This is a genomic window from Thermomonospora echinospora (genome assembly GCF_900108175.1).
GTDB classification, from domain to species: domain Bacteria; phylum Actinomycetota; class Actinomycetes; order Streptosporangiales; family Streptosporangiaceae; genus Thermomonospora; species Thermomonospora echinospora.
In genome coordinates, this window is the sequence record NZ_FNVO01000006.1 from 340868 (window position 1) to 398538 (window position 57671).

Genomic DNA, 57671 nt, shown 5'->3' on the forward strand with positions numbered 1-57671 from the left:
TCCCGGACTGGTCGACGCCCAGGTCGCCGATGACGGATGTCAGCTTGTTCTCGGGGCGAGGTCGATGTACTCCCCGTCAAGGTGAGGTGCAGCGATGTCCTGACGCGCATACAGTCGCACGAGCGCCTGCCCGTCCCACAGCACCAGGCAGGGAAGACGCTCCGCCGTGGTCAGCCGGGCAATATCGGTCGAGGGGACCACACCCCAATACCATCGCGCAGGATCGATTCGATCCGGAAGTTCCAACTCCAACTCCATGTGCATGATGAGGTTCTTTTTGCGGGCGCCCGGGCCGGGGTCCCGGTAATTGACGACACGAGCCGCCCCGCGGATTCCCTGCTCGGCGAAACGTCGGTCGAATTGCGCCTGAACATTCTTGGCCTCACGACCGAACAGCGTGAACCCCACGAAAGAGAACACCAAGGTGGCAATGATTCCTACTTGGAGGGCAAGCCAGCCCGTCCCACCTGAGATCACATCGGTGAATCTGGCCAGCACCACGGCGCCAATTCCGCCGAGAAACGACACGATGGCCGCCATAACAGCACCAAGGAGGGGTATGCGCAGACTTTTCCCTTGCATCATGCCCCTAGAGGCTACCAGGGGATCCAGTTTCCACCTAGCCGTGCTGTGCCGCCAAAATGGGGGCGTGCGGCACGGGATCGTGTTCACGTTCCCTTCCGGGGTGGCCTGGCGGGACGGTCCGGGCCGGGCGTGCGCCCTGGGACCAGTCCCGGTCCGGCCGCCCGGCTCCGCCGGCCGGAGCGTGCGGCGTGGACGCCGGCCGCCGGGCGGTGAACCGTCGAGCCGTGTCCCCTCCACGACCGGCCTGATCAGACTGTTCTCGGTGAGGGGCGTCGCTGGGCTCAGTCGCGCTCTGGAGGCCATCGACGGACGTGTTCCAGCGCCAGCTCACGACATGTCGGGCAGGACTTCTCCCGGTCGGTATAGAAGGGATGCCGGTAGATTTCGACCTTCTCACCAGGCAGGCCGCAGAGCGTGCCCTCATAGGTGGCGGCGTGCTCGATCTCCGACCGGCGAGTCGAGCCGGCAGCCCAACGCCCGACGAGTGGGCCGAAGAGGCGGCGGCGGGGAGCCTCACCGGCTCGCTTGGTGTAGGTCACGTCGCAAGCCGGGCAACGAAGCCGCCGGGTGCGGCGGTCGACATGGCCACGCGGAACCAGGTCACCACCACAGAACTCGCAGCGCATACAGCCAGGGTGACAGGAACATCCGATGCACGCTCACCTTGCCCCTGCCGACCGCGAACGCCGTGGGCTACTGGCGTCCGGCCAGACGGCAGTTGATCCCTATCACGATATGTTGCGGGAGTTGTAGCCCTGCATATGCGGCAGCCGTTCGGGTGAGGCCGGACCGAACTCATCGATGTTCCAAGCGATGATCCGGCGCGGATGGATGCGGAGCGTCTCGTTGTCGAACACCGGCATCAGCGGCGGGTCGAGGGGCACGATCTCAACTCGTCCGCGAATCTCAATGCCGCACCCCCTCTGGCCGATCGGGTTGGGCTCGTCGGACTCACCGTCCACGATGAAGGAGACCCGTGGGTCAGCCTGGACGTTGCGGAACTTCTGGCTACGGGTCAACGCAGGGCCGCCGATGTCGAGGGTTCCAGCGTCAGCGTTGACCCAGAAGGCCACAGGATGAATCTGTGGTGCTCCATCCGGCCCGATGGTCGCCAAGCGACCCAACGGATGTTCGACCAGATACGTGAGCTCAGCCTCAGTGAAGGTCATGCCACCAGCCTGATACCTCAACCTCAATTGAGGTCAAGCCTCATTCCAGTACAGCCAGACGCATGGGCCCACCCGGAACTCGGTCAGGTCTGGTACGTCGTGAGGCTGACGGCAATGACGGCAACAGGAACGACACCCCTCGCGCACTAACGGCCTTGAGCCGCAGGACATCCCGAAAGGGGACTCTGATCACCTTGAATGGGAACAAACTGATGATCTTGCTGGCGTTCGTGCAGGTCAGCGCCGGGAGGCAGACAGGCCCCGGAACGGTTCCGGGGCCTGATAGAACGTGTTTCAGTCAACCGTCCCCCACGGTGCCGGGGGCGGGCTCATGGCGGGGGCGCAGTGCGTTCACCGCGGGCGCGGCGTCGTCGGCGAAGAAGCGGATCGTGCGGACCTGGGCACGGCGGCCGAAGGGGCGTACGGCGGTGACCGGTTCGGTCAGTTCGATGACCAGGTTGGTCTGGGAGGCCACTGCCACGGTGAGCCGGTCGCCGTCCACCTTCACCATGCCGCTCTCGTCGTAGCTGCGGACGTGCCGTACCTCGGCGATCAGCTCGCGGGGGACGTGCAGGTCGAAGAACGCGCCGTAGCGGATGCGCACCCCGTCGGTGGAGACGACGTGGGGCCGGGTGATGCAGGCCGCGACGACCGCCAGCACGGCCAGGATCGTGTAGGCGTCGATCACGAAGACCACGGCGCGCAGGCCGGCAGGTACGCCGAGCGCCCGCAGCACGATCTCCACGCCCACCAGTTCCACGACCATCGCGAACAGGAACATCAGCATCGTGGAGGTCTGCGCGCGGGAGTAGGAGACGGCGACGGCGCCGGGCGGCACGCCGTGGCGGCGGCGGGCGACCCACAGCGCGAGGCTGACCATGCCCTTGGAGTCGAAGCCCACGATCCGCCGCACCTGTTCGGGGACCAGCCGTTCCCAGGCGCCGCGCAACGCCGCCCGGCGGTCCGCGCCCGCCCGGCGTTCGGCCCGGAACAGCCGGTATCCGGCCGCCGCCTCCAGCACGAGCACGGCCAGGACACCGACCTCGACCGCCACGACCACCGGGTGGGGCAGGGGGACCCCGGACACGAGCAGGACCGCGAGCACCAGCTCCGCGGGCACCATGGCGAACAGCGCGGCACGCGCGACCCTCAACATCTCACCCTCTCCTTCAGCATGATCACCACCAGCCGGAAGACCTCCGCCTGCGCGGCCGACAGTTCCTCCCACATCGCCTCCATCCAGTGGTCGGTCGCGGGGTCTTCGAGACTGCCGATCATCACCGACGCCATCTCGTCGGGGATGTAGGCGGCCACGTCGTCGGCGAGGGCGGCGACGCGGGGATCGCCGACACCGGCGTCGGCGATCTCGTCCAGCCGCGCGTAGAGGGCCCGGCCCTGCTCGGAGACCGCGGGCTCGGTGAACGGCCGCAACAGCTCGACGAACTCGGCCCGGTCGGCAGGATCGGCCCCAGTGTCGGCCAGCGCCAGCAGCCCGCGGTCGAACTCGGCGAACGTCGAGCCCTCGGTAGAGAGCCCGCGCAGTACCGCCGCCATGTCGGGCGAGACCGTCGAGTCGGGGTGCAGCGAAGTCTCCGCCAGCAGCGCCGCCAGCCGCTTCCGCCTGGCCTCGATGGCCCGCTGCTGCCGGGCCAGGTCGGCGTCCAGTTCCAGCAGCACCTCCCGCAGCTCCCGGCCCCGGTCGTCGGCCAGAACGTCGCGGATCTCGTCCAGCGACAGGCCCAGCTCGGCCAGCCGGCGCACGCGGGCCAGAGCCACCGCGTCCCGCAGCCGGTACTCCCGATAGCCGTTGGCCAGCCGTTCGGGCTCGGGCAGAAGGCCCAGGTGGTGGTAGTGGCGCACGGTACGGGTGGACACCCCGACCAGCGCCGCGAGTTCGCCGATCCGCATGCCCCCAGTAGAAACGTTGACGCTACGACAAGGTCAAGCTCGGGCACGGCCCGCCGGTCCCACGGCCGGAATGATGGGCGGGTCGTGGGGTACGCACGGGGTTTCGGAAGGCCGTGGGTGAACGGGGTGAGGTCGCATGAGGATGAAGGGGAAGGTGGTCGTCGTCACCGGGGCGTCCAGTGGCATCGGGCTGGCGACCGCGCTGGCGTTCGCGGCGCGGGAGGCGTCGGTCGTGCTCGCGGCCCGCCGTAAGGGCGTGCTCGAACAGGTGGCCGCCGACTGTGAGGAGCAGGGCGGTTCCGCTCTGGCGGTGCCGACCGACATGACCGATCTGAAGGCCGTGGAGGAGTTGGCGCGGCGGGCGGTGGAGCGGTTCGGGCGGATCGACGTGTGGGTGAACTGTGCGGCGGTCGGCATCTACGGGCCATTCACCGAGACCCCGCTGGAGGATTTCCGCCGGGTGCTGGACGTGAACATCATGGGCTACGTCCACGGGGCCAGGGCGGTGCTGCCGTACCTGCGGGAGCAGGGCGAGGGCGTCATCGTGAACGTGGCGTCGATCGCGGGGGTCCTCTCCCAGCCCTACGCGCACGCCTACTCGATGTCGAAGTTCGCGGTCCGTGCCATGAGTGCGAGCCTGCGGCAGGAGCTGGCGTTGGAGGGCGCTCGGGGCATCAAGGTCTGCACGGTGCTGCCCGCGGCCATCGACACGCCGTTCTTCCAGCACGCGGCCAACTACACCGGCCGCAAGGTGCGGGCGATGCCGCCGATCTACACGCCCGAACGGGTCGCCCACGCGATCGTCGACCTGGTGCGGGTGCCGCGTCGTGAGGTCGTCGTGGGCCCGGCGGGGCGTGGCCTGGTGCTGCAGTCCCGGTTCACACCCGGCCTGGTGGAGCGGATGATGGCCCGGCAGGTGGACCGCACCCATCTGTCGCGGAAGGAGGCGGCGCCGGCCACGTCCGGCAGCCTGTACGCGCCAAAGGACGACCGGGGAACGGTCGGAGGCGGCTGGCACGGCAAGCGCAAGACGGCCGTACGCCGGGGAATGGCGCTGGCCGCCCTGGCCGGTGGCGCCGCCGGCGCCCGACGCCTGCTCCGCTGAACGGGCCAACGGGCCGGACAGGCTGAGCCGGGCTGAACAGGCTAAGCGGGGTGGGGCACGGCCCTCAGCGCCGTGTCTCCCCTGTGGCGCGGCGGGTCGCCGGCTCCAGCAGGGTGGCGCCGGTGGTCGGTGGCGTGTCCGGGCGCAGCACCTCTCCCGTCTCGATCAGCGACTTGGTCTCTCGCAGGGCGGCGCGCACCGCCTGTCGCGGGTCGTCGCCGCGTATCCGGTCGAGGGCGCCGGCCACGACACCGTTGCGCGGACGCGCCGCCAGCTCGGTGCCCCGGCCGCCGGGGGCCGGGCTCATCCGCAGTTCGACGTTGTCACGCAGCCGTTCCAGGGGCTCGGGAAGTGGGTCCGACAAGCGCTCGGGCGGGCAGTTCACGGTGACCACGAACCATCGGCCGTCCTCGTACAGGAGCTTTCCGACGGCGCGGGCCTTCAGCCGCTTGGCGACCCCCACCGCGACGCCCGCGGCCAGTGCGGCGAAGGCGACCGTACGCCTCATGATCTCTCCTTGTCGGTGCTGCCCCGAGCGATGGCCAGGGTTGTCCCCGCCATACCGCCGTAAAACCCCCGTCCGCGGAAACTTCGCCCCGTGGTGATCTGTGCGGCGGATTGGGCAGGGAACGGGCCGCAGACGGCGACCACGACGATGTGAGGAGCGATCGTGACGATCACGGTGGACCACGTACGGCAACTGTTCGCCTCCGACGAGCCGGGGGCGACGCTGGTGATCGTGGCGGGACGGCCCCAGATCACCTCGAACCCCGCCGAGGACGACGGCCTGGTGGTGGCGGGCCGCGAGGACCTGATGCGGGGCCGCGACACCCCGCCCGGCGAGGACGAGCTGAACAGGCTCGCCGAGACCCTGAACGCCACCGTCTCCGAACTCGGCGGCTGACGGCCGAGGCGCCGGCCCGCGGGGGTCGGACCGCAAGGTGAGGGTTTACCCGACCGAAATGACCGCGTAACTTCGCAGGGCACCGCATAGGTTCTCATTCTAGTGCAAATCACTCAAATCCCATCAGCCCCGATAACGCACTGATGGGCATCTGAGGCACAGCACTCGAAGGGACACATATGCCCTGGCACAGACGCGCCTGGCGACAGGCGGTCATCGGGGTCGCGCTGACCTCCGCGACCCTCGCGGCCGGGCCGGTGTACGCCGATCCGGCACCGGCGAAGAACTGGACCGTCGAGGCCGTCGAGGGCGGCGGGCACCGCATCACGCTCCGGCTGGACGAGCCCCTGCCGGTCCGCGACGCCGTACCCGAGATCGCCGTCGACGGCAGGTCACTGGGCCCGGCCCGGGAGTCCGCGGACGGCAGGACGCTGACAATCACCACCGACGACCCGCGCGCGGCCCGAGCCTCCTCCGTCCAGCTCGCCTGGAACGGCGAAGTCCCCTCCAGCACCGGCCCGAGGGCCAAGGCGGCCCCCGCGCCCGGGCAACAGAAGAAGGCCGAGGAACTGCCCGTCGACCCGGGAGAGCCCGGCCCCTACGCCGTGGAGAAGGACGCCTACGACCTGGGCGACACTGCCATCACCCTGGCCGGTCTCGGCGGCCGCAAGGCGGAGATCCGCGCCGTCACGTACATGCCCAAGACGTCGGGCAAGCGGCCCGTGGTGCTCTTCCTGCACGGCCGCCACTCTGCCTGCTACGACCCCGTCACCTGGCGCACGTCCAACACGCAGTGGCCCTGCCCGGAGGGGCAGAAGCCCATCGACAGCCACAAGGGCTACGACGGCCCCGCCGAGGCGCTGGCCAGCCACGGATACGCCGTGGTGTCGGTCAGCGCGAACGGCGTCAACGCCGCCGACAACCCCTACAGCGACGACCGCGGGGCGCTCGCCCGCGGCGAAGTCGTCATGCGGCACCTCGACCTGCTCGCCGACGCCGCCAAGGGCAAGGGCGACCCCGCGCTGGCCCGCCTCTTCAAGGGCCGCATCAACATGTCCGACATCGGGCTGATGGGCCACTCCCGTGGCGGCGAAGGCGTCGTCAAGGCCGCCCTGATGAACGACGGCCGCGGCAAGCCGTACGGGATCAAGGCGGTGCTGCCGCTGGCGCCCACCGACTTCGCCCGCGCCACGCTGCCCAACATCCCGATGTCGGTGATCCTGCCGTACTGCGACGGGGACGTCTCCAACCAGCAGGGACAGCACTTCTACGACGACACCCGCTACGCCGACGGCAGGGACCGGGCGTTCCGCTCATCTCTGATGGTCATGGGGACGAACCACAACTTCTTCAACACCGAGTGGACCCCGGGCGTGGCCAAGTTCCCCGCCAACGACGACTGGTTCAACAACGCCGACCCGGTGTGCGGCAACACCGCTCCCTCGCGGCTGAGCGCAGCCGAGCAGTACGCCGTCGGAACCGCCTACATCGCCGGGTTCTTCCGGCTGGTGCAGGGCGGCGAGGACAAGCTGATGCCGCTGTTCGACGGCACCGGTGGAACGGTCCCGTCCGCCGGGCGGGTCGAGGTCCACACCGTCGCCCAGGCCCCCGCGCAGCAGCGGATGGACGTGGCCACGTTCACCTCGGCGAACCCGGCGGTGAGCGTCACGGGCGCGGCGACCGGCGCCGTCTGCGCGGGCATGCTGGACCGTTCCCCGGGCAGCGGCCTCCCGTCGTGCGCCACCGCGCTGACCACCTCCCAGGCCCCGTCCTGGACCCCGGCGACCTACGCCCCCAACGTGGCCTCCACGCCCGTCATGCGGTTCCGCTGGACGGCCCCTGACGGCCAGATGAAGGTCGCGATGCCGGCCGGGCGCGGCAACGTCGGCGACTACGACGCGCTGACGTTCCGGGCCGCGCTGGACGAGTCCTCCGGGGCCGCCGACCTGACCGTCACCGTGCTCGACCATAAGGGCCGCTCCGCCGAGGTCCGGGTGTCGGAGGTCAGCACCGCGCTGACCCGCTTCCCCGGCGCCGCCTCGCCGCTGCCCAAGACCTGGCTGCGCACCGTGCGCATCCCGGTCGCCTCCCTGGAGGGCGTCGACCTGCGCAACGTCCGCGAGGTGCGGATCGGGGCCGGCAGCGAGTCCGGCGGGGTCTACCTGGCCGACCTGGCGTTCACCGACATGGACGCCGGTAAGGACCGCCAGTCGGCGCTGCCGCAGGTGTCGGTCGAGAACCTCACCGTCCCTGAGGGAGACGGGGCGGGCACGGCCACCATGACTCTGACCCTGTCCAAGCCCGCCGACGCGCCCGTGACCGTCAACGTGCAGTCGCTCGTCACCGGGGCGGCCCCGGTGATCGAGCAGGTCGCCCGCGAGGTGGTGATCCCGCGCGGCGCCACGTCGGCGACGTTCCAGATCCCCGTGCTGGGCAACGACTCCGTGGCGAGCGCCGCCCAGTCCTACCAGGTCATCGCCTCGTCCCCGACGAACGCGGTGATCGGCAACGGCTTCGCCCGCCTGGTCGTCACCGACGACGAGGCCGCGGCCTGACCCACGCCACCGGCCGCCCGCCGGATCCCGCCCGGGGTCCGGCGGGCGGTCTTCTTCGGTCTTGGACCGGCTTTCGGCGAAGAGGCGGCCGCCTGACCGGCCGCCTCCCTGACCCCGCCGGAGAAAGGGGCGAGGGTAATTCGGTGGATTCGTCCCATCCGCTCCCCGTAAATTCGCCGGGCGTCAAAGCCGTCACGGGGAGCAGGCCATGCGAGTGCATTATCCGCGTACTCCGCATCTGCCGTGGTCTCCGGGGGTGACCTCGGACGACGTGCGGGCCGGGGGTCTGGCGGGGCTGGCCGGGCGCGAGGTCGTGGTCACCGAGAAGCTCGACGGGGAGAACACGACCCTGTATTCCGACGGGCTGCACGCGCGTTCGCTGGACTCGGCGCACCATCCGTCGCGGGCCTGGGTGAAGGCGCTGCACGGCAGGATCGCGCGGCTGATCCCGCCGGGGTGGCGGGTGTGCGGGGAGAACATGCACGCTCGGCACTCCCTCGCCTACGACGATCTGGAGAGCTGGTTCTACGCGTTCTCGGTGTGGGACGGTGACCGCTGTCTAGGCTGGGACGCCACCGTGCGGTTCGCGCGGCGGCTGGGAGTGCCGGTGCCGCGGGTGCTGTGGCGTGGAGTGTTCGACGAACGGGCTATCAGGGCGCTGAAGCCGGACACCGCACGGCAGGAGGGCTATGTCGTGCGGACCGTCGAGGGGTTCGCCTACGACGAGTTCCCTGAACGGGTGGCCAAGTGGGTGCGCAAGGGTCACGTGCAGACCGACGAGCACTGGATGCTCGCGCCGGTCATTGAGAACGGCCTGAGCCCGGCCGCCGCGCTGTGGGAGGTGCGTTCGGGCGGCCGTCCCGCCGTACCGGCGCTGCTGGCCGCGCTGGGCATGGCGAACGCCCGGCAGAGCCTGATCGCGGACATGAGGGACACCAGGCCGGACGGGGCCGCCGCTCCGCAGGCTCACTGGCCGGGCATGGGCGGCGCCGTGGAGCGGGCCGTGGCCGAGCGGGCTGAGACGACCGTGGCCGAGCGGGCCGAGCGGGCCGAGACGACCGTGGCCGAGCGGGCCGAGGCGGCCGTGGACGACGTCTATGCGCGCCTTGATCTGCTGGGCAGGCCGGGGGACGCGCGGCTGGCCGGGGTGGTGGCGGTGCTGCTGCACGGCGCGTACCGGTCCTGGCTGGGACCTCGGCTCGTGGCGCCGCTGGGAATGCCGGTGGCCAGGCGGGTCGCCGACCTGGTCGGGCTGCACGCGATGCTGCACCGCGACTTCCCCGACGACGAGCGCCGCGCCGGGCTGGCACGGCTGGCCTGGGCCGCCGATCTCGGGGTGCTGCACGCGGTCGCCGCCTCGGTCCTGACCGGACGCGACGACGCGGAGGCCGCCGCCGCACGCGAGCAGGTCGGCTGGTCCGAGCTCAACGCCGAGGACGCCGGGCTGCTCGGCGAGGCGCCGCTGGAGCCGCTGCGCGCGGGCATGTGCGAGGCGTTGGCCGGATACGACACCGATGTGGCCGACCGGTGCTGGGCGGAGGCCCGCCAGGCGTACGCGCTGGGACGCGCCTCGACCGTGGAGGCGGCCTTGGCGCTGACCCGGCGGTGGCGGCCCGGTGGGTTCCCCCGGCTCGTCATCACGGTGGGGCCGTCGGGCAGCGGCAAGAGCACGTTCGCCCGGAGCCTGCCGGATGCCGATGCCGTCGTCTCGCTCGATGACCTGCGCGAGGCCCGAGGGTCGCGGGCCGACCAGAAGGCCAACGCCGAGGTGCTGCGCGACGGCCTGGACCGGCTGGACGCGCTGCTGGGGCGCGGCGGCACCGTCGTGTGGGACGCCACGGCGCTGAACCGGCACCAGCGTTCCCTGGTGCACGCGGTGGCCCGCCGCCGTGACGCGCTGACGACGCACGCGGTGATGCTCGTTCCCAAGGAGGTGCTGACCCGGCGCAACGCGGGGCGCGAGCACCGGGTGCCGCCGGCGGTGCTGGCGGCCCAGCAGCGCCGCTTCTCCCCGCCGTATCCCGGGGAGGCGCACCGCACCTGGTACGTCGGGGCGGAGGGCCGCATCGGCGACACCGCCGGAGGCCTGTGCGGCGAGGAGGGATGAGGATGCGCACCAGCGAGGAGGTCTACCACCGGATCCGCTGGGACCCCCGGTTCGACGCCGCCCGGTTCGTGGTGGGGATCACCATGCGGGGGGCCGAGCCCAAGCGGATGCCGCTGCCCTCGTTCGTGCCCGGGGGCGACATCCCCTGGCACCGGATCGTGTTCTTCGAGGCGGACGGCGAGCTGGTCTGGGACCGTTCGACCGGCCGGGACGTGATCGACTCCTCCCGGGCCGGGCGGACCCGGGACGCCCGCCGGCTCCGCGAGCCGTTCTTCACCGCCAGGACCCCGTTCGCCTGGGACCCGCTCACCGGCTGGCGTCCGCTCGAAGGCCCGCCCGCCCAGGCGACGCGGGCCGGGCTCCGGGTGCTGACGTGGAACACCCTGTGGGACCGCTACGACGGCGACCGGATCGACACCGACCGGCGCAGGCCGCTGCTGCTGGAGGCGCTGAGGCGGGCCGACGCCGACGTCATCGCGCTGCAGGAGGTCGAGGCCGGGCTGCTGGCCATGCTGCTACGGGCCCCGTGGGTCCGTTCCGGCTACACGCTGAGCACCGGTCCCTCGGGGCGGGACATCACCGAGTACGGGCTGCTGCTGCTCAGCCGCCTGCCCGTGCTGGAGGCCGGCCGCCACGTGCTCGGCCGCCACAAGGCGGTCGAGGCCGTCACGGTGCAGACCGCCGGCGGGCCGGTCGTGGTGGCCGTCACGCATCTGACCAGCGACCATTCCGAGGGCGGCGCCGTCCGGCGCGAGGGCGAGCTGGCCCGGCTCGCCGAGGTGCTGGCGGGCGTGGACGGTGACATGGTCGTGCTGGGCGACTTCAACGACGGCGGGAACGGGCCGGTCCGGGCGCTGGACATGCGGGACGCCTGGACCGAGGTCCACGGTCCCGGCGACACGACCGTGACCTTCGACCCGCGGGCCAACCCGCTGGCGGCGGTCTCGTCGCTGTCGGGCCGCGCGTCCCGGCTGGACCGCGTCCTGCTGCGCGGGCCACGGGCCGCCGGCGCCGCCCTGCTGGGCGACTCCCCCGCGACCCCGGACGGCCTGTTCGTCTCCGACCACTACGGCGTCGTCGTGGACATCGCCCCCGGCGAGGGCGAGGGCGACCCCTCCGGAGTCCTGGACGCCCGGCCGACCGCGCGGACGGCGGTGGCCTGGATCCCCCCGGCCGAGCTGTGGCCGGCGATCCAGGAGATCCGCGAACGGTACGACCCGCGGGTGCGCCGATGGCCGCCGCATGTCAACGTGCTGTTCGGGTTCGTTCCCGAGTCCGGTTTCGAGCAGGCGGCCCCGCTGTTGTCGTCCGCGGCGGCCGCGATCGCGCCGTTCACCGTCCGGCTGGAGGGCGTGCACACCTTCACGCATCGCGACGACTGCACCGTCTGGCTCGACCCGACCGCGGCCGGATGGGAACCGTGGGAGGCACTGCACGATGCGCTGGAACGCGCGTTCCCTCACTGCAAGGGCCGCGCCGAGGGTTACACCCCTCACCTGACCCTGGCGAGGACACGCCATCCGGAACGGCTCGTCGCCGAGTGTCAGGCCCGGCTCGGCGGCATGTCCGCGCACGTCGGCGAGCTGGTCCTGCTGTCACGCCGGGGCGAGGAGCCCATGCGCCCCCGGGCGACCGTCGCTCTGGGCACCGGAGAGATCCACTGGCTCGACGACGAGCCCGCCTTCCCCGGAGCCGTCCCGTACGGCAGTGCCGCGCGGCCGGCGGGCCGGTCCCAGGCAGGCACCCCCCATGTCGCCGCCTCCGATGCCGCGCGGGTGGTCGATCAGTTGCGGGCCGTGCTGCCGGAGGGCGTCGTCCATGTGGCCGGATCTCGGCGGCTGGGATGTGAGCTGCCCGGCGCGGACCTGGACCTGGTGGTGGCGTTGCCGGGCGAGGTCGGCACCGCCGCCGTCGAGGCCCGTGTCAGGGAGGCCCTGCCGCAGGCGGCAGGGCTGCGGCGTGTCATTGGGGCCCGGGCGCCCGGCCTGCGGCTGCGGGCCGGTGACCTGGGAGTGGATCTGGTCGTCGTCGCCACCGGCGGCGTTCCCCCGGACGAGGCGGTGCGGCGTCGTGCCGAGCTGGACGAGGCCGCCGCGATCGCGTTGAGCGCCGTCAGCGACGCGGACGCGGTGCTCGACGCGGTCGGCGAGCGGCGTCCGGCGTTCCTCGGGCTGGCCCGGCAGGTCAAGGCGTGGGCCAGGGCGCGCGGGCTGGACTCGGCCCCGTTCGGCGGGCTACCGGGCGTCGCCTGGGCCGTCCTGGCCGCACGGACGGTACGGGAGGCCGACCCGCCCCCCGGTGACCTGCTGCGGCACTTCTTCGGCCACTGGGCCGCCTGGGACTGGCGCGACCCGATCGCGCTCGGGCCGGGCGAGGAGAGCTGCGCCGAGGCCCCGGTCCGCGTCCTGACCCCGTCGGCCCCCGTCCGGCTGTGCAGCGAGCAGGTCGGCGCGGGCATGCGCGACCTGCTGACCCAGGAGCTGTACACCGCCTGGGAGACCCTGGAGTCGGCGCCGGAGACCGGCGTCCTGTCGCCGCCGCCGATGCACCGCCGGCACGCCGCCTGGGCGGTCGTGACCGTCCGTTCGGAGAACCTCGACACGGCGGTGGGCCGCGTGCGGGGCCGGATGCGTTCGCTCCTCACCGCCCTGGAGGAGGCGGGCGCCCACGACGCCCACGCCTGGCCGAGGCCGTTCGTGACCGGATCCGGGCTCGCGCGGTTCGCCATCGGGCTGGGGCAGTCCGCCCTGGACGCGGGAACGATCTCCGAGGTGGCGGGCTCCTGGACCGCGGGCCTGCGCGGAGTGGACCTGGCCTGGAAGGAAGGCGGCCACGTGCCCACGCTCCTGCCGGAGGACCTCGCCCGCTGACGTCCACGGCCGGGGCGCGGGCCGGAAAGACCGAAGACCCGCCCGGGAAGGTTCCCGGGCGGGTCTTCGACGATGACGCCGATGTGCGGGTCGCCTCTCGGCGAAAGGCACAACGCGGCTCCAGCCGGACGGTATTCCGCGAAGGCGATAGATGAGGCCCGGGGACACCAGGCACATCGGCGACACCGTGTATAACCCTACCGTCGGCGGGATTGTTCCCGCCCGGGAGGGCTGCCGACCGCCCGAGGTGCGTCAAGGCCGGCGGAGGTCTCTCCTCGGCTTCGGTGATCCGGAGCGGTGGGTCGACGACGCGGTGTGTCCTCCCGGCCACGTTTCCCCTATCGGCGGATAAGGCTTCTTGCTCCGGCACGTCGGGCGCTTCCCCTCTACAGTGAGGCCGGGGGCGGACGGGCCTCCCGAGGTTGGCGGGACGGGAGCCTCGATGGTCCAATGGGGCGGTGCCCGCAGCCGGTGCGTCGAGTTCGGGTCGGAGGCGAAGTGATGGCTGACGGTCGGCGGTCCCTCGCCGAGATCCTCGACGGGCTGTGCCTGCGCCCGGTCGGCCGCCCGGACCCCTACACCAACACCGAGCTGGCCCGGCTGGTCAACGAGCGCGGTGGGGACATCACCGACGGCTATATCTCGCACCTGCGCAAGGGGCACCGGGACAATCCCACCCTGCAGACCTTGCAGGACCTGGCCGCCGCGCTCGGCGTGTGCCCGGCGGTCTTTGTGGGCGGGCGGCTGGAGCGTCTGGACGAGGAGTGCCCGCGCCGGTCGTTCTCGGCCAAGCTGCGGCACCTGTTCACGGCGGTCTACCCGCCCGAGCGCGGGCCGTACACCCCGGAGGACGTGGCGGCGGCGATCAGCGCCGGCGGCAGGTACGGGACGATCTCCGCCAGCCACATCCGGGACCTGCTGAACCCGGGCCCGGGCTCACTGCCCAACCCCCGGCTCAAGCACATCCTGGGGCTGGCCGACCACTTCGGGCTGGCCGACGAGCACGGCCCGCAGGCCGCCTACTTCCTCGACGACCGGCTCGCCGCCACCATCGACGCCGAGCTGGCCGATCTGATGGCGCTGCGGGACGCCGGGGTGGTGGACTTCGTCACCCGGGTGGCCGCGCACGCGCCCGCCTGGAGCCCGGAGCTGCGCCGCCAGGCCGTACGAGCGATCACCCAGGCGCTGGAGTCGGGGGACGCGGGCACCGGCTGGGTGTTCCCGCTCACCGGCGAGCGGCTTTCTACCGAGTAGGGACGCGAGCAGGGCGGCAGGGACGTTGCGACAAGGGCCGGCCGCCGGGACGGAGGTGCGGTGAGATGAGCGGGCTGAACCGGCACCGGAGCCGCGCGCTCTGCGACCAGGTCGTCGAACGGCTGGACCTGCCGGCGTCGGCGACCTACCGGGACGCCTGCCGCCGTACCGGCGAGGTGATGAGCGAGCTGCTCGGCGCGCAGGTGGAGCTGAAGTTCGTCGGGCTGCACAACACGCCGTTCAGCGGCGCCACGGTGCGGCGCGCGGACGGCACCTACGTGGTCTACTGCGCCCGCTCGCGGTCCTGGTACCACCGGCTCGGCATCCTGCTGCACGAGCTGGCGCACGTCCTGCTGGGACACGACCCCGTCTCCTTCGCCGGCGGCTCGGGGCCGCACCGACTCGCCCCGCATCTGCCGGGCAAGATGGCACGCATCCTGGCGGGGCGCACCAACCATGTCGGGGAGGAGGAGCGCCAGGCCGAGGAGTTGGCTGACCGGCTGCTGGAACGGCTGACCGAGCGGCACGCGCGGCGTCCCGAGCGGCCCGCGCCGGAGGTGGCCCCGCACGTCCGGCGGATCGCCGAGGGGCTGGCGCCCTATCCGGCCGACACCCGGCACTGAAGTTCCTACCGGACAGTTCATACTCGGCTGGAAATCTTTCCGTCGATCCTTACATCACAGTTGAATGACTTGACTCCGGGAACTACGCTGCTGCCCGAACGGCCCTACTGCCGTCCCGGCAGAGGGCTCGTCCTGCCGCCGCAGTATGGGGACCGTGAGACATGGCACTATCCGCCGCACCGCGCCCCTCGGCGGGCGCCCCGGAGTTCAGCCTGTCCAGGCCCAATGTGGCCCGTATGTGCAACTATCTGCTGAACGGCAAGGACAACTTCGAGGCCGACCGCCTCGCCGCCGACGACGTCCTGCGCCGCGCCCCCGAAATGCTCACGCTGGTCCGGGCCAACCGCGATTTCCTGACCCGGGCGATCCGGCGGCTGACCGAGGGGCCGGGCATCGGCCAGTTCCTGGACCTGGGCACCGGAATGCCCATGTCGCCGAGCGTGCACGAGATCGCCGCCCGGTTCCATCCGTCCCCCAGAGTCGCCTATGTCGACAACGACAGCGTCGCCGTCGCCCACGCCCGGGCGCTGCTGGACAACGGCGACACCGTCGTCGCCGTCGACGGCGACCTGCGCGAGCCCGAGCGCATCCTCGCCGACCCTCGGCTGACCTCCGTCATCGACTTCGAGCGGCCGGTGGCCGTGCTGCTGTCGGCGGTGCTGCACTTCGTCACCGACGAGGAGGGAGCGGCCAGGATCGTCGGCGCGCTGCGCGACGCGCTGGCCCCGGGCAGCGCCCTGGTCATCAGCCACGCCTGCCTCGACCACGCCGACCCGCAGGTGCTGGCCGACGTGGCGGAGGTGTACACGCGGACCGGCCTCCCCCTGGTCCCCCGCAGCCGCGCCCGGATCGGCGAGTTCTTCACCGGATTTGAGCTGATCGACCCCGGCCTGACGGACGTCGCCCACTGGCCGCTGACGACCGGCCCCCGGCCGCGTCCCGCCCTCACGTTCTACGGCGGCGTCGCCGGCTACCCGGCGCGGCACCGGATGGGTTAGCCGTCCCATCCCTCGGGGACACGGCCGCCGGGGTCAGCGGGAGGCTGGCGCGGCGCCGCGGATCCCGGCGACGGCGCGCTCCACCACGGGCGAGTCCTTGAAGGCCCGGGCCACCTGGCACCACCAGGCCAGCTCCAGATCGATGTCGTTGCCGTCCCGCTCGTCGTGGAAGCGGTCCGCCGGCGCCTCGGCACCCCGGGCGCCCCGCCGCCAGGACTCCAGCGCGACCCGCAACTGGGCGGCCTCGACCAGGACGGGCAACTGCTCGGCGGGCACGCCGCGGGCCCGGCCCAGCGCCCACACCGCGTCCTCGACCGCGGTGTCGAACAGCGGCGCCAGCGCCCACCGCCAGTCGCTCAACTCGATGATCGCGCGGCGGATCCGGTGCTGCAGGTCCAGCCTGCGCCCCCGGGCCACGAAGACCACCGACGGGTTGACCTCGGTGAGACGGCGGTGCAGGGAGCGCAGCGTCCGGTATCTCGGCCACCGGCGGACCGTCCGCCGCACGACCGGCCAGCGCGGCCCCCACATCGGCACGACCATCGCCGCGGTCAGGAAGAAGCAGCCGAACGGCGCCGCGACCAGGGAAGTGACCGACCCGGCCTGGTTGAGGACGTCCGTGCCGAACCAGTTGCCGCCGATCGACACCAGCCGCAGCGCCGAGTAGGTCGTCATGGTCACCCCGGCCCCCGCGTACAGCCGCAGCCCGCGCCGCAGGTAGGGCAGGGCCGCGTAGTCGTCGTGCCGCGCCCAGGTGAAGCACCAGCGGGCCAGGATCGCCGAGCCGATCAGCGTCGCCGAGTAGTAGATCGCGTAGGAGACCGCGACCGTCGGCTGGGTGGCGTAGTAGTACGGGTAGTCGATGGTGCGCTCGACGGGCACCTCCGACAGCGCGAACAGCACGCTGATCGTGACGATCACCAGCGAGTAGACCACCAGGACCCAGCGGAGCCGCCGCCAGGCCACCGCGGCCGGGTAGCGCCACAGCAGCGCCAGCACCAGAAACGAGGCCGCCAGCGCGGACAGGCACACCGCCGCCACCAGCTCGGCCAGGTTGGTGACCCCGGTGACCCGGTTGATCCAGGCAGCGCTGGCGGGGGACGCCGACCACATCGTCATCCCGAAGAAGAACACCGTGCCGCACAGCGCCCACAGCCCGGCGTTGCCCCGCTGTGCGCGCATGTGCCGCACCTTGTAGACGAGGATGCCGGTCAGCACGAGGGCAAAGAACGGGAACGCGATGTTCCTGACCATCGTTCCTCCGACCGCTCCGGCCCCGGCACCGGGACGCCGCATGTCCGCAGGGAGCACCGCCGGCGGTCCGGCCACCGGTCGTGCACAACGATTCACGATCCGGCATCGCCCCGCCAGCGGTACGACGGATATCGACCGGAACGGGACGGCCGTCAGCGCGCGGAGCCCAGCGCGGCCTTGTCGACCTTCCCGTCCGGGCGGCGGACGGCCACGTCGCCGGTGCGCAGGAACCCGTCCGGGGTGAACGCCTGCTCGGTCGCCTCCTCCAGCCCCAGGTAACCGGTCATCATGCACGGGTTGCGGAGCTGGATCTCACCGGGCCTGCCCGGCGGCGCCTCGGCCCCGCCGTCGTCCACCAGCCGCAGCTCCAGCCGGGGGTCGGGGCGGCCGATCGTCGTCGCCAGCGTCTCGTCGTCGGCGGCCGGGTCGTTGTAGGCGACCGCGACGCAGCTCTCGGTCAGGCCGTACACGGTGGTGAGGCGGGCGCCGGTGGCGCGCAGCGCGCCACGTCCTCGGCCGCCTACCGATGGATGCGGCGCGTCCCCGCCAGGTCGTCCAGTGGCGCGTCGGGACGGCGCTCGGCCCAGTAATCCAGGAAGCCGCAGGCCCGGTCGGCCTCGGGGACGATCCCCTCCCCGGGCAGCTCAGGCACCGGGCGCCTTCGGGTCCACGAACAGCGTGATCCAGTCGGCGATCATCGCGGGCCCCTCGGCCCCCTCGACCTCCAGGACGTTGCGGGTGACGAGGCGCATCCGCCCCGGCGCCTTCTCGCGGGCCTCGACCAGCTCGGCACGCACCCGGACCCGCTGCCCTGCCAGGACGGGCCGCAGGAAGCGCACCCGGTCCACGCCGTAGTTCAGCCCGTAGCGGCCTTCCAGGTCCACGTCCAGGTCGCGTTTGTGGAAGGCCACCAGGATCGACAGCAGCAGGAACCCGGAGATCATCCTGTCCCCGTAGGGGTCGCCGTTGGACGGCGGGCGGCCCAGGAAGTCCTCCCGCAGAAAGGTGGCCTCGGCGAACGCCTGCTCGTCGGCGGCGCCCAGCTCCGCCCACCCGGAGCACATCAGCTCCTCGCCCACGTGCTCGGGCAGTTCAGCCAGCGTGTACGTCATCGGTCTCCCCTTCGCGGGTGGCGGCGGTGGCGGACGCCGGATGTCCGATGCGGGCGTACCGCCGTGGGTCGGCGTGCCGCAGCCGGGCCGCGTACAGGGCCGCGGCCAGCGCCAGCGCCATCACCAGGTACGGCAGTGCGAGGATCACCAGGGCGTCGCTGTGCGCCAGCGTCCGGAAGTTCGCCAGCAGCAGGGCGGTCGCCGTCAGCAGCCCGGCGCACCCGGCCAGCGGGGCGGCCAGCGTCCTGAGCACCGTCCCGGCCCGGTGGCGGCGGAAGTACACCACCACCGCGATCGCCGCGAACGCCTGCAGCAGCACGATCCCCAGGGTCGACAGCCCGCTCATGATCGTCACCAGGTTGCGGTAGGGATCCAGCCCGGCGATCGCGAACGCGGCCACCACCAGGGCGGTGAAGGCGGTCTGCGCCAGGCTCGCGGCGTACGGGGACCGGTGCCGCGGATGCACCCGGCCCAGTCGGGCGGGGGCCAGTCCGTCGCGGGCCAGCGAGAACAGGTAGCGGCCCGCCGCGTTGTGCGAGGACAGCAGCGAGGCGAACACGCTGGTGATCACCAGCAGCCCGAACACCGCCTCCACCCCCGTGCCCAGGAACTCCCGGGTCAGGTTGAACAGCAGGTCGCCCTCCTCGGCGTCGGCGACCGGCTGCGCCCGTTCGGCGCCCAGCGCCCCGACCGTCAGCCAGCTGGTCAGGGTGTAGAATAGGCCGATCACCAGGACGGCCGTGTAGGTGGCGCGCGGCACCGCCCGGGCCGGGTCCCTGGTCTCCTCCGCATAGAGCGCGGCCCCCTCGAACCCGGCGAACGAGCCGAACGCGAACATGAACGCCACGCCCGGCGCCCCGGCCAGCACCGTCCCCGGGTCGAACGAGGCGGCGACGAAGGCGTCCAGCCCCCGGTCGGCCAGCACCGCGACGTCGAAGACCAGCAGCACCGCCACCTCGCAGGTCAGCAGCACCGCCAGCAGCTTCGCGGACAGGTCCACGCTGCGGAAGCCGAGCACCGCCATGATCGCGATCGCGGCGGCGCTCCACGCCCACCACGGGCCGGGCGCCTCGGCCCCGTCGGTGAGGAAGTAGCCGATGCCTCCGGCCAGCGCCGCCACCAGCGCGTTGTAGGCGACGAGCGCGAACACCGCCCCGGCGGCGGCCACCGGGCGTCCCAGCCCGCGCGCCAGGTAGGTGTAGAAACCGCCGCCGTCGGTGACGCGCCGCGCCATGGCCGCGTACCCCACCGAGAAGCACAGCAGCGTCACGGTCGCGACGAGATAGGCGCCGGGCACGCCCGCCCCGTTCCCGGCGCCCATCGACAGCGGCACCGTGCCCGCCATCGCCACCAGCGGCGCGGCCGCCGCCACCACCAGGAACACGATCTTCGGTGTGCTCAGCGTGCGGCCGAGCCGCTGTGCGACGTCCTGTTCGCCGGCGTCCACCGCCATGCGCCCCCCTCGGGCCGAACCTGAAACTCGTTCAGATCTGACATGGCGGGCGGACACCTGGCAACCCATATGGATCATGAGTGAGCAAATCGTGCCGTAAATCCCGTGCGTCCCCTGGGCAACCGAAATACGGACCGCAGTAAAAGGGATTTGCCGAATGGCCTCTTCAGCGTCGGGGACTGCGCGGCAACGTGGCGTACGGACCTGAGGGCGCGGCGTTCACCGAGGGGGCCGGGCGGATCCGGCCGGCCGGCCGCGCGGGGCGGCCTCAGATCTCCAGCTCCTCCTCGATGGACTTGAGGCGGTGGCGGGCGAGCGCGAGGTTGGCCCGCGACCGGTCCAAGGCCGCGTACAGGAACAGGCCCGAGTTCTTGCGGCCGGTGAGCGGGCGGATGATGTGGTACTGGCCGGACAGCGTGATGAGGATGTCCTCGATGTCGTCCTTGAGGCCGAGCTGCTCCATCGTGCGCAGCTTGGCCCGCACCACCTCGGTGTTGCCCGCGGCGGCGACGTTCAGGTCCAGGACCTTGGAACTGCTCAGCGTCCCGAGGGCCATTCCGCTGCCGTAGTCCACGACGGCGGCGCCCACGGCCCCGTCGATCGCCATGATGTCCTTGAGCGCGATGTCGATGTTCGCCATGTACATATCCCTTCACTGGTCACTGACGGTTTCGGCGATGGCGCGGGCCCTCGGCGGGCGGCGGGCGCGGCGCGGCGGCGCCGGCCTCCTCCAGCAGGGCGGCGATCCGGGCGGCCGCCGGCCGGGACTCCAGGTGCAGCCGGCCGACGTTGACGCCGGGACCGGCCAGCACGGTCAGGGACGCGACGAGACCGGCCGCGTAGGTCACCACGTAGCCGCCGGTGGCGCGGATCACCACCTCCTGGAACCCGCCGTCCTGGACGGTCAGCGCGATCCGTTGGGACAGCGCCAGGCCGGAGGTGGTCAGCGCGGCCATCCCGGCCGGCTCGACCTGCGGGGGCAGGTCCGCGGCCACCGGCAGGCCGTCCGCGGAGGCGACCAGGCTGCCGGTGAGCCCGGGCAGCCGGTGGCGCAGCGCGTGCAGTTCGCCGAGCACCGACGCGCCGGGCACTGCGGGCGTGCGGCCGTCGGCCGGGGGTTGGACCGTCACCTTGGTCAGCCTTTCGATCAGGTTCTCCAGTTGCCGCCGCATCGGGCTCACCGGGTCACGCCATCTGTTCCAGTGCCGCACGCAGCCGGTGCAGCACGTCCTGGTCGACCGGCCCCCACCGGATCGGCACGGCGGACGGCTCCGCAGAAGGCTCTGCGGGCGGCTCCGCGGGCGGCTCCGCGCCGGGCGGCTGACGCGGTGTGCCCGCGTGTTCGATCAGCGCGTCGGCGGCCAGGCCGCGCACCGCCAGCAGGCAGCCGTAGGCGGTACGGCCGAGGTCGCGGGCCAGCTCGGCGGGGGTACGCCGACCGTCGGCGTTGAGCAGGATCTCCGCCTGCAGGCCGGTCAGCACCAGCCGCTGGCGGCGCAGCCTGCGGACCGGGACGACCGGCGCCTCGTCGGCCTGCGCCGAGGGCCACTGCGCGTCCAGCAGCGCCCGGCGGTGCTCGGCCTCGAAGGCCAGGGTGCCGGGGGCGATGCGGCAGATCGGCGCCAGATCGTGCCGCACGTCCTCGGCGAAGTGCGCCTCGGACCGCGAGCCGAGCAGGAAGTAGCCGGCGTCGAAGGTCGTCAGTAGCGCGAACAGCTCCAGTTCGGCCCGGCCGAGCCCGCCGGGCGGGCGCCCGGCCCGGCGGTCGCGCCACCACTGCTCGGCCGGCACCCGGCCGGAGGCGGTCACCAACTCGTCCAGCCCGGGGGCACGGCGGTGCTGGGCGAAGGTGACGGCGCCGTCGACGAGGAAGAACGCCCCCTCGGCGCCCACCCGCAGCATTCCGGTGGCCCGCCGCTCGCCCAGCCGGTGCAGTTCGGCCGCGATCCGGTCGGTCGGCGGCATCTCACGAGCCCGTCATCTCGCGCACGATCTCGCGCATCCTGATCCTGGCCAGCGCCAGGTTCCCGGCGCCGCCGTCGATGTGCACGTGCAGGAACAGCCGGCCGTCGAAAGCGGTGCCGAGCAGGGTGAGCAGGTGGTACCCGTGGGCGCCGGAGACGATGATGTCCTCGACGTCCTCGCCCGTTCCGCTGGTCCGCAGGCTCGGGGCGGCCAGCACGGCGCGTACCACGTCGGTCGTGCCGGCGGCGTCCTCGTGCTGGTCCGCGAGGTCCGCACGGCCGGCGGCGGCCACCGCGAGCCCGCTGGCGCCGTCCACCAACGTCACGCGCTGCGCCCCGGGAATGGCCATGACGTGGTCCAGGCAATGGTCGATACCGAGCACGGTCTCCCCTCCGATGGGAGTCGCGGGCCGCCTGACCGTCCGGCGGCGACGATGGCCGACGTTACCCAGGAATTCGACGCGCCGACCACCGAAGAACCAGTAAATGTCTCCAGTTATCTGAAATTCCTCCACAGTCCACTCGAAACACGACAATGGAAGATGAATACCCACCGGTATCGGCGGCTGGAATACGTCTTTACGGTTCCCGCGGATAACGGGAGGGGCGCCTTCAAGGCCTCCGCACGACACCCGCACCGCTCCACCCGTGCGCAAACGGCCAACGACACCGGGCGCTTCGCGGGGAGCGGCTGCGGCCCCGCGCCGGCGGGATCACGGCGCGCCGGCCACCAGGGCAATGCGCCGGACGGGGCGGGAGTTCACCGCCGCGCCACAGGACGTGGTCCGGATCATCACGGCGCTGCACAAGGGCGCCCTCGTGCAGCGCTACCTGGAGCCGGACCTTGTCCCGCAGGGCCGCCTGGAACGCCTGGCGCTGCCCGTCCTGCCGCGCTCTTTCTCCCGGTCGGTGATGGGGCCGGTCACTCGGGATAGTCGGCCAGCACGCTCTCGATGATCTCCGGGGTGCGGTCGGGCGGCTCGGCCTCGGTCACCAGCGTGTGGAACGCCTGCCAGTAGTAGTCGATCTCGGCGGGCCGGTCCGGGTAGACGGCGCTGTCGAGTTGCTCCAGAAAGACCGTGTCCTGCAGGTCCGGATGCGGGAGGCGGACCAGGGTGACCGAGCCGCCCGCCGCCGCGTGCCCGCCGGCCGCGAACGGCACGATCTGGACGGTGACGTTCGGCATCCGGCAGACCTCGACCAGACGCTCCAGTTGGCCCCGCATCGTCGCCGGGCCGCCGATGGGCCGCCGCAGCACCGCCTCGTCCAGCACCGCCCACAGGTTGACCGGTCGGGACCGCCGGGTCAGGATTCGCTGGCGGCCCATCCGCAGTTCGAGGCGGCGGGCCAGCTCCGGGGCCGGGACGGCGGCGTGGTCGAGCCGGATGACCTCGCGGGCGTAGTCCTCGGTCTGCAGCAGTCCGGGAACGAACTGGACCTCGAAGCACCGGATGTGGCTGGCGGTCTGCTCGGCGCTCAGGTAGGCCCGCAGCCAGTGGGGCACGATGTCGTGGTAGGCCTGCCACCAGGCGGGGGCGTTGGCCCGCTCCACCAGGGCGAGCAGGGTGGAACGTTCCGACCGCTCGGCGTCGTAGAGGTCCAGCAGATCGGTTACGTCCCGCAGCTTGCAGCCGGTGCGGCCGAGCTCCAGCCGGCTGATCTTGGAGGAGGAGGCCCGGATCGTCCGGCCCGCCTGCTCCCGCGAGATGCCGCGGGACTCCCGCAACTCGCGCAACCGCGCGCCCAGCACCATCCGTGCGATCAGGGGACCGGCCGGGTCGGGCTCGGCGGGAGCCCGACCGGAGCCGTCGTTGACAGTGGTGGAGATCAAGGGCGGATCCTCATCAGATGACGGCCTGAACAGGCGGTCGTTACAGCTTCACACCAGGGCCATGCGCACGCATGCGGACACACGCGACAAAATGGCCGGACCCGGCCATGTTTCTCAGGTTTCGGACGGGACCGGGTCCGGACTCCAGGTCTGCTGAAACCGGAGAATCAGGGCTTGCGCGCGACGGCGGCCAGCGTCGGGTGGTCCTTGTGCTCCAGCGGCTCCACCTCGGGACGCCACTGCGGGCCCTGCACCAGCCCCGGCTCCACCAGCTCCAGCCCCTCGAAGTACCGCTCGATCACCTCGCGGCTGCGCAGCCGGTAGGGGGTCGCGCCGGTGTCGTCGTAACCGCTCTGGGCCTCCTGGAACGACTGGTCGGTGTCGGTGGCCTCGTAGAAGGCCATGTAGCCGCCCGACGGCAGCTCCGCAGCCAGCCGCCGGACGATCGACACCGCCTCCTCGTCGGTGACGTGCCCGAGCACCCCCATCAGCATGATGGCCACCGGCTGGGAGAAGTCCAGCAGATCCTTGGCCCTCTCGATGATCTTCTCCGGGTCGCGCACGTCGGCGTCCAGGTAGGTGGTGGCGCCCTCGGGGGTGCTGGTCAGCAGGGCCCGGGCGTGCGCCAGCACCAGCGGGTCGTTGTCGACGTAGACGATCCGGGCGTCCGGCGCGATCCGCTGGGCGACCTCGTGGGTGTTGTCCACGGTCGGCAGCCCGGTGCCGATGTCCAGGAACTGGCGGACCTTGGCCTCGCCGGCCAGGTAGTGGATGGCCCGTGCCAGGAAGTGCCGGCCCGACCGGGCCAGCTCGACGATCTGCGGGAACACCGCCATGTACTGGTCGCCGGCGATCCGGTCGACCTCGTAGTTGTCCTTGCCGCCCAGCCAGTAGTTCCAAATCCGGGCCGAGTGCGGCACGGAGGTGTCGATCTTGGGAGGTGCCTGGTCGGGCGTCTCGTCGGTCACGTCGGGATTCCTTCCGTCCCTCGGCCTGTACTGCGCACCAAACTTAACGCCGCAGGGCACGGACTGCCGAGAATCGGAGATTTCACCCATCCGTGACCCGCGAACGGACCGCACGGGGACGGCCGCAGGCCCGGCCGGACGGGGACGGCCGGGCCTGCGGGCGGGTGGCCTCGGCGCGGCGGGAGTCGCCTGGCCCGCGCCTCGGCCGCGGTCGGACGGGTCAGGAGACGTGGTCGTTGAAGTTGACGGTGACGGTGTGGGTCTGCGAGGGCCAGTTCGGGATGGTGATCCGGGTGGGCCGACCGCCGCCGCGCTGGGTGGTGGCCAGCGTGACGGTGCCGGTCGCCGGCTCCGCCGAGGCCATGAACAGGTCGACGGCGGTCATGAAGGGCAGGGCGGGGAACAGCCCGAACGAGCGGTCCGGGTGGGAGCGGCGGTCGGAGAACCGGTCGAAGGCGAACAGCCCGATCGCCCGCTTGTCGCGCGGGGCGGTGCCCTCGTTCACCACCGGGACCCCGTTGATGGTCAGGGTGTCGCCGCCGGCGCCCTGGTCGCCCCACCACTCCTTGTTGCGGTACGCCAGCAGGGCCACATGGCCGGGGCCGCGCTGGATGAGCCGGTCCACACCCCTGCCCGGGTCCGAGCTGAGCAGGCGGACGCCGAGGTCGGTGCGCCGGAACGGCTCGAAGTACAGGTGGTGCTGCTGGTCGGTGTCGGAACGGGTGAGCCGGAACTCGTAGTAGGCGCTGCCACTGGCGCGGAACGGCCCGAACGAGCCGTCGGCGCTCACCCGCATCGACTGGATCGGCTGCTGGGTGGTGCGCCGCCCGGTGGCGGGGTCCACCTCGAACACGTCCACCACGGCGTCGCCGGGACTGGTGTTGCTCGGGAAGCGCACCGCGCGCCCGGCGAGCTGGATCTCCCCCTGCTCGGCGACGACCTGGGTGGTCTGCGGCTTCCGCCCGGTGAAAAACTCGTACATAGCGGCGAAGGACGCCGGGGACGAGGCGTTCTCCACATGCGACTCGTTGGGCAGGTGCACGTTGGTCGCGCCGGTGATGGTGCTGTCCTCGCGTCCCTCGGCCCACAGCGCCAGCGTGGGCACGCCGCCCGGCAGGGAGGTGGCGGTCGTGCCGTCGATGTTGACGTAGTGCGCGACATCGGCCGCCCGTTGTGGCGAGCTGTTGAGGTACTCCTGCGAGATCGAGGTGCCCAGGGAATGCCCGACCAACTCGACCTTGTCGGCGCCCGTGGCCGCCTTCAACTGCGCGATGCGCCGGTCGAGCGAGGCGAGCACCTCCTCGCGGGTGTTGCTGACGAACAGCGAGTCGTACTCCTCGTACTGGATGTGGGAGGCCGGGTAGCCGTTGGAGGCGAACCGCTTGGCCTGGGTGGCGAACTGACTGCCGGACCCGAAGAACCCGTGCACGAACACGATCGGCCGCAGCGCGGCCCGCGCCGCCGCCCCGGCGGTGGCCGGCACCAGCGCCGTCAGCAGGAGCACGGCGGCCAGCAGGCCGAACGCGCGGCGCAGCCGAGACGCGCCCACCGGGGGGATTCCTGGAGTGCAACGCATGTGGGGGACCTCCTGCGTGCCGGAACGTCTGGCCTGACGTTTGTATGCGCCCGGCGCCCGGAAGTCCTCGAACGCGCTGACAAAGTCGGCGGGCACTTTTGTCAGCCGGACGTGCCCCGGTGCGCCGCATGCGTCCAGCGCCCGGACTCGTCGCAGCTCACGCGGGGAACGCTGTAGGGCCAGGTGGGACCGTTCCCCGCCGACGGCGCAGGACCGCGCACCGGTCCCGGCCAGACCCACCGCAACCCGGACCGGACTCACCGCACCCCGGGTGGGAAACGCCGCAGGCTTGGACGGAGTCGTTTCCGTCCGAGCCTGCCACCGGCTCAGGCCAGCACGCGGCGGACGCCGGCAGCGATCTCCAGGTCCTCTCGTGAGGTGACGACCAGGGTGCGGACGGCGGCGCCCGCGGCGGTGATGTCGGCGTCGGCGTGCGCGGACTCGTTGGCCTCCTCGTCCACGTCCACGCCCAGATAGGCCAGCCCCTCGGCCACGCTCCGCCGCACCCGGGCGTCGTGCTCGCCGACACCGCCGGTGAACACCAGCACGTCCAGGCCGCCGAGCGCGGCGGTCATGGCGGCGATGCAGCCGCGCAGCCGGTGCAGGTACACCTCCACCGCCAGCTGAGCCGCCATGTCGCCGCCGGCCGCGCGCCGCTCGATCTCGCGCATGTCGCCCGTCCCGGCCAGCGCCTTCAGCCCCGACCGGTGGATGAGCGCCTCGGAGAGCTCCTCGATCGCAACGTCGTGCTGCAGCAGCCACATCAGCAGGCCGGGGTCCACGCTGCCGGGCCGGGTCGCCATGACCAGCCCGTCGATCGGCGTGAACCCCATCGTCGTGTCGACCGACCGGCCGCCCGCCACGGCGGCCAGCGAGGCGCCCGCCCCCAGGTGGCACACCACGATGCGCAGCCTGGCCGGATCGACCTCCAGCATCTGGCCCGTCCGCCGCGTCGCGTAGGCGTGGGAGAGCCCGTGGAAGCCGTAGCGCCGCAGCTTGAAGCGCTCCCGCCATTCCGCGGGCAGGGGGAAGGTGGCGGCGGCGTCCGGCAGCTCGGCGTGGAAGGCGGTGTCGAAGCACGCCACGGCAGGGACGTCCGGCAGCGCGCGCCTTATCTCCTCCAGCCCGTACAGCGACAGCGGCTGGTGTAGCGGCGCGAGGTCGACCAGCTCGTACAGCCGCTTGGTCACGGCGTCGTCGATGAGCACCGGACCGTGATAGTCCGAGCCGCCGTGGACGAAGCGCAGGCCGACCGCGTCCGGGACGGGCATCCGCGACAGCGCCGCGGCCAGCACCTCGCCCTCGCGCTCGGCCGGGCCGGTCGCCAGGTCGGCGCGTGAGACCGTCGTGTCGTCGTCCTCCAGCAGGCTGAGCTTGAGGCTGCTGGACCCGGGGTTGACCGTCAGCACCCGCATGAATCGCCTCCTGTCAGTAGGGCCAGACCCACTCGTTGATGTCGGCGGGATCCTGGCCGTACTCGCGGGTGTAGGCGCGGTGGCGGAACCGTTCGTCCATCATGTGCTGGCGGACGTGCCCGGCCCGGCCGCGCAGCGCGGGGATCCGGTCGATGACGTCCATGACCAGGTGGAAGCGGTCAAGGTCGTTGAGCATCACCATGTCGAACGGCGTGGTCGTGGTGCCCTCCTCCTTGTAGCCCCGCACGTGCAGGTTGGCGTGGCCGTTGCGGCGGTAGGTGAGCCGGTGGATCAGGTACGGGTAGCCGTGGAAGGCGAAGATGATCGGCTTGTCGGTGGTGAACAGCGAGTCGAACTCCCGGTCGCTCAGGCCGTGCGGGTGCTCGGTGTCGGGCTGTAGCCGCATCAGGTCCACCACGTTGACGACCCGTACCCGGATCTCCGGCAGGTGCCGCCGCAGCAGGTCGACGGCGGCCAGCGTCTCCAGCGTCGGAACGTCGCCCGCGCAGGCCAGCACCACGTCGGGGTCGGCGCCGGCGTCGGTGCTCGCCCACTCCCAGATGCCGATGCCGCGGGCGCAGTGCACGACCGCCTCGTCCATCGGCAGCCAGTTCAGCACCGGCTGCTTGCCCGCCACGACCACGTTGACGTAGTCCCGCGAGCGCAGGCAGTGGTCGGCCACCGACAGCAGCGTGTTGGCGTCCGGCGGCAGGTAGACCCGGATGATCTCGGGCTTCTTGTTCATCACCACGTCCAGGAAGCCGGGGTCCTGGTGGGTGAAGCCGTTGTGGTCCTGCCGCCACACGTGCGAGGACAGCAGGTAGTTCAGCGAGGCGATGGGCCGCCGCCACGGCAGGTGGCGGGTGACCTTCAGCCACTTGGCGTGCTGGTTGAACATCGCGTCCACGATGTGGATGAACGCCTCGTAGCTGTTGAACAACCCGTGCCGGCCGGTCAGCAGGTAGCCCTCCAGCCAGCCCTGGCACAGGTGCTCGCTGAGCACCTCCATCACCTGGCCGGACGACGCCAGGTGCTCGTCGGTGGGCAGCCGTTCGGCCTCCCACACCCGGTCGGTCACCTCGAAGACGGCGCCCAGCCGGTTGGAGGCGGTCTCGTCCGGCCCCATGATGCGGAAGTTGTCGGGGTTGCGGGCGACCACGTCCCGCAGCATGGAGCCGAGCACCCGGGTCGGCTCGCTGAAGGTCGTGCCGGGCTCGTCCACCGGGACCGCGTAGTCGCGGAAGTCGGGCAGCACCAGCGGGTGCAGCAGCAGACCCCCGTTGGCGTGCGGATTCGCGCTCATCCGCCGATCCCCCTGCGGGGCCTGCGCACGTACCTGCGGCACTGGGCGCCCGATCTCGTCGAACAACTCCTCGGGGCGGTACGACCGCAGCCACTTCTCCAGTTGTGCCAGGTGAGCGGGGTTGTCGCGCACTCCGGCCAGCGGCACCTGGTGGGACCGCCAGGTGCCCTCCACCGGCAGGCCGTCCACCTCCCTGGGGCCGGTCCAGCCCTTGGGCGTGCGCAGGATGATCATCGGCCAGCGGGGCCGGACGCCGTCCCGGCCACCGCGCCGGGCCGTGGCCTGGATGTCGGCGATCTCGTCCATCGCCAGGTCGAGGGCCTCGGCCATCCGGGCGTGCATGACGGCCGGGTCGTCACCGCTGACCAGGTAAGGCCGGTACCCGTACCCCTCGAACAGCGCCACCAGTTCGGCCTCGGGGATGCGGGCCAGCACCGTCGGGTTGGCGATCTTGTAGCCGTTCAGGTGCAGGATCGGCAGCACCGCGCCGTCACCGGCCGGGTCGAGGAACTTGTTGGAGTGCCAGCTGGTCGCCAGCGGGCCCGTCTCGGCCTCGCCGTCGCCCACGATGCAGGCGACCACCAGGTCCGGGTTGTCGAACGCGGCGCCGAACGCGTGCGCCAGCGAGTAGCCGAGCTCGCCGCCCTCGTGGATCGAGCCGGGCGTCTCCGGGGCGACGTGGCTGGGCACGCCGCCGGGGAAGGAGAACTGCCGGAACAGCCGGGCCATCCCCGCCTCGTCCTGCGACACCTCCGGGTAGACCTCGCTGTAGGTGCCCTCCAGCCAGGCGTTGGCGACCGCGGAGGGACCGCCGTGCCCCGGCCCCATGATGTAGATCATGTCCTGGTCGCGGGCTCTGATGACCCGGTTGAGGTGGGCGTAGCAGAAGTTCAGGCCCGGTGAGGTGCCCCAGTGACCCAGCAGCCGCGGCTTGATGTCGGACGGCTTCAGCGGCTCCCGCAGCAGCGGGTTGTCCAGCAGGTAGATCTGCCCCGCCGACAGGTAGTTGGCCGCTCGCCAGTACGCGTCGAGCAGACGGAGTTCCTCGTCGAGGAGGGCGTCGGTGCGGGCGTGTGTCGCGGCATCGGTCATGGAGCCGTGTTCCTTAGGGGTCGATGATCCTGGACGGGCGTGACGTTCCCCACCCTCGGCACGCTGAACGACGTGCCCCGATCCGGCGCGGCAAATCATGCCGCCGCGATCACGCCGTACCCGTCCGCGGGCCGCGGCACACGGGCCGTATCGGGCCACGCCCCGTCCGCGGAACGGCGCGCGAACGGACGGCCGGGGCGGCGCGAGGGCGAGACCAGGCGGCATGCGACGATGAACGCCGGACCGAAGGGGATTCGACATGCCGGACGAGCCGACGGACCAGCTCCCGCCCGCCCTCGCGCGGATGCTGGCCCTGCAGCCGCTGGACGGGGACGTCTTCGTCGCCGACTCCCCCGCCCTGGGCCGGGAGCGGCTGTTCGGCGGGCAGGTCGCCGCCCAGAGCCTGCGCGCCGCCTGCCTGACCGTCGACGCCGGGCGCCCGCCGCACTCGCTGCACGCCTACTTCATCCGTCCCGGGCTCCCCGGCGAGCCGCTGCGCCTGGAGGTCGGCCGCACCCGGGACGGGCGCACCTTCTCCACCCGCCACGTCACCGCCGCCCAGGGCGGCAAGCCGATCTTCGAGATGGTGGCGTCCTTCCACGACCCCGAGCCCGGACACGACTGGCAGCCGCCCCCACCCGCCCCGGTGCCCGGCCCGCAGGGGCTGGAGCCGCCGCGGCTGCCGCGGCATCCGCCCGCGTTCGACATCCGGCTGGTCCGGCGGCCCGACCCCGGCGGCTCCCTGCTGCCCCACCCGTTCTGGATCCGGGTCCGCGAGCCGCTGGGGGACGACCCGGCGCTGCACGCCTGCCTGATCACCTACCTGTCCGACATGGCGGTGGTCAGCAGCGCCGTCGCACCCGGCTCGCCCCGGCGATCCCTGGCCATGGCGGTCAGCCTGGACCACGCCCTGTGGTTCCACCGGCCGGCGCGCGTCGACCGGTGGCTGCTGTACTCGGTGGACCCGGTGACCAACTTCGGCGCACGCGGCCTGGCCCGTGGCACGCTGCACACGGCGGACGGCGTCCTGGTGGCGTCCATCGCCCAGGAGGCCCTGCTGCGCCCCGCGGGCGAGGCGGGCCTGACCGTTCTCCGGGACCGCCGACCCGGCCCGGCTGGCTAGACTGCCCCCGGCGCAGTCCGCCACCGGCCACGGGCCAGGCCCGGCCCCGTGGGCAGGCCGCTCCCGTCGGGTTCCGGCGGCCGGTCCGGCCCGATACATTCGGTCCGGTCTTGTTCGCACGGTTTCACACTGCCCTTAGGCCGGTGCTGGCAAGGTGTGCTCTGAGGTGTCGTCTAGCCGGAGACAGTGAGGAAAATGCCCGAGGATGACAAGCCGAGCGGCGGCTCACCGGCCCCCAGCCCGCGGCTGAAGGCGAAGCTGCCCAGCGCCCAGGGCATCAAACGTCCGGACTTCACGCCGCACGGGATCAGCGGCGGGTCTACCCGCCGCACCCCGCCTCGCCCGTCCGCGCTGACCGCGGCCCAGGCGAAGAAGCGCCGCCGGATCATGATCGCCGGGCTGCTGGTGGCCGCGCTCGCGGTGGCCGGCGGGACCGCCTGGTACCTCACCCGGCCGGGTCCCGAGGTCGAGATCACCGGGGCCTTCGGCAAGGAGCCCAAGGTGGAGATCCCCAAGGACCTGCACCCCAGCGGCAAGTACACCTCCAGCGTCCTGATCAAGGGCACCGGTCCCGCGCTCGCCGCCGGCGACCTCGCCTACGTCCATCTGACGTACTACAAGTGGCCCGCCAAGAGCGCCACCCAGAGCCCTGCCGCCTCCACCGGCGAGGAGGACGAGGAGGGCGGCAGCACCAAGATCAACAGCACCTACGCCAAGAACGAGGAGACCGGCCAGGCCGGCAAGCCGGCCACCTTCCAGGTCGGCAACAAGGACCTGACCGGCATCGACAAGACCCTCGACAAGCTGCTGAGCGGCCAGACCGTCGGCAGCCGGGTGATGGCCGAGATCCCGCCGGCCGACGGGTTCGGCAAGGAGGGCCAGCCCCAGCTGGGCATCTCCGGCACCGACTCGATGCTGTTCGTCCTGGACGTCGTCGAGTCCGTCCCCAAGAACGCCCCGCCGTACGGGAAGCAGAAGAAGTTCTCCGAGGACGGGCTGCCGACCGTCGAGGCCGACGAGGGCAAGGCCCCCAAGGTGACGATGCCGGACGCCGAGGCCCCCGACAAGCTGGTGGTCAAGACCCTGGTCGAGGGCGACGGCCCGGCGCTGGCCAAGGGCGACACCGCGGTCACCCGCTACCAGGGGCAGATCTGGAAGAACGGCAAGGAGTTCGACTCGAGCTGGAAGCGCGGCACCCCGCAGCCGTTCGAGATCGGCACCGGCCAGACCGTGCCCGGCTTCGACAAGGGCCTGCTCGGTAAGAAGGTCGGCAGCCGGGTGATGCTGATCCTGCCGCCCAAGGAGGGGTACGGCAAGCAGGGCAACCCGCAGGGCGGCATCAAGGGTGACGACACCCTGGTGTTCATCGTGGACCTCCTGGGCGTCGCGCCCAAGTAGGCCCACACCCACGCGAACGTCGGAGACGGCGGAGAACCCGGACGGGGTTCCCGCCGTCTCCTCTTTCGGTCGCCCGTAAAACGGCCGTGAGGCAGGCCGTACGGGCCCGGTGACAACGACCACGACAACCTTTGAGAGGTGTTGATCGTCCTGTTTGTGGAAGCCAGAGGACGTGGACGGTGACGGATCGGTACCCCGGATGCCCTCGGGTATCGTCGGTCACAGGAACATCACGGGGGGCATGTGAGTAGCAGCGGCATGGGCTCGGACCCTACGAGGCCCATCGAGCCGGACGACAGCGACACCGACGCGGCCCCGGCCGCCGCCGGTGACCCTCCGCTCCCCGCGGACCCCGCGGACCCCGCGGACCCGCCGGACTCCCCCGGCACGCCGCCCGCCACCGCCGCGGACGCGCCCCAGGAGTCCGAGAAGACCCGCATCGACCTCCCGCAGCTCTCCGACGAAGCCCTGGAGACCCGCGCCGACTCCCCGGCCCTCCCGCAGGGCGCCGTCGAGACCCGCATCGACCTCCCGCAGCTCTCCGACGACGCGGTACAGCCGGACGGCACACCCGGAGAGTCCCTCGACCAGACCACGGATGCGCCCGATGACGCCGCGGCGGTCCCGGCCGGAGCCGCAACGGCGTCGGGTGATGCCGCCCTGGCCGGAGCCGTGGCTCCGGGTGATGCCTCGGCGGATGTGGACCACGCGGAGACCTCCGAGGCCGCGAAGACGACTGACGAGACCACGGATGCGCCCGGCGACGCCGTAGCGGCGCCCGACGAGGCCATGGAGACGACCGGCGAGGTCGCGGAGACGCCCGACGACGCCGTGGCGGTCCCAGCCGGGGCCGCGACGGCGGCGGACGACGCCTCAGCGGATGTGGATCACGCGGAGACCTCCGAGGTCGCCGAGGTAGCGGCACAGGCCGCTGATCCGGTGGAGCCGGCGGTCGTGGCGGAGTCCGCCCACCGGGTGGAGGCGGGCACCGGCTCGCCGGAGCCCGCCGGGGACGGGGGCGGCGAGCCGGCCGGGGTCACGCGGAGCATGACGCCGCCCGCCGAGGCGGCGGCCGAGCCTGTCGGGGTGGCGGCGGCCAGCGGTGCCGCGGCGTCGGGCGCGGGCGCGGGCGCGGCCGGGGCCGCCCCGGCGACGGCCGGAAGCACCGGTACAGCGGTGTTGACGGCCGCCGAGCCGGGAAGTGTCGCGGTGATGGACAAAGAGGAGGACAAGGCGGCCACGGAGAAACCGGAGGCGAGCACCGGGCACGGCGGGCGCAGGCCGCGCAAGGAGCGCAAGCAGCGCAGCCGGCTGGTGCGCTACACGCGCCGGATCGCGTTCGGGGTGCTGGGGTTCGTCGTGCTGGCCATCGCCGCGTTCGCGGTGGCGTACATGCTCACGCCCGTCCCCTCCCCGCAGGAGGACGCCACGGCGCAGGGGCCGGAGTTCTACTACGACGACGGCAAGACCCTGATCGCCAAGATCGGCGTGAACCGGCAGAAGGTCGAGTTGGACGCCGTCCCCGAGCACGTCCGCGACGCGGTGATCGCGGCGGAGAACCGCAGCTTCTACGAGGACCCGGGGGTCTCGGTACGGGGCACGTTCCGCGCGTTCTGGTCGACGGTCTCCGGCGAGCAGTTGCAGGGCGGCTCGACCATCACCCAGCAGATGGTGCGCAACTACTACCAGGGCCTCGGCCAGGAGCGCACGGTCAGCCGCAAGCTCAAGGAGATCATGGTCTCCCTGAAGGTGGGCAGCCAGAAGGACAAGGACTGGATCCTTGAGCAGTACCTGAACACCATCTACTTCGGCCGGGACGCCTACGGCATCCAGGCCGCCGCCCAGGCGTACTACAACAAGGACGTCAGCAAGCTCACCCCCGGAGAGGCGGCCTACCTGGCGGCGGCGATCCAGCAGCCCACCCCGTTCGGCGACCCCACCGGCAGCCACCGCGCGATGGCCGAGGAGCGCTGGCACTCGGTGGTGAGCGCGATGACCGAGACCGGGGCGCTCACGCCCGCCGAGGCGGCGGCGATGAGCTTCCCGGCACCGGTCAAGCAGAAGGTCACCGACATCCTCAAGGGCCAGACCGGCTACATGGTCCGCATCGCCCAGAAGGAGCTGCGTGAGCGGCGCGGCTACACCGAGGACGAGATCAACCGCGGCGGGCTGAAGATCACCACCACGTTCGACAAGAAGCTGATGGACGCCGCCGAGCGGGCGGTGAAGGCCAACCTGCCCGAGGACATCGGCAAGTCCACCCTCACCGGGCTGGTCTCGGTCGATCCCGACACCGGCCGGGTGGTGGCCTTCTACGGCGGCCGCGGCTATCTGGAGGAGCAGCTGAGCACCTCCTTCGGCCACTGGGCGCAGGCCGGTTCGGGGTTCAAGCCGATCGTGCTGGCCGCCGCGCTCGACGACGGCAAGACGCTGGGCAGCGTGGTGGACGGCCGGTCCCCGCAGTACTACAACGACTCCGAGGTCAAGAACAGCGGCGGCACCAGCTACGGGATGATCAACCTGGTCACCGCCACCCAGAACTCGGTGAACACCGCCTATGTCAATCTGGGCCAGGAGATCGGGCTGGACAAGGTCACCGAGATGGCCGAGAAGCTGGGCATCCCCAAGGAGCAGCTGACCGCCAACGGCGCCAACCACGCGCCGACCTTCCCGCTGGGCGTGGTGTCCGTGCACCCGGTGCAGCAGGCCGGGGTGTACGCGACGTTCGCCGCCGAGGGCGTCCACCGCACCCCGTACGTGGTCAAGGCCGTCACCGGGCTGGACGGCGAGGAGCACGAGTACACCGAGAAGGGCGAGCGGGTCTTCAGCGAGCAGGTCGCGCGGGACGCCACGTACGCGATGACCAGGGTGGTGCAGAGCGGGACCGGTACCGGCGCCCAGCTGTACGACGGGCGGGACGTGGCCGGCAAGACGGGCACCACCGACAACGGCAACGCGCTGTGGTTCAACGGCTTCGTCCCGCAGCTGGCCACCTCGGTCGCCATCTTCCGCAGCGACAGCCCGAGCAAACAGGTCCAGATCGGCGGCTACAGCGCGTTCGGCGGTGTGCTCCCCGCGCAGATCTGGCGGACGTACATGACCGACGCGGTCGACATCCTGAACCTGTCGCCCAAGAGCTTCGGCTCCCCGTCCGGCTACACCTGGGACGGCGGTGGCCAGGACCGGACCACCACGCCGCCGCAGGACCCCGGCCCGCGGTCCCCAGACCAGCCGTCGGCACCGCCGAGGCCGGATCCAGAGCCGTCCGAGCCCGGCCCTGGGGGACCCGGCGGTCCGGGTGATCCGGGCGGGCCGGAGGACCCGCAGGAGCCGCCGCCGCAGGATCCCGGCCCCTCGGATCCGGGCGGAGACGGCGGCGGCGGCGGTGGTGGTGGTGGCGGCGGCGGAGACGGCGGCGGGCAGCAGCGGATCGTGCCCCAGCAGGCTCCGGCCCACGAGAGTCCCGTCCGCCGCGACTAGGCGCTCATCACCACGAGGAGGCGGCGTGGGGTCCATCGCCCCACGCCGCCTCCTCGTGTCATGCGCAGGCGTCGCCGAGGCGCGCCGGGGTGTCGGTGAGGGTCTTGTTGAGGGCGGCGGCGTCGCCGGTGCCCAGGGCGGTGGCCGCGGTGCGCAGCCCGGCCGCCTGGTCCTTGAGCGCCTTGCGCAGCGCCTGGTCCTCGGCCGTGCCGGCCAGCACGTCGAACCGGGCGGCGAGTTGCTCGGTGGCCTGCTTCCACTGCGCGGGTTCGTTGGCGGCCACCGTCCGGAGCCGGCTCACGTACTGCTCGACCGCCTTCCTGCTGTCTGCGCAGACCTCGCTCTTGTTGCCGCCGAGCATGCCGCAGCCGGCGGTGACGAACGTCAGCACCGCGCCCCCGGCCAGCACCCGCACCGCACCGCGGGCCTTCACCCCATAGCGCATCGAACCTCCCCAGACTGGACCCCGTCGGCGAGTGTTCATCCTTGCGCATCCGGCACCGCGGCCGCGTTCCCCTCAGGCCGCTGGCAGCCTCGCCATCCGACGCCTACGCTGAACGGACGTCCGAACGGGGCCGTCGGTCGGCCACCCCGCGACGGGCGCTTACTGTCTATTCGCCCGTGTAGCGTAGGCGGGTCCGTAAGTGTGCTCGCAGATGAGGGGCGCACTGAGCCTCAGGGGGTGGCGAACGTGGCCGACGCGTGGCGGCCGGCGAACGAGCTCGAGCACCGGATGCTGGACGCGTTGCAGGCCGGTGACCAGGAGGCCTATTTCCGGCTGCTCGCGGAGGCCGAACTCGTCGTTCCCGTCCCGCCCGACCGGCTCGACGGCGTCCTGACCGGCCAGGCCCAACCCACCTGGCCGACCGTCGAGGAGGACGGGCGCGTCCACGTGCTGGCGTTCACGTCCGCCGCCGCCATGCGCGAGTCCATCGGGTCCGGCCACCGGCACTTCCTCGGCCTGAAGTTCAGCGACGCCGCCGCCGCCTGGCCGGACGTCCGCTGGTGGCTGGCCATCGACGCCGGCCTGCCGGTCGAGGCCCGGCTGCCGGCCTGGTTCGTCCGGCAGATCGCCGAGGGCGACCCCCGCCCCCCACGTGCCGGCCGCCCCGCACCGGCCGCCCGGTCCGCCCCGCAGGACGCGCGGCCGCACCCCGAGGACCCGCGCCTCCAAGCACCCGCGCCCCCCGCGGCGCCTCGGCACGCGGCCGTGCCGCCCGCCGACGCCCGGACGCCCGCCGCCGCCCAGGACCCGGCGACGTACCGGCAGTCCCCGCCGCAGGAGAACGCCCGTCCGCACGAGGCCACCGGACCTCACAGGAGCGTCACGGCACCGGGCCCCACCGCGACACCCGAGCCCGGCACGGCCCCGGTCCCCGGCGCAGCCCCGGGACCCGGTGCGGCACCGGGACCCGGTGCGGCACCGGAGCCCAGCATCGCACCGGCACCCGCCGCACTGCGGGAGCCGGCCACGACACCCGAGCCCGGCACACCAGGGGAACCCGTCGCGACACGGGAGCCGCTCCCAAGGCGGGAAACCGGCCCGATACGGGAAACCGGCGCGTTCCAGGAGCCCGGCATGGCGCCAGAGCCCGGCGTAGCAAGGGAGCCCGGAGCGACACCCGAGCCCGCCGCACTACGGGAACCCAGCGCGATGCGGGAACCCGGCTCGATACGGGAGCCTGGCTCGGTGCAAAAGCCCGGCTCGATACGGGAGCCTGGCTCGGTACGTGAAACCGGCCCGATACGGGAACCCGGCATGGTGCCGGAGCCCGGCGCCATGCGAGAGCCCGGCGTACTAAAGGAGCCCGGAGCAGTATCCGAGCCCGCCGCAGTACGGGAACCCGGCTCGGTGCAGGAGCCCGGCGCAGTAAGGGAGCCCGGTTCGGTGCGGGAGCCCGGTGCGATACCCGAGCCCGGGGCAGTGCAGGGGTCTGGGCCGGTACTGGAGCCTGGGGTCACGTCCGGGCTCGGCGCGGTGTCGACGTCTGGTGCGGCGCCCGAGAGCCGCGCTGTTTCGGAGCCCGGCGCGGTGCCGGAGGCCGGCATGATGTCCGAGGCCGGCGCGGTGCCGAAGCCCGCAGGGGCGCCGGAGGCCGGTGGAGTGCCGGTGGGTGGGCCCGTGGCCGGGGGCGTCGCCCCCGATGCTGCCGGAGCCTCGGAGGGCGCCGGATTCCAGCCTGCGAACGAGGTCGAGCGGGAACTGCTGCGCGCGGTGGCGGGCGGCGACCAGGACGCCTACCTGAAGGTGCTGGCGGCGACGGAGGTGCTACTGCCGGTCCCGCAGGAGATGGACTACTCGCTCAAGCCCGGCCGGGCCGGCTTCCCCTGGCAGACCGGCGAGATCGACGGCGTCACCGTGATCCCGGTCTTCACCTCCCCCGAGCGTATGCGCGACCTGGTCGGCGAGGCGGCCGGCTCCGGGCAGGGCGCCCCGGACTACATCGTGCTCCCGTTCACCACGGTGGCGCGCTACTGGCCGGACCACGGCTGGGGGCTGGCGGTCAACAGCGGCACCCCGGTGGGCGCCACGCTGCCCGGCGAACGGCTGCGGGCCCTGTCGGAGTGGGCCGACCAGATCGCCGCGCAGCGCATGGTGGACGGCTTCGAGCCGCAGAACGACATCGAGCGGCGGCTGTTCGAGGCGGCGGTCCACCGCGACGGCGACGCCTTCTTCAAGGTGCTGGCCGGCGCCCAGGTGCTGGTGCCCGCCGACCCGGAGACCCCGTGGGGCATCCGGCCCGACGACCCGGAGTTCCCCTGGCGGCCGGTCCCGGTGCGCGGGGCGGTCTCGGTCCAGGTGTTCACGTCCCTGAAGTGGATGCACGAGACCATCGGCCCGTCCCGCTTCATCATGCCCGCCTTCCAGGAGATCCTGTCCGCCTGGCCGGACACCGGCTGGACGCTGGTCCTCAATCCCGGCACCCCGGTCAACGCCGTCCTGCCGAGCGAGCAGATCCGGGCCCTCGCCGAGTCCGTGCGGGCGGCGGCGCCGGACGAGCCCGCCGGACTCCCGGCCGTCCCGCCCGTTCCCGAGACGGTCGGGTCCGCCGCCGCGACGACCGGGCGGCCGGTGCCGGGCCCGGCCGAGCCGGTCGCCGAGTCCCCGGCCGACGGCACGCCCGCCGACCGGAACGACGACCGGAACGCGGACCGGAACGACGACCGGAACGCGGACTGGACTCCGGCCCCGCGCCGGGAGGAGGTCGCCCCGGAGACCGCCGCGCAGGCGGCGCCCGAGCTCGAGCCGCCGTTCGAACCCGGCAACCGGATCGACCAGGAGCTGTACGAGGCGGCGCTGGCCGGGGACACCGACGCGTTCCTGCGGGTGCTGCTGGCGGCCAACGTGCTGGTGCCGATCCCCGCGGACGCGCCGCTGGAGGTGACCCCCGTCCAGCCGGAGTTCCGCTGGGAGGCGGCGATGCGGGACGCCTCGTCGGTGCAGGTGTTCACGTCGCTGGTGCGGTTGCGGGAGGCGCTGCCGGCGTCCCGCTTCGTATACGCCGACTTCCGTGAGCTGATCGGCTGCTGGCCGCGTACCGACTGGGCGATGGTGCTCAACCCGGGCACCCGCATCGGCGCCTCGCTGCTGGGCGACCAGGTGCAGGCGCTCAGCGAGTGGGCCGTCCGGGTGGGTCTGATCCAGCCCCGCCCGCAGGCCCCGGACCCGGCGGCGTCTCCCGGCGCCGACCGGCGGCCGCCGTTCGCCGACTCGGCCCAGGCGACCGCCGACCCGACCCGGACCGTCGTCGACCCGGCCCGGCTGGCGGCGGATCCAACGCAGACCACGGTCGATCCGGTGCGGGCGCCCGCCCGGACGGCGGCCGACCCGACTGAGACGGTCACCGACCTGGAGCCGGTGGTGGCCGCCCACGCGTCGCCCGGCCCCGGCCGGGAGCCGTCTGAGGAGACCGCGGACCCTGTGCAGCCCGTCGTGCTGCAGAAGGTGCTCCCGCACGGCCATGTCGGCTGGTACCTCGAACAGGGCTATGACCGGGTCGGCGGCTTCGTGCACCCGGTCTCCGACGTCACCGACCTGCAGACCCCGGCGCAGCTTTATGCGGCCCTCGGCCTGCTGTACGAGGACTCGCCGTTCTCCCCGGCCGACGAGGGCGTCTACGTCATCCGCTGGCCGGGCTACTGCCCCGGCCTGTACCGCATCCCGTTCGGCGGGCAGACGGAGCAGGACCTGCTGGCCTGGGGTGAGTCGGGCTGGGTGCAGGAACGCGCGCCGTTCACCGGTGACGGGTTCGCCCCCGGCAGCGCCGGGTCGATCCGCGAGTACAAGGTGGACAGCGCCCGGCTGCCGTACGGGGCGGAGATGTACCACCTCGGCCGCGACCGCACGGAGCGGTTCGTCGCCATGTACGACCCCGACCGGCTGGCCTGGGTGCGGCCGGGCGACGACGCCGGGGCCGGAGATCCGAGTACGCGCGGTGACGGCACGGAACCGGGCGACAGGGCGGAGGTGACGCGATGATCCGGGACGGTTATCTGGTGCGCTGGCGGGGCCGGGAGTACGAGGCCGGCCCCGGCGCGGACGGGGAGATCAGGCTCTACACCACCGAGCCCGCCGACGGGTTCGAGGAGATCCGGCCGGGCCGGCACCGCCGGGTGGTCCCGCCCGACGAGGTCGAGGGCATCCGCTACGTCCGTACGGTCTGCACCTGGCGCGGCGAGCCGTTCATCGTGGTCGGCGAGCACGACAACTGGCTGCGGGTGGAGTACGCCGGCGGCCGGGCGCAGGTCGCCGAGCGGCTGCAACTGGACCGCATCGACCACGGGGTCTGGCAGGCGTGGGCGTCCCGCGCCGAGGTCGAGGACCTCCGCGAGGAGTACCTTTGACCTCCTTCCCGTCTGGCAGGCGGAGAGGCCCCGTCGCAGGCGCCCTGTGAGGAATGCAATCGGGCGCCGACTTGATCGACGGGCCCATCCGTGATCGCATGATTTCCTGTGACCGCTCCCGGGTAAAGGGGGCGGTGTGGTGTGAGGGCTGACAGAGCCGCTCGGATCGAGGGCGATGCGACGGAGGTGCGGGGCGTGTTCCGCTCGGTGGGCAACCCGATCTTCCTCGGGCTCGGCACGGCGGCGATCCTCGCGATGGGCGCGTCCGCCCCTGTCCAGGCCGAGACGGCGCCGTCCCCGGGCGCGCAGCCGTCACCGTCGGTCTCGGCCCCCTTCCCGTCCGTCCCGGACGACTCCGGCTCCCCCAGCTCTCCGGACGGCTCCGGCTCTCCGGACTCCCCGGAGGAGCCCACGCCCACGCCCGACCCCTGGGAGATGGCCGTCGACATCACGGTCCCCAAGGGCAAGGTCTTCGAGGGCGACGAGGTCACCGTCACCGTGGAGGTCAAGGCCGAGAAGGTCACCCGCGGGACGCGGCTGACCCTGGCGGCCAAGGGACGGCCCGCCCCTGCCCTGTCCAAGTGCGCCACCACCCCCTGCAAGCTCGGCAAGGTCGATTGGCGCGGCAGGAAGCTGGACGTCAAGCTCACCATCCCCAAGGAGATGAAGTCCGGCAGCGTGCGGCTGACCGCGGCGGTCTCCGGTGAGGGCGCCGAGGACGCCTCGCTGGAGAAGACCATCGAGGTGCACAAGAAGCTGGACCCCAAGCCGTCCCCGTCCCCGAGCAAGTCCGGCGGCGGGTCGGGCTCGGGCGGCTCGGGTGGTTCCGGCGGATCGAGCGGTTCGGGGGGCGACACCACCTACACCCCGCCCGCGCCCAACGGAAGCTTCAACGGCTCCAGCGCCGTGCCGTCGCCCCAGGTCGATCTGCCGCAGGTCAGCCCGCCGTCGCCGGAGCTGGCCGGCCCCGGGCCGTCCGCCCAGGCCTTCCCGCAGAGCGCGCTGCGCAGCAACGACAGCCCCGCCGACCAGCAGCTGAGGTTCGAGCGGCTGGCCAGCACCCAGGCGGCCTGGCTGGCGGCGCTGCTGGTGGCGTTCTCGCTGCTGCTCACCCAGCTTCGCCTCGGCCGCCGGCCGGCCGCCGGCGCCGCCGCGACCAGACGTCCCAAGGGGGCGCACCGTCGCCCCCGCCGCGGGAAGTCCCGCGGCTGACCCGCCCTTCCCGGGGACGGGCCCGCGGCGCGGTCAGGAGCGCATCAGGCCGTAGCAGGCGATGGATGCGGCGGCCACCACGTTGAGCGAGTCGACGCCGCGGGCCATCGCGTCGGCGCTCATCGGGATGCACACGGCCTCGTCCGCCGCCTTCAGCCATCGTGAGGACAGCCCATCGCCCTCCGAGCCGAGCAGCAGCGCGACCCGCTCCCCCGTGACCGCCTTCTCGATGGGCACGGCGGACTGGTCGGGGGTCAGCGCCAGCAGCCGGAACCCCACCTCGCGCAGCTCGCCGAGCCCGTGGTGCCAGTCGTCCATCCGGGCGTACGGGATCGCGAAGACCGCTCCCATGGACACCTTGACCGCCCGCCGGTACAGCGGGTCCGCGCATCGGGGCGACAGCACGACCGCATCCACCCCGAGCGCCGCCGCGCAACGGTAGATCGCCCCCACGTTGCCGTGGTCGACGAGGTCCTCCAGCACCAGCACGCGGCGGGCCGTCCCGAGCAGCTCGGGCACTGGCGGCAGCGGCTTCCTGGACATGGCGGCCAGTGCGCCGCGGTGCACCGCGAACCCGGCGACGTCCTCCAGCACCCGCTCGTCGGCCACGTACACCGGGGCGTCCACCCGCTGGAGCAGGTCCGCTAGCGGCTCCGCCCAGCGCCGGGCCATGAGCAGGGACCGCACCGGGTATCCGGTCTCCACCGCCCGGCGGATGACCTTCTCCCCCTCCGCAATGAACAGCCCGTGCTCGGCCTCCAGGCTCTTGCGCAGTTGTACGTCGCGCAGCCGTACGTAGTCGGCGAGCCGAGGGTCGGCGGAGTCCTCGACCGGGACCAGACGCACCATTCCTCCAGTCTGCCGGTCGGTCACCGCTCCCCGTGCATCAGCCCCGCGCCGATCAGGGCAGGCGGATGTCGGCGAACACCGCGCGATGGTCGCTGCCCGGCAGGTCGTACACCTTCACCTGGCGTACGGCGCAGCGCCGGTCCACCAGCACGTGGTCGATGGTCAGCCTGGCCAGTCGCCCCCAGGTGGGGACGAGCCCCTGGCCCGTCCGATCGGCCGCGTCCGCATATCCGCGCGAAAGCACCTGCCGCAGGGGCGAGTGGTCGAGCGTGGCGTTGTAGTCGCCCGCCAGGATCCGTATCGGCTGCCGCGCGGCGCCGCCGCCATCACTGGCCGGGGGCAGCATCCGCAGGTCGTGCCGCCATTGCCGGATGGCCGGGCGGGAGATGGGCGGGGGTGGATGCACCGCCGTCACCTCCACCCGGTGCCCGCCGGGCAGGGCGAACTCCGCCCGTGGCATCGCCATCACCGTGCCGGGCAGCGCGGGGAGGGGGCGCAGCGGGTGACGGGCGTACAGCCCGCTGCCCGCCGCCCCTTCCCTCGGGTCAAGGACCGCGTGCGGCAGCAGCCGGTTCAGCCCGGCGGCCTCAAGGCGGGCCGCCGCTTCAGGGGTCAGTTCCTGAACGCTCAGCACGTCCACGTCGTGACGTCGCAGGAGGTCGAGGATCCGTTCCGGTTCGGCCTGCCCGAACAGCAGGTTGGCGGTCAGCACCCGCACCGCCGGGCCGTGGGCGGACGGCTGGTCACCGGACATCGCGCGCGGCAGCACCGCCGCCGCCAGGCCGACGGCGACGAGCATGCTCCCCGCCAGCGCCCAGCGGTGGCGCACCAGCGCGGCGCAGGCCACGGGCACCAGAACCGTGGCGGCCACGTACGGGGTGAACGAGATCAGCGGCGTGCTCAGCACCTCCACGCCCGGCAGCCGGTCGGCCCCGGCCAGGCGCGCCAGCGCCCAGGCGCCCCAGCAGCCCGCCGCCGTCCACGCCACCGCCGCACGCCACCAGTTCACAGGCCGCCCGGCCGGTACGGGCTCGGCCGTCTCCTCGGTGGCTGCTCCACTCACCGGGCACGCTCGAACGCCCGCACGAAAACCCCTGGTCGCCCCACTCTGGCCCCCGTTCTCCGGTCACCGGTCTCACCAGTAGTGACGCATCCCACGCCGAGGGAGTTGCCCATGATCAAATATGGGACTTCTGGTGATGTTCCGGAAGAATCAGGGCGAATCCCAGATATCATCCTCTTTCGGCGCGTAGCATGCCGAGACACGGTGCGGGAACCGGACGCACGGCCGATCGGGACGAAGCCGTCAGGCGTGTGAGACGGCACACTCCCTGGGAGCGGCGGGGTCGTGAGCGGCGCGCGAGCTGCCACGGCGGCCATGCGCACGCCTGTGACCTGCAACGTCGACCGCCTTCACTCTTGGTCACCCCTGCCGGGTACCACTACAGTGCCGGGGAACATGGGACGGTTTCTGGTGAAACGAGGACAGCCGTGAGCGGACGTCATCGCAATGACCTGCCGGACGAGCCCGGCGACGGCGGATACGACGCCTCCACTCCGCCGGTCTTCGGCCCGGCCAACGACGGTTCGTCCGACTGGTTCAGCCCCCGTGAGAGCCAGAACCCTCCCGTCACCCCCAGGGGCGGCGGTTACGACGTCCCGGACGACCCCCTCGGCGGCCCGGCGAACCGTTCCTCCGGTTACGGCGGGACCCCCGGCTACGGCGGGTCCTCCGAGTACGGCAGGTCCCCCGGGCACAGCGGGTCCTCGGAGTACGGCAGGTCCCCCGGTTACGGCGAGTCCTCGGAGTACGGCGGATCCTCCGGTTACGGCGGCGGCTCCGGCGGCTACCGCGTCCCGGGCGAGCGCGGTGCGGCGGGCGGGATGCCCGGCGGCGCCACCGGCTCGGGTGAGAGCGACATCCCGGACTGGTTCGGCAACACCGCCGAGCGCCGCCCCGGTTACGGCGCCGGCGGCTTCGGCGGCGCCTCCGACCCGGGCGGGCGCGGATCGGGACGGGCGGCGTACGAATCCGGGAGCCACGGCGGGGCGGGCGTGCCCGGCGGCTCCCGCGCCGAGGGCTCCTTCGGCGGGCCGACCGGCTCGGCGGGTCCGGCCGGTCACGAGCGCAGGGACGCCCGCGCCCCCTCCGGGCGCGAGGAGTCGTCCTTCTCCGGTGCCGGTTACGGTGCGTACGACTCCATCAGCAGGTCCGACGGCGGACGGACCGGGGCGGGGGGCTCGGGCCGTTCAGGCGGCTCGGGTGGCTCGGGCGGCTCGGGCCGTTCCGGCGGCAGCGGCGACTACGAGTACGGGCGGCGCCGCAAGCGCAGCGCGGCCGGGCTGATCGGGCCGATGGCCGGCGCCGTCGGGCTGGCGCTGCTGCTCGGCGTCGGCGTCTACGCGTTCGCCGGGGCCGGCGGGGGCTGCGACGGGGACGACGCCCTCGCCCTCGACATCGCGGCAGCGCCGGAGATCGCGCCGGCGATCAGCAAGACGGTCAGCCGCTTCAACGACGCCAAGCACAAGGTCGACGGCAAATGCGTCAAGGCCGCGGTGCGCTCGGCCGACCCGTCGGTGATCACCACGCTGCTGTCCGGCCAGGGCGTGGAGAGCGGCGGCAACCGGCGCCCCGACGTGTGGATCCCGGACTCGTCCCTGTGGGTCTCGCTGGTGAGCACGTCCGCCAAGGGCAAGGACAGCGTCCGCCTCACCAGGACCTCGGTCGCGCAGACCCCCATCGTGGTGGGCATGCCGCAGACCCTGGCGGCGAGCCTGCGCAACCAGGGCGTCATCGCCAACCCGTCCTGGGACAACCTGCTCAACGCGGCCGGCGGCACCACCGGCGGGGCGGTCACCAAGAACCAGGTGATCCCGGCCGGCAGCGTCCGGCTGTTCGTGCCGGACCCGACCCGCAACGCGGTCGGGATGGGCTCGCTGCTGCTCACCAACACCCTGCTGGCCAACGACCCCAACCGCGAGGCGATCTTCACCGGGATCGTGCGGACCATGCGGGAGAACACCACCCCGTCGGTCAAGGCCCAGTTCGCCTCGTTCCGCAAGGACCGCAAGGGCCGCTACCCGATCGCGCTGGCGCCCGAGCAGGCCGTGTGGTCGCACAACCGGGCCGGCCCGGCCGAGCCGGCGGTCGCGGTGTACCCGACCGAGGGCACCCTGACCATGGACTACCCGCTGGCCGTCACCAGCGGTGAGTCCGCCAAGCAGCAGGCCGCCCGGCTGCTGGAGCAGGCGGTCAACACCGAGCCCGCCCGCGACGACGTGCGCGGGCTGGGATTCCGGTCGGCCGACGGCAAGGCGCCCACCACGTTCGGCACCAAGACCGGGGTCAGCCCGCGGCGGCCGCGCCAGCTGCCGGCGCCGCAGCCGGCCGTCGTGCAGCAGATCATGCAGGCGTGGTCCAAGCTGTCGCTGAGCATCCGGATGCTGTCGGTCATCGACATCTCCGGCTCGATGCTGGAGAAGGTCGACGGCGTGACCCGGATGCAGGCCACCGCGCGGGTGGCGCAGGGCGGGCTGTCGATGATGCCCAACGACAGCGAGCTGGGCCAGTGGGTGTTCTCCACCGAGGTGGACGGCAGCAAGGACTACAAGGAGATCGTCCCGATGGGGGCGCTGGGCGACCGGATCGGCTCGGCCACCCGCCGCCAGCTCCTGCTGTCGAGCCTGGGCCAGCTCAAGCCCAAGCCGACCGGCAACACCGGGCTCTACGACACCATCCTGGCCGCCTACAAGTACATGGCCGACAGCTATAAGCCGGAGTTCGGCAACTCGATCGTGCTGTTCACCGACGGCGAGAACGACGACGAGAACGGCCCCTCGCTGCGCGAGACCCTCTCCCGGCTGGAGAGCATGGTCGACCCCACCCGCCCGGTCCAGGTGATCATGATCGGATTCGGCTCGGGGGTGGACGTCAACGAGCTCAAGCAGATCGCCAAGGCCACCCGGGGCAGCGTGTACGTGGCGCAGACCCCCGGTGAGATCCAGCGGATCTTCCTGCAGGCGCTGTCCCGTCGCATCTCGGACTGAGCGGTGCCGGATTTTCGGAGAGGTTGGGCGAAACCGGTGTCAACCGATGGGGCGGCTCGGCCGTCCAGTTAGGTGGGGGCCCGACGGGAGCGGGGCGTCGGGCCTCCTCTCACGCCATGGGCCGGTGGCACCCCAGTACTGAACGCGGGAGTACGTAGTGTCCGGATGGCCGAGTCTCGACCGAAGCGAAGACCAGCGGCTCGCCGAAGCGCTGGCCGCCGGGGACCTGGACGCGCTGGCGCAGGTCTTCGACGCCTACGCGGCCCGCCTGTACGACTACTGCCACGCCCTGCTGCGGGACCAGGATGCGGCGTCCGCGGCGCTGCACGACACGCTGCTGGCGGCGTGCGCCCACGCCGGCGGGCTGACCGAGCCGGAACGGCTGCGCGCCTGGCTGTACGCGCTGGTGCGCAACGAGTGCCTGCGCCGGCTGCACGCCTCTGACGCGCACGGCAACCCCCCGCCGCCCGGCATGGTCGTCGATCCCTATACCGGGGAGAGCAGGCCGCCGCGGCAGGCGCCGGAGGTCCAGGACGCGTTCCTGGACGAAAGCGACCGGGCCCGGCGGATGGAGCTGCGCCGGCTGGTGCACGGGGCGCTGTCGGGCCTGGGTGGCCGCCGCCGTGAGGCCCTGGACCTGCTGCTGCGGCACGCCCTGAGCTCCGACGAGGTGGCCGGCGTGCTCGGCCTCAACGAGTCGGAGGCGGCCGAGCTTGCGGTGGAGGCGCGGGGCCGGCTGGACGAGGCGCTGCTGGTGTCGATCATCGCGCAGGCCCGCCGGTGCCCGGAGGTGTCGGCGCTGATGGAGGGGCAGCAGTGGCCCCCGGAGCCGGCGGTCGCCCGCGAGGTGGGCCGGCACCTCGACGACGGCTGCCCGGTGTGCGCCGAGCAGCGTGAGCGCCGGGTGGCCACCGGGCGGCTGCTGCAGGTCCTGCCGGTGGCGCTGCTGCCGGCCGACCTGCGCGGCGCGGTGCTCGACTCCGCCACCGCCCCCGAGTACGCCGAGACCCGCGCCGCGATCGCCGAGCAGGCCGAGCCGTTCGACGAGTGGGGCTGGCCGGTGCCGGTGGGACGCTCGGCCTACCGGCCCACCCGTGGGGCCGGCGGACGCCAGGGGCCGCGGCTGCTGCCCGCGGTGGCCGCCGCCGTCCTGGTCGTCCTGGTGGTGGGCGCCGCGTTCCTGTGGCTGCCAGGCGGGTCCGGGACCCCGGCCGCCAGTGGTTCCTCCGCGAAGGTCACCGCGTCGGGCGACGATCCCTCGCCGAGCACCACACAGGAGTCGCCGAGCCCCGACGACAGCCCGTCGCCGACCGTGTCGGTGCCGACGGTGACGCCGTCGTCCGCCAGGCCGGACTCGCCGTCGCCCACCCGGTCGGCCAGCAGGTCGCCCAGCGCCCCCGGCACGCTGGCGGTCGGCGGCTGCAGCATCCCCGCGGGCGCCAGTTCCTGCACCATCACCGTGTCTGCCCGCGGCGGCCCGGTCCGTTGGAGCGTCGTCGGCCGCAGCGGGGTGGTCGCGGTGGGCGGCGGCATCCTGTCCACCGGCCGCTCGGCAACCGTCCGGGCCACCCGCCTCGGCCGGTGCACGGAAAGCGGCTCCGGCAGCGTCTCGTTCTCCCCCAACGGCACCGCGTCCGTCACCTGGACCTGCCCACCGCCTGACGACCCCGGCCCGGAGGACCCGGGAGAGCCGGAAGAGCCCGGCGTTCCGCCGGGCCCCCGCGGCTGACGGCCGTGCGGCGGGCCCGGTGCCCCGGGCCCGCCGTACGGGTCACCAGGGGGAGCCGGTGTCGAGAATGCGGTGGGCGCGGTCCAGCAGCAGGGGGACCCCGTCGCCGATCTTGTCGAAGCCCTCGCCGACCGTGGCGTTCTGCAGGTAGCGGGCGTGGATGCCCTCCAAGATCACCGCGAGCTTGAAGCAGGCGAACGCGACGTAGAAGTCGATGTCCGACAGGTCGAACCCGGTGATCTCGGCGTACCGCTCGGCGAACCGCCGGCGGGTGAGGAAGCCGGGGGCGGCGGTGACGGTGGCGCCGACCGGCAGCCGGTCGGCGTCGTCGGCCTCCGCCCAGTACACCAGGGTGAGGCCGAGGTCGGACAGCGGGTCGCCCAGCGTCGACATCTCCCAGTCCACGACCGCGGCGATCTGCGGCCGGGGCTCCAGCAGGGTCAGCGCGTTGTCCAGCCGGTAGTCCCCGTGCACCAGGGAGAACCGGCCGTCGGCGGGCAGCCGTTCGCCCAGCCGCGCCACCAGCCGTTCGTAGGCGGGCAGGTCTCGGGAGGCGCCGGTGGCCGCGATGGCCTCCTGCGAGCGCTCCCACTGCTGTCCCCACCGCTTGAGCTGGCGGGCCATGTAGCCGGCGGGGCGGCCGAAGTCGGCGAGCCCGGCGGCCTCCACGTCCACGGTGTGGATCGCGGCGAGCACCTCGGCCAGCCGTTCGCTCAGCTCGCGGGCCTGCTCGGGCGTGACGTCGGCGGCGTCCTCCGCGGTGCGCAGCACCCGGCCGTCGACATGGTCCATGAGGTAGAACCGGGCGCCGATCACGTCCTCGTCGGAGCAGAACGCCAGCGGCTGCGGCACGGGCACGCCGGTGCCGCCGGCCAGCGCGGACAGCACCCGGTACTCGCGCGCCATGTCGTGGGCGGTCGGCAGCACGTGTCCCAGCGGGGGGCGGCGCAGCACGATCCGCCGGCCGCCGTCCAGCGTGATCCCGTAGGTCAGGTTGGACCGGCCACCGGCGATCAGCCGCACTCCGGTGATCCGGCCGCCGCCGGGCAGCGTCCGGTCCAGCCAGGCGGCCAGCCGGGGCACGTCCACACCGGGAACCTCGGTCGCAAGCTCGCCGCTCATGAAACCATCCCATCCAGTGGTCGGCCGGGTGCGGCCGGGTGGGCGTGTCCCGCCCGCCGGGGCGCCCGGCTGCTGTGCTCGCTCATGGCGCTCTATTAGAACGCAACTCGGTTTGCGGGGCGAGAGCCGGGGGTGCCGGGATCGGCCCGCCGAGCGACCCCAGTAACCTGTTGGCCACTTCCGGACGTAAATCGAAGATTTCCTACACACCCGCTCACCCCCGCCTTCACCTGCGACGACGCACCCGACACCGGGGCGGAGCCCGGGAGCGCGCCGGGATTTCCCACCGAATCAGGTGCTTTTCGGAGGGCGGCAGGGTACGCATCAGCGACGACGCATGATCAGAGCGACATCCACCTGACGTTGCATTTGATATGCACCCAACCGGCCATCCGGGCTCTGGCCTGGACTTACCGGTCGGTCTGGGCTAACAACGAAGGATTGGACCATTCGGGGCTCATCGCCCGATTGGGGGGGACACGCAGTGGCCGACGCATGGCTACCCGGTGCCGGACGTATTCCGGCCGAACTGGACGGCGGACAACTGAAGGGAGGTGCCCCCAGGGTCGTCTGGTTCACCAGCGAGCACGACCCCCGGTCGGTCTCGGCTCGCTCGGCGGCCCATGATCTGGCCCGCACGGGCCGTCCCGCCCATCTGGTGTGGAATCCGCACACCGGGGAGATCGTCCAGTTGCTGCCCGCCACCCGCGCCGCCTGCCTGCTGGCCGACCCGGTGCGCGGGGAGGGCCGCGTCTGCCTACAGATCCTGGTGATCGGGCTGGCCCGTGAGCCGTTCACCGGCGGCCCGCTCAACGGCCTGGACGCCATCATGCGCTGGCTGGACGGCTGGGGCGTCCCCCGCCGCTGGCCGGCCGGCCCGCCGCTGCCCTCGCCGCAGTCCTACCACTCCGACAGGCAGCGCCGCCCGTGGGCGCGCGGCGGCCACTTCGGCGCCTCCCAGGTGCCCGAGTGCGTGTTGCCCGACCCCGGAGGGCTGGACATCCACCGCATCACCGGGCAGGACACCCCCGCGGTGGAGATCCCGCGTCCCCGCCCCCCGGCCGGCCAGCGGACCACCCCCGCCACGCCGGCCGCCTCCGGAGCGCCGCCCCAGGTCCTCCCCCACCGTCTGGCCAGGACCGCCGAGCCCCTGCTGACTCCAGGCCCGGTCTGACCGCCCCCCGCCTCCAGGGGGCGGCGCCGGTCAGGCCGTGAGGTCGTCGATCAGGCCACGGACGAGCAGGCACCCGGCGCGCAGCCGTGCGGTGGGAGCCGCGCTGTAGCCGATCACCAGGCCGGTCACCGACGGCCGCCCGCCATAGTGCCGTTCGAGCGTGTCCAGCAGCACGCCCGCCTGGCCGGCCCGTGCCACCACCCGCGCCACGACCTCCGCGGGCAGTTCCACGACCAGGTGCAGCCCGGCGGTGTCCCCGCGCAGCGGCAGGCCCGCGAACACCTCCACGACCATGGCGCGGCGGCGGGCGTACTCGGCGCGGACACGACGGATGTGGCGGTCGAGGTCGCCGCGTTCGAGCAGCAGCCGGACGGCCTCCTGCGGCACCACCGCCGTCCGGTCGCCCAGGTCCAGGCGGCGGGCGGCGACCGCCTCGGCCAGGTCCGGGCGCGCCGCCAGCCAGCCGACCCCGATGTCGGCGGCCAGTCTCTTGGACATGGTGCCCAGGTAGACGACCACCCGCGGGTCCATCCCGTACAGCGCGGGCAGCGGCGCGACGTCGTAGCGGAACTCACCGTCGTAGTCGTCCTCGGCGATGAGCGCGCCGGTGCGCCGCGCCCACGCCAGCAGCGCCTGACGGCGCGGCACCGGCAGCACACCGCCCAGCGGGTACTGGTGCGAGGGCGTCGTGTAGACCAGCCGCAGCCCGTCGGGAAGTCCGTCCACGACCAGCCCGTGCTCGTCCACCGGGCAGGGCACCACCTCGGCGCCGCGCGCGGCCAGCACGGAACGCGCCCGCAGGTAGCCGGGCTCCTCCACGCCCACCCGGTCACCAGGACGCAGCACCGTGGCGGCCAGCATGTCCAGGGCGTTCGTCGTCCCGCGCGTCACGACCACCTGCTCCGCCTGGCAGGCGACGCCCCGGCTGCGCCGCATGTGCTCGCACAACGCCTCCCGTAGCCCGTCCAGCCCCCATGGATCCGACCTGCCTCCCGGAGCGATCGAGGCCGCCGTCCGCCACGCACGCCGCCAGGCGGGCGTGTCCAGACCTCCGGCCCACGGCACCCCCGGCCGCAGATCGGTGGCTCCCTCTGGAGCCGCCTCCCCATTCCCCCGGCATCCACCGGACGTGCCGGCGACGCCATGCCCGATCGGCTCCGCGTCGTCCCCGGACGTACGGAGACGGAGCACGCCACTGGACATGCTGGTGCCGCCATACCCGGTGGCCGTGGCTGAGGCACCGCGGTTCCGCCGCACGCCCGGCACGGTCGGTTCGTCGCCGGTGGCGAGCGGGGCCGTTCCGGGGGCTTCGGGGCTTACGTCCGCGACGTACGTACCCGAGCCGTGCCGGCCCTCCAGCCAGCCCTCGGCGTAAAGCTGCGCGTACGCGTCCATCACCACCGTGCGGCTGACGCCCAGCACTGCGGCCAGCGCACGGGAGGAGGACAGCCGCTCCCCCGAGGTGAGCCGTCCCTCCTTGATGGCGGTGCGCAACTGCCCGGTGAGCTGAGCGGTCAGTGACTCGGCCGCCGTACGGTCGACGAGCAGCGGCAGATCGGGCTGTACGCGCGGTCCGCCGCCTGAAGGCGCTGTCGCCAAGTGGTCTCCTGAAAACACCGAAAAGTGGCTCTGTGGGCCTGGCCACTTCCCGCCTAGCGTAAGGCCCATGAGCACGACGGAACTGTCCAGCACCAGCCGCACCAGGCTCGGACGGGCGCGCGAGCGCGGCCTGACCGACCGGACCTCGCTGTACGAGGTCCTCGACGCGGGCATGATCTGCCATCTGGGCGTCGTCGTGGACGGCCTGCCCCGGGTGATCCCCACCGGGTACGGGCGCGACGGCGACATCCTCTACCTGCACGGCTCCACCGGGGCACGGAGCCTGACGGAGGGGTCCCGGCAGGAGGTCTGCGTCACCGTCACGCATCTGGACGGCATCGTGCTGGCCCGCTCGATCTTCCATCACTCGGTCAACTACCGCAGCGCGATGATCTACGGAACGCCACGGCGGGTCACCGACCCCGACGAGTTGCTCACCGCCCTGCGCGCCATCTCCGAACGGCTCGCGCCCGGCCGGTGGGACGCCGCCCGGCCGCCCACCCGCCGGGAACTGGCGGCCACCGCGGTGCTGGCGCTGCCGCTGGAGGAGGCCTCGGTCAAGATGCGGCAGGGACCGCCCAGCGACGACGAGGAGGACCACTCGCTCGGCGTCTGGGCCGGAGTCCTCCCGGTGCACCAGGTGTTCGGCGAGCCCGTCCCCGACCCCCGCCTGCGTCCCGGCATCCCCGTTCCCGACCATGTCCGCGGCCGTTCCGCCGAGCGGTGACGCGACCGTTCTCCGGCCCACCCGGCATCGGCGGCATCGGCGGCGTCCGCGGTCAAATCACGATGGGGTGACCCCATCGTGATTTGACTCGCATAATCTCTGCCCCATGAGCGGCCAGATTCCGGCGGGCTGGTACCACGACCCCTACGGCACGCCCGGCCTGCTGCGTTACTGGGACGGCGGCCAGTGGACGCAGGCCACCCAACCCTCCGACGAGTGGAACGACGCCGAGCCCACGCAGGGCGGTGCCGCACCGGCCGACGCTCCGGTGCCCTCCGGCCCTCCCGAGTCCTCTCCGGCGCCCTCCGGACCCCCGGCGTCCTCCGGCTCCCCGGCGCTCTCCGGACCCCCGGTGCCCGCGGGCTTCTCGCCGGACGCCGGGGCCGGGCAGCCGGGTGGCTCCACGCCGCCGCCGTGGATGCCCCCGGCCGACGGTCGGCCCAACTGGAACTGGGACGGCCCGCCCGCCGGCCCGGCGACACCCCAGCCCTGGCAGGCATCCAAAGGCCCCCAGACCCCGCCGCCCTGGCAGTCCCCCCAGGGGCCGGGCACGCCCCAGCCCTGGCAGACTGGCCCGCCCCAGCCCGCCGGCAGCAACACCGGGCTGCTGTGGGCCCTCGGCGGTGGCGGCGTGGTGGTCATCGTCCTCATCGTGCTGGTCGCACTGTTCGCCACCGGTGTCCTGGGCGGCGGCCCCGAGCCGTCCTCGGCGACGGCCGCCCCCGCTCCCACCGCCACCGTTCCCTCGGTGAACCCCACCGGGCGTTCACCGGTGACCGGGACCATCACCGACGACACCGCCGGCGTCTCCTACGCCCAGCTCGGCGGCGGCTGGCAGCCCCAGCAGATCGACCCGAACAGCCCCTTCGCCCGCGAGCGCGGCTTCAGCCGCGGCCAGATCGCCGTCGTCCAGAACGACTACAACGGCTCGGGCGGCCAGTACCTGGCCTCGGTCTACTCCGGCCGGCTGCCCGAGTCGGTCGGCTACGACGGGCCCGAAGACCTCCAGACGGCGATCAGCGACTTCGCCAGGAGCATCGAGACCGAGCCCGAGCCCACCGGCAGCTACCCCTCGCACACCCGCGAGGATCTGGAGTCGGCCTCCCGCACCATCGGCGACCACAAGGCCCACCTGGTCAGGTTCCGGCTCTCCTTCCCCCAGGCCGCCTCCCGCGGCTGGAACTTCCGCAGCGAGACGGTGGCCTTCGTACTGATCGACCAGGGCTCCGGACAGCGGCCCAGCGTGGTCTGGATCACCGTTCCCGACAGCCACGGCAACGGCGGCGACCTCGATCTGCTGCTGGAGTCGATCAAGGTTCTGTGAACCGTCCGGACCGTCCCGGCGTCCCGGCCGATTAGGGTGAAACCCATGAACGACCTGTTGGTGTGGGCCGATTGCGAGATGACAGGGCTCGACCTGCGCAGGGACGCGCTGGTCGAGATCGCCGTGCTCGTGACGGACAGCGAGCTCAACATCCTCGACAAGGGCGTGGATGTGGTGATCAAGCCTCCCGAGGAGGCCGTCGCCCAGATGTCCAAGGTCGTCAGGGACATGCACACCACGTCGGGTCTGCTGGCGGCCCTGCCGAACGGCGTCTCGGTCGGCGAGGCCGAGGACATGGTGCTCAGCTACCTGCGCACCCACGTCCGCGACCCCAAGAAGGCCCCGCTGTGCGGCAACTCCATCGCCACCGACCGGTCGTTCATCGCCCGTGACATGCCGGCCCTGGACGCCCACCTGCACTACCGCATGGTGGACGTGTCGTCGATCAAGGAACTCGCCCGGCGCTGGTACCCCCGCGTCTATTTCGCCAGCCCGCAGAAGACCGGCGGGCACCGGGCCCTGGCCGACATCACCGAGAGCATCCGGGAACTGCGCTACTACCGCCAGGCGATCTTCGTGCCGCAGCCCGGCCCCGACTCCGACACCGCCCGTTCCCTGGCCGCCGAGGTGGTCGCCGCCGCGACCCGACTCCCCGGGTAGCCCCCTTCGCGCAATCATCGCCTGAGAACCGCTACACTTCTCTAGGCCGGTCACTCCGGTTCTTGGTGGGTGTAGCTCAGTCGGCAGAGCACCAGGTTGTGGTCCTGGGTGTCGGGGGTTCAAGTCCCCTCACTCACCCTGACGGCACAGGCCCCGTCGCGGTCATCGCGACGGGGCCTGTGGCTTTTCCCCGGCGGTGACGCGCCGACGACGCGCGGCACGACCAGATCTTTGGCACACCGTTACGCACGCGTGCCCGCCGCCACCGCGGGCCGCCGTCCGGCCGCCTGACCACGCTTGTTGGATCTCGGTGATCGGCGGGTTATGCTCCGGCCTTATCAACTCCGGCACCGCCCAAGTCGACCGACGGAGGCTGGATGAGCGTGCACGGAACGACCCCCCTGCGCATCCTGGTGGTCGACGCGGACCCCGGGACCCGCGCCGACGTCGTCGCCCGCCTGTCCGCCCACGACGAGCTCACGGTCGTCGCCGAGGTGCCCGACGGCCCCGGCGCCGTGGACCTGGCCGAACGCGTCCACCCCGACATCGTGCTGCTCGACCCGCCGGCCGTGCGCGCCGGCCACACCGCCGCCCTCGGCCGGCGCGCCCGTGTCTTCGTGCTCGCCCCCGCCGACGACCCCGCCGTCCAGGAGGCCCTGCGCGCCGGCGCCTGCGGCCATCTGGTCCCCGGCGCCCTGACCCCCGGGGACGTCATCCGCGGCGTCCGCGACGCCAGCCGCGTCCGTCACGGGCTGTCCGCCCGTGAGGCCGAGGTCATGGACCTGATCGCCACCGGCCGGTCCAACGGCGAGATCGCCCGCCAACTCTTCCTCAGCGAGAAGACCGTCAAGAACCACGTCAACCGCATCTACGCCAAGCTCGGCGTCGGCTCCCGGGCCACCGCCATAGCCCTGTGGCGCGGCGTCCTGCACCCGGCCGCCGCCGGCGACCGCCCCTCCCGGGACGCCGCAGCTCATCCCCGTCCAACCGATTCGCGCACCCCGCCCGCTCCTGATAAAGTTCCTGACGTCGCAAGGGGGGACACCCCCAGCACGACGGGCGCCGTTAGCTCAATTGGCAGAGCAGCGGACTCTTAATCCGCGGGTTCGGGGTTCAAGTCCCTGACGGCGCACCCGCTCCGACTTGGGCAAGCGTGAGATGATCACGTTTGCCCATCGTCATGTCCGGGGTCGTTCGCCCCCACGTCCACCGTCCCAAGGCCGAGCCGGAACGGGTCCGGCGGAGCCCGGGGCGGGGTCCGCGATCACGCGGACACCACCGCCCGGACAGGGGAAAGGTCAGCCGACGTCGGGAGCCGCCGACTGGCGGCGGAGGCGTTCCAGCTCGCGCCGGTCACGCTTGGTGGGGCGGCCCGCGCCGCGCTCCCGCAACCCGATCGGGATCAGCGCCTCACGGGGCGGCGGTGGCGGGCTCTTGTCGATCAGGCATTCCCGGGCGACGGGCGGGCCCACCCGCTTGCGCACGATGCGCTGCACGACGACGATCCGTTCCCGGCCGTCCAGGCGCACCCGCACCTCGTCACCGGGACGCACCACCGAGGCCGGCTTGACCCGCACGTCGTTCACCCGGACATGGCCCGCGCGGCAGGCGTTGGTCGCCTGTGAACGGGTCTTCACCAGCCGGACGGACCAGATCCACACATCGACCCGTACCGAGCCCTCCTCAGCCGCCATACCCCGACCTTAACGCCACGCACCCCCATACCGATCGCCGGTCATCGCGCCCGCCGCCGGATCGCCAGGCGCGGCCGACGAAGACGTGACCGGAGCCGCGGCACCGGCCGGGCGCACGCCCGCTCGCGTCCGCCGGCGCCGGGCCCTCTTTCGACCCGCGCGCCGGCCGGGAAGGCGATATGCCGTCACATCGTCTATTCACTTAATTCTTAGCGCTTTACTGATCAACGGCCCGAATTTACGCTTGCGCCGTCCTACGGTCACCCCCCGCCGTTGGAGGCTGCATTGCGAAGGAGACCCCTGCTCGCCATGCTCGGTCTGTGCGTTCTGCTCGTCGTGAGCGCACTCGCCGGCACCGGTGCCTCGGCCCAGACCGCCGCCGTGGCGCCCGAATCACAGGAAACGCACGCGTACGACGTCACCGGCCTGCGGAACGCGGCCGACCGCACCCTGATCGCCCGCACCGGCGCGGCGATCGACGAGGCGCACGGCCGGCACGTCGTCATCACCGCCACCGCACAGGAGGTGGCGGCCGTACGGCGGCTCGGCTTCACCGTCACCCGGCTGCCCGCCGAGCAGACGGGCCGACAGGAGGCCACGACCCTGGACTTCCCGCCCGCCGACTCGGGGTACCACAACTTC

48 protein-coding genes and 2 tRNA genes (1 of these 50 cut by a window edge) are annotated in these 57671 nt (G+C 72.6%); 24 read left to right on the forward strand and 26 right to left on the reverse strand.

What is annotated here, in order from left to right; all coding sequences use genetic code 11:
• Nucleotides 1–39: 39 nt before the first annotated feature.
• The 5 genes from C4U03_RS17235 to C4U03_RS17250 all read right to left on the reverse strand — a co-directional run bounded on the left by C4U03_RS17235 (nt 40) and on the right by C4U03_RS17250 (nt 3662).
• Complete coding sequence (locus tag C4U03_RS17235) at nt 40–540, reverse strand: hypothetical protein (protein ID WP_103938793.1); 501 nt, start codon at nt 538–540, stop codon at nt 40–42.
• A gap of 326 nt (nt 541–866) precedes the next feature.
• A complete protein-coding gene (locus C4U03_RS39980; protein ID WP_146087420.1) occupies nt 867–1124 on the reverse strand; it encodes an RING finger protein in 258 nt (85 codons plus the stop codon).
• A gap of 189 nt (nt 1125–1313) precedes the next feature.
• Nucleotides 1314–1754 (reverse strand): PPOX class F420-dependent oxidoreductase, encoded by a 441-nt coding sequence (locus C4U03_RS17240; RefSeq protein ID WP_103938864.1) that lies wholly within the window; start codon nt 1752–1754, stop codon nt 1314–1316.
• 298 nt (nt 1755–2052) lie between these two features.
• Nucleotides 2053–2910 (reverse strand): hypothetical protein, encoded by an 858-nt coding sequence (locus tag C4U03_RS17245; RefSeq protein ID WP_200827288.1) that lies wholly within the window; start codon nt 2908–2910, stop codon nt 2053–2055.
• Entirely contained in the window at nt 2904–3662 is a 759-nt protein-coding gene (locus tag C4U03_RS17250; protein WP_103938794.1) for a MerR family transcriptional regulator, read from the reverse strand. Before C4U03_RS17250 ends, C4U03_RS17245 begins: the two co-directional genes overlap by 7 nt.
• 136 nt (nt 3663–3798) lie before the next feature.
• On the opposite strand from C4U03_RS17250, the gene C4U03_RS17255 reads away from it, so the two are divergent.
• On the forward strand, nt 3799–4767 hold the full coding sequence (locus C4U03_RS17255) for an SDR family oxidoreductase (protein ID WP_103938795.1): 969 nt from the start codon (nt 3799–3801) through the stop codon (nt 4765–4767).
• Nucleotides 4768–4831: 64 nt separating this feature from the next.
• Here the strand turns inward: C4U03_RS17255 and C4U03_RS17260 are convergent, their stop codons facing one another.
• Entirely contained in the window at nt 4832–5275 is a 444-nt protein-coding gene (locus C4U03_RS17260) for a hypothetical protein (RefSeq protein WP_103938796.1), read from the reverse strand.
• A gap of 162 nt (nt 5276–5437) precedes the next feature.
• Between C4U03_RS17260 and C4U03_RS17265 the strand changes: the two genes are divergently transcribed.
• The 7 genes from C4U03_RS17265 (at nt 5438) to C4U03_RS17295 (ending at nt 16078) form a co-directional block, all read left to right on the forward strand.
• A complete protein-coding gene (locus C4U03_RS17265; protein ID WP_103938797.1) occupies nt 5438–5671 on the forward strand; it encodes a hypothetical protein in 234 nt (77 codons plus the stop codon).
• Between the two features lie 179 nt (nt 5672–5850).
• Nucleotides 5851–8226 carry an alpha/beta hydrolase gene (locus tag C4U03_RS17270; RefSeq protein ID WP_103938798.1) on the forward strand — a complete coding sequence of 792 codons (2376 nt, stop codon included), beginning with the start codon at nt 5851–5853 and terminating at the stop codon, nt 8224–8226.
• Nucleotides 8227–8434: 208 nt separating this feature from the next.
• Nucleotides 8435–10333 (forward strand): RNA ligase family protein, encoded by a 1899-nt coding sequence (locus tag C4U03_RS17275; RefSeq protein WP_103938799.1) that lies wholly within the window; start codon nt 8435–8437, stop codon nt 10331–10333.
• 2 nt (nt 10334–10335) lie between these two features.
• Complete coding sequence (locus C4U03_RS17280; protein ID WP_103938800.1) at nt 10336–13203, forward strand: poly(A) polymerase; 2868 nt, start codon at nt 10336–10338, stop codon at nt 13201–13203.
• 501 nt (nt 13204–13704) lie between these two features.
• The gene (locus tag C4U03_RS40455; protein ID WP_160147022.1) at nt 13705–14457 is read left to right on the forward strand and encodes a helix-turn-helix domain-containing protein; all 753 of its coding nucleotides are present in this window, start codon (nt 13705–13707) and stop codon (nt 14455–14457) included.
• Between the two features lie 65 nt (nt 14458–14522).
• Nucleotides 14523–15080 carry a hypothetical protein gene (locus C4U03_RS17290; RefSeq protein WP_103938801.1) on the forward strand — a complete coding sequence of 186 codons (558 nt, stop codon included), beginning with the start codon at nt 14523–14525 and terminating at the stop codon, nt 15078–15080.
• 161 nt (nt 15081–15241) lie between these two features.
• Nucleotides 15242–16078: an SAM-dependent methyltransferase gene (locus tag C4U03_RS17295; RefSeq protein WP_103938802.1), complete on the forward strand. Its 837-nt coding sequence runs from the start codon at nt 15242–15244 to the stop codon at nt 16076–16078.
• A 33-nt stretch (nt 16079–16111) separates the two neighbouring features.
• Here the strand turns inward: C4U03_RS17295 and C4U03_RS17300 are convergent, their stop codons facing one another.
• The 14 genes from C4U03_RS17300 to C4U03_RS17360 all read right to left on the reverse strand — a co-directional run bounded on the left by C4U03_RS17300 (nt 16112) and on the right by C4U03_RS17360 (nt 30046).
• Nucleotides 16112–17332: an MAB_1171c family putative transporter gene (locus tag C4U03_RS17300; RefSeq protein WP_103938803.1), complete on the reverse strand. Its 1221-nt coding sequence runs from the start codon at nt 17330–17332 to the stop codon at nt 16112–16114.
• A 152-nt stretch (nt 17333–17484) separates the two neighbouring features.
• Entirely contained in the window at nt 17485–17832 is a 348-nt protein-coding gene (locus C4U03_RS17305) for an AMP-binding protein (protein WP_235017932.1), read from the reverse strand.
• Nucleotides 17833–17852: 20 nt separating this feature from the next.
• Complete coding sequence (locus C4U03_RS42515; RefSeq protein ID WP_268817511.1) at nt 17853–17984, reverse strand: hypothetical protein; 132 nt, start codon at nt 17982–17984, stop codon at nt 17853–17855.
• On the reverse strand, nt 17977–18444 hold the full coding sequence (locus C4U03_RS17310) for a hotdog family protein (protein ID WP_103938805.1): 468 nt from the start codon (nt 18442–18444) through the stop codon (nt 17977–17979). Before C4U03_RS17310 ends, C4U03_RS42515 begins: the two co-directional genes overlap by 8 nt.
• Nucleotides 18425–19897, reverse strand: coding sequence for an APC family permease (locus tag C4U03_RS17315; protein WP_103938806.1), 1473 nt, complete (start codon nt 19895–19897; stop codon nt 18425–18427). Before C4U03_RS17315 ends, C4U03_RS17310 begins: the two co-directional genes overlap by 20 nt.
• Before the next feature lie 268 nt (nt 19898–20165).
• Entirely contained in the window at nt 20166–20537 is a 372-nt protein-coding gene (locus C4U03_RS17320; RefSeq protein ID WP_103938865.1) for a hypothetical protein, read from the reverse strand.
• Between the two features lie 19 nt (nt 20538–20556).
• Nucleotides 20557–21069 (reverse strand): roadblock/LC7 domain-containing protein, encoded by a 513-nt coding sequence (locus tag C4U03_RS17325; protein WP_103938807.1) that lies wholly within the window; start codon nt 21067–21069, stop codon nt 20557–20559.
• Nucleotides 21070–21082: 13 nt separating this feature from the next.
• A complete protein-coding gene (locus tag C4U03_RS17330; protein ID WP_103938808.1) occupies nt 21083–21862 on the reverse strand; it encodes a hypothetical protein in 780 nt (259 codons plus the stop codon).
• A gap of 1 nt (nt 21863) precedes the next feature.
• On the reverse strand, nt 21864–22244 hold the full coding sequence (locus tag C4U03_RS17335) for a hypothetical protein (RefSeq protein ID WP_103938809.1): 381 nt from the start codon (nt 22242–22244) through the stop codon (nt 21864–21866).
• 539 nt (nt 22245–22783) lie between these two features.
• Nucleotides 22784–23692 (reverse strand): helix-turn-helix domain-containing protein, encoded by a 909-nt coding sequence (locus tag C4U03_RS17340; protein ID WP_235017922.1) that lies wholly within the window; start codon nt 23690–23692, stop codon nt 22784–22786.
• Between the two features lie 167 nt (nt 23693–23859).
• On the reverse strand, nt 23860–24660 hold the full coding sequence (locus tag C4U03_RS17345) for an SAM-dependent methyltransferase (RefSeq protein WP_103938810.1): 801 nt from the start codon (nt 24658–24660) through the stop codon (nt 23860–23862).
• Between the two features lie 220 nt (nt 24661–24880).
• Nucleotides 24881–26209, reverse strand: coding sequence for an alpha/beta fold hydrolase (locus C4U03_RS17350; RefSeq protein WP_103938811.1), 1329 nt, complete (start codon nt 26207–26209; stop codon nt 24881–24883).
• A 353-nt stretch (nt 26210–26562) separates the two neighbouring features.
• Nucleotides 26563–27651 carry an acetate/propionate family kinase gene (locus tag C4U03_RS17355; protein ID WP_103938812.1) on the reverse strand — a complete coding sequence of 363 codons (1089 nt, stop codon included), beginning with the start codon at nt 27649–27651 and terminating at the stop codon, nt 26563–26565.
• A gap of 13 nt (nt 27652–27664) precedes the next feature.
• Nucleotides 27665–30046 (reverse strand): phosphoketolase family protein, encoded by a 2382-nt coding sequence (locus C4U03_RS17360; protein WP_103938813.1) that lies wholly within the window; start codon nt 30044–30046, stop codon nt 27665–27667.
• 259 nt (nt 30047–30305) lie between these two features.
• Here C4U03_RS17360 and C4U03_RS17365 point away from each other — a divergent pair, with 259 nt between their 5' ends.
• The 3 genes from C4U03_RS17365 (at nt 30306) to C4U03_RS17375 (ending at nt 36047) form a co-directional block, all read left to right on the forward strand.
• Nucleotides 30306–31169, forward strand: a complete 864-nt coding sequence (locus C4U03_RS17365; protein ID WP_200827290.1) for an acyl-CoA thioesterase — start codon at nt 30306–30308, stop codon at nt 31167–31169.
• A gap of 195 nt (nt 31170–31364) precedes the next feature.
• Nucleotides 31365–32567, forward strand: a complete 1203-nt coding sequence (locus tag C4U03_RS17370) for an FKBP-type peptidyl-prolyl cis-trans isomerase (RefSeq protein WP_103938814.1) — start codon at nt 31365–31367, stop codon at nt 32565–32567.
• Between the two features lie 258 nt (nt 32568–32825).
• Nucleotides 32826–36047 carry a transglycosylase domain-containing protein gene (locus C4U03_RS17375; RefSeq protein WP_103938815.1) on the forward strand — a complete coding sequence of 1074 codons (3222 nt, stop codon included), beginning with the start codon at nt 32826–32828 and terminating at the stop codon, nt 36045–36047.
• 58 nt (nt 36048–36105) lie between these two features.
• Here the strand turns inward: C4U03_RS17375 and C4U03_RS17380 are convergent, their stop codons facing one another.
• Entirely contained in the window at nt 36106–36492 is a 387-nt protein-coding gene (locus tag C4U03_RS17380; RefSeq protein WP_103938816.1) for a hypothetical protein, read from the reverse strand.
• Nucleotides 36493–36729: 237 nt separating this feature from the next.
• On the opposite strand from C4U03_RS17380, the gene C4U03_RS17385 reads away from it, so the two are divergent.
• The 3 genes from C4U03_RS17385 (at nt 36730) to C4U03_RS17395 (ending at nt 42104) form a co-directional block, all read left to right on the forward strand.
• Nucleotides 36730–40527, forward strand: coding sequence for an SseB family protein (locus C4U03_RS17385; protein ID WP_103938817.1), 3798 nt, complete (start codon nt 36730–36732; stop codon nt 40525–40527).
• On the forward strand, nt 40524–40892 hold the full coding sequence (locus C4U03_RS17390) for a hypothetical protein (RefSeq protein ID WP_103938818.1): 369 nt from the start codon (nt 40524–40526) through the stop codon (nt 40890–40892). The genes C4U03_RS17385 and C4U03_RS17390 overlap by 4 nt, the downstream gene beginning before the upstream one ends.
• A 141-nt stretch (nt 40893–41033) precedes the next feature.
• Entirely contained in the window at nt 41034–42104 is a 1071-nt protein-coding gene (locus C4U03_RS17395; protein WP_146087422.1) for a hypothetical protein, read from the forward strand.
• 33 nt (nt 42105–42137) lie between these two features.
• Here the strand turns inward: C4U03_RS17395 and C4U03_RS17400 are convergent, their stop codons facing one another.
• Both C4U03_RS17400 and C4U03_RS17405 read right to left on the reverse strand, forming a co-directional pair.
• Entirely contained in the window at nt 42138–42953 is an 816-nt protein-coding gene (locus C4U03_RS17400) for a TrmH family RNA methyltransferase (RefSeq protein ID WP_103938820.1), read from the reverse strand.
• A 52-nt stretch (nt 42954–43005) separates the two neighbouring features.
• Complete coding sequence (locus tag C4U03_RS17405) at nt 43006–44016, reverse strand: endonuclease/exonuclease/phosphatase family protein (protein ID WP_146087423.1); 1011 nt, start codon at nt 44014–44016, stop codon at nt 43006–43008.
• A 428-nt stretch (nt 44017–44444) separates the two neighbouring features.
• Between C4U03_RS17405 and C4U03_RS17410 the strand changes: the two genes are divergently transcribed.
• A complete protein-coding gene (locus C4U03_RS17410; RefSeq protein WP_103938822.1) occupies nt 44445–47000 on the forward strand; it encodes a substrate-binding domain-containing protein in 2556 nt (851 codons plus the stop codon).
• A gap of 157 nt (nt 47001–47157) precedes the next feature.
• Nucleotides 47158–48729 carry an RNA polymerase sigma factor gene (locus C4U03_RS17415; RefSeq protein ID WP_103938823.1) on the forward strand — a complete coding sequence of 524 codons (1572 nt, stop codon included), beginning with the start codon at nt 47158–47160 and terminating at the stop codon, nt 48727–48729.
• Nucleotides 48730–48771: 42 nt separating this feature from the next.
• Here the strand turns inward: C4U03_RS17415 and C4U03_RS17420 are convergent, their stop codons facing one another.
• A complete protein-coding gene (locus tag C4U03_RS17420) occupies nt 48772–49851 on the reverse strand; it encodes a phosphotransferase family protein (RefSeq protein ID WP_103938824.1) in 1080 nt (359 codons plus the stop codon).
• Between the two features lie 484 nt (nt 49852–50335).
• On the opposite strand from C4U03_RS17420, the gene C4U03_RS17425 reads away from it, so the two are divergent.
• On the forward strand, nt 50336–51025 hold the full coding sequence (locus C4U03_RS17425; protein WP_235017923.1) for a hypothetical protein: 690 nt from the start codon (nt 50336–50338) through the stop codon (nt 51023–51025).
• 30 nt (nt 51026–51055) lie between these two features.
• Here C4U03_RS17425 and C4U03_RS17430 read toward each other — a convergent pair whose 3' ends face one another.
• The gene (locus tag C4U03_RS17430) at nt 51056–52624 is read right to left on the reverse strand and encodes an aminotransferase-like domain-containing protein (RefSeq protein WP_235017924.1); all 1569 of its coding nucleotides are present in this window, start codon (nt 52622–52624) and stop codon (nt 51056–51058) included.
• 67 nt (nt 52625–52691) lie between these two features.
• On the opposite strand from C4U03_RS17430, the gene C4U03_RS17435 reads away from it, so the two are divergent.
• From C4U03_RS17435 to C4U03_RS17460, 6 genes are all read left to right on the forward strand, one after another.
• Nucleotides 52692–53351 carry a pyridoxamine 5'-phosphate oxidase family protein gene (locus tag C4U03_RS17435; RefSeq protein ID WP_103938826.1) on the forward strand — a complete coding sequence of 220 codons (660 nt, stop codon included), beginning with the start codon at nt 52692–52694 and terminating at the stop codon, nt 53349–53351.
• Nucleotides 53352–53457: 106 nt separating this feature from the next.
• Nucleotides 53458–54675 carry a DUF2510 domain-containing protein gene (locus tag C4U03_RS41165; protein ID WP_200827292.1) on the forward strand — a complete coding sequence of 406 codons (1218 nt, stop codon included), beginning with the start codon at nt 53458–53460 and terminating at the stop codon, nt 54673–54675.
• 45 nt (nt 54676–54720) lie between these two features.
• Nucleotides 54721–55335 (forward strand): oligoribonuclease, encoded by a 615-nt coding sequence (gene orn / locus C4U03_RS17445; protein ID WP_103938827.1) that lies wholly within the window; start codon nt 54721–54723, stop codon nt 55333–55335.
• A gap of 65 nt (nt 55336–55400) precedes the next feature.
• Nucleotides 55401–55473: transfer RNA gene (locus C4U03_RS17450), tRNA-His, on the forward strand.
• A gap of 638 nt (nt 55474–56111) precedes the next feature.
• Nucleotides 56112–56432 carry a helix-turn-helix domain-containing protein gene (locus tag C4U03_RS41870; protein WP_235017933.1) on the forward strand — a complete coding sequence of 107 codons (321 nt, stop codon included), beginning with the start codon at nt 56112–56114 and terminating at the stop codon, nt 56430–56432.
• Nucleotides 56395–56467, forward strand: a tRNA-Lys gene (locus C4U03_RS17460). Before C4U03_RS41870 ends, C4U03_RS17460 begins: the two co-directional genes overlap by 38 nt.
• 166 nt (nt 56468–56633) lie before the next feature.
• Here the strand turns inward: C4U03_RS17460 and C4U03_RS17465 are convergent.
• Nucleotides 56634–57029, reverse strand: a complete 396-nt coding sequence (locus C4U03_RS17465; protein ID WP_103938828.1) for an RNA-binding S4 domain-containing protein — start codon at nt 57027–57029, stop codon at nt 56634–56636.
• Between the two features lie 285 nt (nt 57030–57314).
• Here C4U03_RS17465 and C4U03_RS17470 point away from each other — a divergent pair, with 285 nt between their 5' ends.
• Nucleotides 57315–57671, forward strand: partial view of a M14 family metallopeptidase gene (locus C4U03_RS17470; RefSeq protein ID WP_235017925.1) — the 5' portion only. The gene runs 948 nt beyond the window's last position; only the first 357 of its 1305 coding nucleotides appear in the window; the start codon lies at nt 57315–57317; its stop codon lies beyond the right edge, outside the window.

Bases quoted from the DNA above. Each gene is read 5' to 3' on its own strand.
- C4U03_RS17235 (WP_103938793.1), bottom strand. From the start codon at position 540: ATGGCGGCCATCGTGTCGTTTCTCGGCGGAATTGGCGCCGTGGTGCTG.
- C4U03_RS17240 (WP_103938864.1), bottom strand. From the start codon at position 1,754: ATGACCTTCACTGAGGCTGAGCTCACGTATCTGGTCGAACATCCGTTG.
- C4U03_RS17245 (WP_200827288.1), bottom strand. From the start codon at position 2,910: ATGTTGAGGGTCGCGCGTGCCGCGCTGTTCGCCATGGTGCCCGCGGAG.
- C4U03_RS17250 (WP_103938794.1), bottom strand. From the start codon at position 3,662: ATGCGGATCGGCGAACTCGCGGCGCTGGTCGGGGTGTCCACCCGTACC.
- C4U03_RS17255 (WP_103938795.1), top strand. From the start codon at position 3,799: ATGAGGATGAAGGGGAAGGTGGTCGTCGTCACCGGGGCGTCCAGTGGC.
- C4U03_RS17260 (WP_103938796.1), bottom strand. From the start codon at position 5,275: ATGAGGCGTACGGTCGCCTTCGCCGCACTGGCCGCGGGCGTCGCGGTG.
- C4U03_RS17270 (WP_103938798.1), top strand. From the start codon at position 5,851: ATGCCCTGGCACAGACGCGCCTGGCGACAGGCGGTCATCGGGGTCGCG.
- C4U03_RS17275 (WP_103938799.1), top strand. From the start codon at position 8,435: ATGCGAGTGCATTATCCGCGTACTCCGCATCTGCCGTGGTCTCCGGGG.
- C4U03_RS17280 (WP_103938800.1), top strand. From the start codon at position 10,336: ATGCGCACCAGCGAGGAGGTCTACCACCGGATCCGCTGGGACCCCCGG.
- C4U03_RS40455 (WP_160147022.1), top strand. From the start codon at position 13,705: ATGGCTGACGGTCGGCGGTCCCTCGCCGAGATCCTCGACGGGCTGTGC.
- C4U03_RS17290 (WP_103938801.1), top strand. From the start codon at position 14,523: ATGAGCGGGCTGAACCGGCACCGGAGCCGCGCGCTCTGCGACCAGGTC.
- C4U03_RS17295 (WP_103938802.1), top strand. From the start codon at position 15,242: ATGGCACTATCCGCCGCACCGCGCCCCTCGGCGGGCGCCCCGGAGTTC.
- C4U03_RS17300 (WP_103938803.1), bottom strand. From the start codon at position 17,332: ATGGTCAGGAACATCGCGTTCCCGTTCTTTGCCCTCGTGCTGACCGGC.
- C4U03_RS17310 (WP_103938805.1), bottom strand. From the start codon at position 18,444: ATGACGTACACGCTGGCTGAACTGCCCGAGCACGTGGGCGAGGAGCTG.
- C4U03_RS17315 (WP_103938806.1), bottom strand. From the start codon at position 19,897: ATGGCGGTGGACGCCGGCGAACAGGACGTCGCACAGCGGCTCGGCCGC.
- C4U03_RS17320 (WP_103938865.1), bottom strand. From the start codon at position 20,537: ATGGCGAACATCGACATCGCGCTCAAGGACATCATGGCGATCGACGGG.
- C4U03_RS17325 (WP_103938807.1), bottom strand. From the start codon at position 21,069: ATGCGGCGGCAACTGGAGAACCTGATCGAAAGGCTGACCAAGGTGACG.
- C4U03_RS17330 (WP_103938808.1), bottom strand. From the start codon at position 21,862: ATGCCGCCGACCGACCGGATCGCGGCCGAACTGCACCGGCTGGGCGAG.
- C4U03_RS17355 (WP_103938812.1), bottom strand. From the start codon at position 27,651: ATGCGGGTGCTGACGGTCAACCCCGGGTCCAGCAGCCTCAAGCTCAGC.
- C4U03_RS17360 (WP_103938813.1), bottom strand. From the start codon at position 30,046: ATGACCGATGCCGCGACACACGCCCGCACCGACGCCCTCCTCGACGAG.
- C4U03_RS17365 (WP_200827290.1), top strand. From the start codon at position 30,306: ATGCCGGACGAGCCGACGGACCAGCTCCCGCCCGCCCTCGCGCGGATG.
- C4U03_RS17370 (WP_103938814.1), top strand. From the start codon at position 31,365: ATGCCCGAGGATGACAAGCCGAGCGGCGGCTCACCGGCCCCCAGCCCG.
- C4U03_RS17375 (WP_103938815.1), top strand. From the start codon at position 32,826: ATGGGCTCGGACCCTACGAGGCCCATCGAGCCGGACGACAGCGACACC.
- C4U03_RS17380 (WP_103938816.1), bottom strand. From the start codon at position 36,492: ATGCGCTATGGGGTGAAGGCCCGCGGTGCGGTGCGGGTGCTGGCCGGG.
- C4U03_RS17390 (WP_103938818.1), top strand. From the start codon at position 40,524: ATGATCCGGGACGGTTATCTGGTGCGCTGGCGGGGCCGGGAGTACGAG.
- C4U03_RS17400 (WP_103938820.1), bottom strand. From the start codon at position 42,953: ATGGTGCGTCTGGTCCCGGTCGAGGACTCCGCCGACCCTCGGCTCGCC.
- C4U03_RS17420 (WP_103938824.1), bottom strand. From the start codon at position 49,851: ATGAGCGGCGAGCTTGCGACCGAGGTTCCCGGTGTGGACGTGCCCCGG.
- C4U03_RS17435 (WP_103938826.1), top strand. From the start codon at position 52,692: ATGAGCACGACGGAACTGTCCAGCACCAGCCGCACCAGGCTCGGACGG.
- C4U03_RS41165 (WP_200827292.1), top strand. From the start codon at position 53,458: ATGAGCGGCCAGATTCCGGCGGGCTGGTACCACGACCCCTACGGCACG.
- orn (WP_103938827.1), top strand. From the start codon at position 54,721: ATGAACGACCTGTTGGTGTGGGCCGATTGCGAGATGACAGGGCTCGAC.
- C4U03_RS41870 (WP_235017933.1), top strand. From the start codon at position 56,112: ATGGACCTGATCGCCACCGGCCGGTCCAACGGCGAGATCGCCCGCCAA.
- C4U03_RS17465 (WP_103938828.1), bottom strand. From the start codon at position 57,029: ATGGCGGCTGAGGAGGGCTCGGTACGGGTCGATGTGTGGATCTGGTCC.